This is a genomic window from Pseudomonas sp. SAS7 (genome assembly GCF_052112345.1).
In the GTDB taxonomy this organism is placed as follows: domain Bacteria; phylum Pseudomonadota; class Gammaproteobacteria; order Pseudomonadales; family Pseudomonadaceae; genus Aquipseudomonas; species Aquipseudomonas putida_Q.
Map to the genome: position 1 here is coordinate 115344 of NZ_JBEGGO010000008.1, position 56868 is coordinate 172211.

50 protein-coding genes, 1 tRNA gene and 1 pseudogene (2 of these 52 running past the window's edge) are annotated in these 56868 nt (G+C 63.3%); 28 read left to right on the forward strand and 24 right to left on the reverse strand.

The window, feature by feature from the left end; all coding sequences use genetic code 11:
• A protein-coding gene (locus ABI582_RS14660; RefSeq protein WP_338746585.1) for an NAD-glutamate dehydrogenase crosses the window boundary here: on the forward strand, positions 1–1667 show its final stretch. The gene continues 3199 nt to the left of window position 1, outside the view; only the last 1667 of its 4866 coding nucleotides appear in the window; its start codon lies off the left edge, out of view; it ends in the stop codon at positions 1665–1667.
• A gap of 220 nt (positions 1668–1887) precedes the next feature.
• On the opposite strand, the gene ppsR is transcribed toward ABI582_RS14660, so the two are convergent.
• On the reverse strand, positions 1888–2706 hold the full coding sequence (gene ppsR / locus ABI582_RS14665) for a posphoenolpyruvate synthetase regulatory kinase/phosphorylase PpsR (protein WP_012271263.1): 819 nt from the start codon (positions 2704–2706) through the stop codon (positions 1888–1890).
• Positions 2707–2885: 179 nt separating this feature from the next.
• Here ppsR and ppsA point away from each other — a divergent pair, with 179 nt between their 5' ends.
• The 8 genes from ppsA (at position 2886) to ABI582_RS14705 (ending at position 11099) form a co-directional block, all read left to right on the forward strand.
• Positions 2886–5261, forward strand: a complete 2376-nt coding sequence (gene ppsA / locus ABI582_RS14670) for a phosphoenolpyruvate synthase (RefSeq protein WP_338746586.1) — start codon at positions 2886–2888, stop codon at positions 5259–5261.
• Between the two features lie 102 nt (positions 5262–5363).
• Complete coding sequence (locus ABI582_RS14675) at positions 5364–6356, forward strand: alpha/beta fold hydrolase (protein ID WP_442119534.1); 993 nt, start codon at positions 5364–5366, stop codon at positions 6354–6356.
• Between the two features lie 215 nt (positions 6357–6571).
• Positions 6572–7063 (forward strand): ribonuclease E activity regulator RraA, encoded by a 492-nt coding sequence (rraA, locus tag ABI582_RS14680; RefSeq protein WP_021785500.1) that lies wholly within the window; start codon positions 6572–6574, stop codon positions 7061–7063.
• Positions 7064–7090: 27 nt separating this feature from the next.
• Entirely contained in the window at positions 7091–8086 is a 996-nt protein-coding gene (locus ABI582_RS14685) for a zinc transporter ZntB (RefSeq protein ID WP_442119535.1), read from the forward strand.
• 87 nt (positions 8087–8173) lie between these two features.
• Complete coding sequence (locus ABI582_RS14690; protein ID WP_012271268.1) at positions 8174–8446, forward strand: hypothetical protein; 273 nt, start codon at positions 8174–8176, stop codon at positions 8444–8446.
• 2 nt (positions 8447–8448) lie between these two features.
• The gene (locus tag ABI582_RS14695; RefSeq protein WP_016485593.1) at positions 8449–9273 is read left to right on the forward strand and encodes a mechanosensitive ion channel family protein; all 825 of its coding nucleotides are present in this window, start codon (positions 8449–8451) and stop codon (positions 9271–9273) included.
• A gap of 113 nt (positions 9274–9386) precedes the next feature.
• Complete coding sequence (gene sigX, locus ABI582_RS14700) at positions 9387–9953, forward strand: RNA polymerase sigma factor SigX (RefSeq protein ID WP_003248665.1); 567 nt, start codon at positions 9387–9389, stop codon at positions 9951–9953.
• A gap of 111 nt (positions 9954–10064) precedes the next feature.
• On the forward strand, positions 10065–11099 hold the full coding sequence (locus ABI582_RS14705; RefSeq protein WP_019472922.1) for an OmpA family protein: 1035 nt from the start codon (positions 10065–10067) through the stop codon (positions 11097–11099).
• Positions 11100–11289: 190 nt separating this feature from the next.
• Here the strand turns inward: ABI582_RS14705 and cobA are convergent, their stop codons facing one another.
• The 5 genes from cobA to ABI582_RS14730 form a co-directional block, all read right to left on the reverse strand.
• A complete protein-coding gene (gene cobA / locus ABI582_RS14710) occupies positions 11290–12030 on the reverse strand; it encodes a uroporphyrinogen-III C-methyltransferase (protein ID WP_442119536.1) in 741 nt (246 codons plus the stop codon).
• 27 nt (positions 12031–12057) lie between these two features.
• Entirely contained in the window at positions 12058–13728 is a 1671-nt protein-coding gene (locus ABI582_RS14715; RefSeq protein ID WP_442119537.1) for a protein kinase domain-containing protein, read from the reverse strand.
• Between the two features lie 9 nt (positions 13729–13737).
• Positions 13738–14949 (reverse strand): nitrate/nitrite transporter, encoded by a 1212-nt coding sequence (locus ABI582_RS14720; RefSeq protein WP_442119538.1) that lies wholly within the window; start codon positions 14947–14949, stop codon positions 13738–13740.
• 252 nt (positions 14950–15201) lie between these two features.
• On the reverse strand, positions 15202–15777 hold the full coding sequence (locus ABI582_RS14725) for an ANTAR domain-containing response regulator (RefSeq protein ID WP_442119539.1): 576 nt from the start codon (positions 15775–15777) through the stop codon (positions 15202–15204).
• Positions 15778–15787: 10 nt separating this feature from the next.
• The gene (locus tag ABI582_RS14730; RefSeq protein ID WP_442119540.1) at positions 15788–17002 is read right to left on the reverse strand and encodes a CmpA/NrtA family ABC transporter substrate-binding protein; all 1215 of its coding nucleotides are present in this window, start codon (positions 17000–17002) and stop codon (positions 15788–15790) included.
• A 145-nt stretch (positions 17003–17147) separates the two neighbouring features.
• Between ABI582_RS14730 and ABI582_RS14735 the strand changes: the two genes are divergently transcribed.
• Positions 17148–18173: a quinone-dependent dihydroorotate dehydrogenase gene (locus ABI582_RS14735; protein WP_442119541.1), complete on the forward strand. Its 1026-nt coding sequence runs from the start codon at positions 17148–17150 to the stop codon at positions 18171–18173.
• A gap of 94 nt (positions 18174–18267) precedes the next feature.
• On the opposite strand, the gene rmf is transcribed toward ABI582_RS14735, so the two are convergent.
• Positions 18268–18483 (reverse strand): ribosome modulation factor, encoded by a 216-nt coding sequence (rmf, locus tag ABI582_RS14740; RefSeq protein ID WP_003248687.1) that lies wholly within the window; start codon positions 18481–18483, stop codon positions 18268–18270.
• A 561-nt stretch (positions 18484–19044) separates the two neighbouring features.
• On the opposite strand from rmf, the gene rlmKL reads away from it, so the two are divergent.
• Together rlmKL and ABI582_RS14750 are read left to right on the forward strand one after the other, a co-directional pair.
• Positions 19045–21237: a bifunctional 23S rRNA (guanine(2069)-N(7))-methyltransferase RlmK/23S rRNA (guanine(2445)-N(2))-methyltransferase RlmL gene (gene rlmKL, locus ABI582_RS14745; RefSeq protein WP_338746596.1), complete on the forward strand. Its 2193-nt coding sequence runs from the start codon at positions 19045–19047 to the stop codon at positions 21235–21237.
• Positions 21238–21331: 94 nt separating this feature from the next.
• Positions 21332–23722 carry a diguanylate cyclase gene (locus tag ABI582_RS14750; protein ID WP_442119542.1) on the forward strand — a complete coding sequence of 797 codons (2391 nt, stop codon included), beginning with the start codon at positions 21332–21334 and terminating at the stop codon, positions 23720–23722.
• A gap of 131 nt (positions 23723–23853) precedes the next feature.
• Here the strand turns inward: ABI582_RS14750 and dacB are convergent, their stop codons facing one another.
• From dacB to ABI582_RS14790, 8 genes are all read right to left on the reverse strand, one after another.
• Entirely contained in the window at positions 23854–25311 is a 1458-nt protein-coding gene (gene dacB / locus ABI582_RS14755) for a D-alanyl-D-alanine carboxypeptidase/D-alanyl-D-alanine endopeptidase (protein ID WP_338746599.1), read from the reverse strand.
• A 186-nt stretch (positions 25312–25497) separates the two neighbouring features.
• Entirely contained in the window at positions 25498–25842 is a 345-nt protein-coding gene (locus tag ABI582_RS14760; protein WP_016500779.1) for a YggL family protein, read from the reverse strand.
• A 41-nt stretch (positions 25843–25883) separates the two neighbouring features.
• The gene (locus tag ABI582_RS14765) at positions 25884–29516 is read right to left on the reverse strand and encodes an ATP-binding protein (RefSeq protein WP_442119543.1); all 3633 of its coding nucleotides are present in this window, start codon (positions 29514–29516) and stop codon (positions 25884–25886) included.
• Between the two features lie 8 nt (positions 29517–29524).
• Positions 29525–30142 carry a response regulator transcription factor gene (locus ABI582_RS14770; protein WP_338746601.1) on the reverse strand — a complete coding sequence of 206 codons (618 nt, stop codon included), beginning with the start codon at positions 30140–30142 and terminating at the stop codon, positions 29525–29527.
• A 285-nt stretch (positions 30143–30427) separates the two neighbouring features.
• Entirely contained in the window at positions 30428–31759 is a 1332-nt protein-coding gene (locus ABI582_RS14775) for a deoxyguanosinetriphosphate triphosphohydrolase (RefSeq protein WP_016500776.1), read from the reverse strand.
• Positions 31760–31906: 147 nt separating this feature from the next.
• Positions 31907–32236, reverse strand: coding sequence for a hypothetical protein (locus ABI582_RS14780; RefSeq protein WP_338746603.1), 330 nt, complete (start codon positions 32234–32236; stop codon positions 31907–31909).
• Positions 32233–32607 (reverse strand): phage holin family protein, encoded by a 375-nt coding sequence (locus ABI582_RS14785; protein ID WP_086974185.1) that lies wholly within the window; start codon positions 32605–32607, stop codon positions 32233–32235. The genes ABI582_RS14780 and ABI582_RS14785 overlap by 4 nt, the downstream gene beginning before the upstream one ends.
• Before the next feature lie 9 nt (positions 32608–32616).
• On the reverse strand, positions 32617–32931 hold the full coding sequence (locus ABI582_RS14790) for a DUF883 family protein (RefSeq protein WP_016500773.1): 315 nt from the start codon (positions 32929–32931) through the stop codon (positions 32617–32619).
• A 312-nt stretch (positions 32932–33243) separates the two neighbouring features.
• Here ABI582_RS14790 and ABI582_RS14795 point away from each other — a divergent pair, with 312 nt between their 5' ends.
• The 5 genes from ABI582_RS14795 to ABI582_RS14815 all read left to right on the forward strand — a co-directional run bounded on the left by ABI582_RS14795 (position 33244) and on the right by ABI582_RS14815 (position 36616).
• Positions 33244–34452 (forward strand): ammonium transporter, encoded by a 1209-nt coding sequence (locus tag ABI582_RS14795; RefSeq protein ID WP_338746605.1) that lies wholly within the window; start codon positions 33244–33246, stop codon positions 34450–34452.
• Between the two features lie 73 nt (positions 34453–34525).
• Positions 34526–34765 (forward strand): glutaredoxin family protein, encoded by a 240-nt coding sequence (locus tag ABI582_RS14800; RefSeq protein WP_019473185.1) that lies wholly within the window; start codon positions 34526–34528, stop codon positions 34763–34765.
• A 109-nt stretch (positions 34766–34874) separates the two neighbouring features.
• A complete protein-coding gene (locus tag ABI582_RS14805) occupies positions 34875–35306 on the forward strand; it encodes a D-Ala-D-Ala carboxypeptidase family metallohydrolase (RefSeq protein ID WP_338746606.1) in 432 nt (143 codons plus the stop codon).
• A 65-nt stretch (positions 35307–35371) separates the two neighbouring features.
• Positions 35372–35680, forward strand: a complete 309-nt coding sequence (locus ABI582_RS14810) for a hypothetical protein (RefSeq protein WP_016485613.1) — start codon at positions 35372–35374, stop codon at positions 35678–35680.
• A 51-nt stretch (positions 35681–35731) separates the two neighbouring features.
• Positions 35732–36616 (forward strand): pseudouridine synthase, encoded by an 885-nt coding sequence (locus ABI582_RS14815; RefSeq protein WP_338746608.1) that lies wholly within the window; start codon positions 35732–35734, stop codon positions 36614–36616.
• Positions 36617–36835: 219 nt separating this feature from the next.
• Here ABI582_RS14815 and ABI582_RS14820 read toward each other — a convergent pair whose 3' ends face one another.
• Positions 36836–38401, reverse strand: a complete 1566-nt coding sequence (locus ABI582_RS14820; protein ID WP_049272873.1) for a methyl-accepting chemotaxis protein — start codon at positions 38399–38401, stop codon at positions 36836–36838.
• Positions 38402–38577: 176 nt separating this feature from the next.
• Positions 38578–41319 carry an aconitate hydratase AcnA gene (acnA, locus tag ABI582_RS14825; protein WP_442119544.1) on the reverse strand — a complete coding sequence of 914 codons (2742 nt, stop codon included), beginning with the start codon at positions 41317–41319 and terminating at the stop codon, positions 38578–38580.
• 224 nt (positions 41320–41543) lie between these two features.
• Between acnA and rlmM the strand changes: the two genes are divergently transcribed.
• From rlmM to pdxB, 3 genes are all read left to right on the forward strand, one after another.
• Positions 41544–42608, forward strand: coding sequence for a 23S rRNA (cytidine(2498)-2'-O)-methyltransferase RlmM (gene rlmM / locus ABI582_RS14830; protein WP_442119545.1), 1065 nt, complete (start codon positions 41544–41546; stop codon positions 42606–42608).
• A 162-nt stretch (positions 42609–42770) separates the two neighbouring features.
• Entirely contained in the window at positions 42771–43013 is a 243-nt protein-coding gene (gene tusA / locus ABI582_RS14835; protein ID WP_016500764.1) for a sulfurtransferase TusA, read from the forward strand.
• A gap of 60 nt (positions 43014–43073) precedes the next feature.
• Complete coding sequence (gene pdxB, locus ABI582_RS14840; RefSeq protein WP_338746611.1) at positions 43074–44216, forward strand: 4-phosphoerythronate dehydrogenase PdxB; 1143 nt, start codon at positions 43074–43076, stop codon at positions 44214–44216.
• Positions 44217–44326: 110 nt separating this feature from the next.
• Here pdxB and ABI582_RS14845 read toward each other — a convergent pair whose 3' ends face one another.
• Positions 44327–44500 (reverse strand): PA1571 family protein, encoded by a 174-nt coding sequence (locus tag ABI582_RS14845; protein WP_442119546.1) that lies wholly within the window; start codon positions 44498–44500, stop codon positions 44327–44329.
• Positions 44501–44709: 209 nt separating this feature from the next.
• On the opposite strand from ABI582_RS14845, the gene ABI582_RS14850 reads away from it, so the two are divergent.
• From ABI582_RS14850 to ABI582_RS14860, 3 genes and pseudogenes are all read left to right on the forward strand, one after another.
• Complete coding sequence (locus ABI582_RS14850; protein ID WP_442119547.1) at positions 44710–46473, forward strand: ABC transporter transmembrane domain-containing protein; 1764 nt, start codon at positions 44710–44712, stop codon at positions 46471–46473.
• 763 nt (positions 46474–47236) lie between these two features.
• Positions 47237–47347, forward strand: a pseudogene (locus ABI582_RS14855) (hypothetical protein); the annotation flags it as partial.
• Positions 47348–47575: 228 nt separating this feature from the next.
• Complete coding sequence (locus ABI582_RS14860; RefSeq protein WP_442119623.1) at positions 47576–48280, forward strand: methyl-accepting chemotaxis protein; 705 nt, start codon at positions 47576–47578, stop codon at positions 48278–48280.
• A gap of 54 nt (positions 48281–48334) precedes the next feature.
• Here the strand turns inward: ABI582_RS14860 and ABI582_RS14865 are convergent.
• Positions 48335–48411: transfer RNA gene (locus tag ABI582_RS14865), tRNA-Pro, on the reverse strand.
• 80 nt (positions 48412–48491) lie between these two features.
• Complete coding sequence (locus tag ABI582_RS14870) at positions 48492–48713, reverse strand: YgdI/YgdR family lipoprotein (protein ID WP_016485624.1); 222 nt, start codon at positions 48711–48713, stop codon at positions 48492–48494.
• Positions 48714–48900: 187 nt separating this feature from the next.
• Between ABI582_RS14870 and moaB the strand changes: the two genes are divergently transcribed.
• Positions 48901–49440: a molybdenum cofactor biosynthesis protein B gene (gene moaB / locus ABI582_RS14875; RefSeq protein ID WP_016500759.1), complete on the forward strand. Its 540-nt coding sequence runs from the start codon at positions 48901–48903 to the stop codon at positions 49438–49440.
• Positions 49424–50650 carry a molybdopterin molybdotransferase MoeA gene (locus ABI582_RS14880; protein WP_442119548.1) on the forward strand — a complete coding sequence of 409 codons (1227 nt, stop codon included), beginning with the start codon at positions 49424–49426 and terminating at the stop codon, positions 50648–50650. Before moaB ends, ABI582_RS14880 begins: the two co-directional genes overlap by 17 nt.
• Here ABI582_RS14880 and ABI582_RS14885 read toward each other — a convergent pair.
• Positions 50639–51886, reverse strand: a complete 1248-nt coding sequence (locus tag ABI582_RS14885) for a glycosyltransferase family 4 protein (RefSeq protein WP_442119549.1) — start codon at positions 51884–51886, stop codon at positions 50639–50641. The genes ABI582_RS14880 and ABI582_RS14885 overlap by 12 nt on opposite strands.
• Positions 51887–52194: 308 nt before the next feature.
• On the opposite strand from ABI582_RS14885, the gene yegS reads away from it, so the two are divergent.
• Positions 52195–53082, forward strand: a complete 888-nt coding sequence (yegS, locus tag ABI582_RS14890; protein WP_442119550.1) for a lipid kinase YegS — start codon at positions 52195–52197, stop codon at positions 53080–53082.
• Here the strand turns inward: yegS and ABI582_RS14895 are convergent.
• From ABI582_RS14895 to ABI582_RS14905, 3 genes are all read right to left on the reverse strand, one after another.
• The gene (locus ABI582_RS14895; protein WP_338746618.1) at positions 53066–53725 is read right to left on the reverse strand and encodes a response regulator transcription factor; all 660 of its coding nucleotides are present in this window, start codon (positions 53723–53725) and stop codon (positions 53066–53068) included. The two genes, yegS and ABI582_RS14895, sit on opposite strands and share 17 nt — an antisense overlap.
• Entirely contained in the window at positions 53715–54611 is an 897-nt protein-coding gene (locus tag ABI582_RS14900; RefSeq protein ID WP_338746619.1) for a sensor histidine kinase, read from the reverse strand. Before ABI582_RS14900 ends, ABI582_RS14895 begins: the two co-directional genes overlap by 11 nt.
• Before the next feature lie 365 nt (positions 54612–54976).
• Positions 54977–55486, reverse strand: a complete 510-nt coding sequence (locus tag ABI582_RS14905) for a histidine kinase (protein WP_442119551.1) — start codon at positions 55484–55486, stop codon at positions 54977–54979.
• Positions 55487–55836: 350 nt separating this feature from the next.
• On the opposite strand from ABI582_RS14905, the gene ABI582_RS14910 reads away from it, so the two are divergent.
• The gene (locus tag ABI582_RS14910) at positions 55837–56772 is read left to right on the forward strand and encodes a chemotaxis protein CheV (protein WP_145914580.1); all 936 of its coding nucleotides are present in this window, start codon (positions 55837–55839) and stop codon (positions 56770–56772) included.
• A gap of 55 nt (positions 56773–56827) precedes the next feature.
• Positions 56828–56868: the start of an MOSC domain-containing protein gene (locus ABI582_RS14915; protein ID WP_442119552.1), read on the forward strand. Its footprint extends 763 nt past the window's final position; 41 of the gene's 804 nt are visible here — the first part of the coding sequence; the start codon lies at positions 56828–56830; its stop codon lies beyond the right edge, outside the window.

Below are 56868 nucleotides of genomic sequence, written 5' to 3' on the forward strand. Positions count from 1 at the left end.
GCCCGCAGATGAAAGAGCGCTTTGCGATTGAAGCCGACCGCCTGACCCCGACCGAGCTGCTCAACGCGCTGCTCAAGGCACCGGTCGACCTGCTGTGGAACGGCGGCATTGGTACCTACGTGAAGGCCAGCACCGAAAGCCACGCCGATGTCGGCGACAAGGCCAACGACGCGCTGCGGGTCAACGGCAACGAACTGCGATGCAAGGTGGTGGGCGAGGGCGGCAACCTGGGCATGACCCAGCTTGGCCGGGTCGAGTTCGGGCTGAACGGCGGCGCTACCAACACCGACTTCATCGACAACGCCGGCGGCGTGGACTGCTCCGACCACGAGGTCAACATCAAGATCCTGCTCAACGAGGTGGTGCAGGGTGGCGACATGACCGAGAAGCAGCGCAACCAGCTGCTCGGTAGCATGACCGACGAAGTGGGCGCCCTGGTCTTGGGCAACAACTACAAGCAGACCCAGGCGCTGTCGCTGGCGGCCCGCCGTGCCCGCGAGCGGATCGCCGAGTACAAGCGCCTGATGGCCGACCTGGAAGCCCGTGGCAAGCTGGACCGCGCCATCGAGTTCCTGCCGTCCGAAGAGCAACTGGCCGAGCGCCTGGCTGCTGGCCATGGGCTGACCCGTGCCGAGCTGTCGGTGCTGATTTCGTACAGCAAGATCGACCTCAAGGAACAGCTCCTGAAGTCGCTGGTGCCAGACGACGACTACCTGACCCGCGACATGGAAACCGCCTTCCCGCCGTCGCTGGTGAGCAAGTTTGCCGACTCCATGCGCCGCCACCGCCTGAAGCGCGAAATTGTCAGCACCCAGATCGCCAACGACCTGGTCAACAACATGGGCATCACCTTCGTCCAGCGCCTGAAGGAGTCGACTGGCATGAGCCCGGCCAACGTGGCCGGGGCCTATGTGATCGTGCGCGACATCTTCCACCTGCCGCACTGGTTCCGCCAGATCGAGGCACTGGACTACCAGGTGCCGGCCGAAGTCCAGCTCACCCTGATGGACGAACTGATGCGCCTGGGCCGCCGTGCCACGCGCTGGTTCCTGCGCAGCCGCCGCAACGAGCAGGACGCCGGGCGTGATACCGCGCACTTCGGGCCGAAGATTGCGCAACTCGGGCTCAAGCTTGATGAGCTGCTCGAAGGCCCGACCCGCGAACGCTGGATGGTGCGCTACCAGGGCTTTGTCGACGCCGGCGTGCCAGAACTGCTGGCGCGCATGGTGGCGGGTACCAGCCACCTGTACACCCTGCTGCCGATCATCGAAGCGGCCGACGTCACCGGCCACGACCCGGCCCAGGTGGCCAAGGCGTTCTTCGCCGTGGGCAGCGCGCTGGACCTGACCTGGTACCTGCAGGAAATCAGCAACTTGCCGGTGGAGAACAACTGGCAGGCGCTGGCCCGCGAAGCCTTCCGCGACGATATCGACCTGCAGCAGCGGGCAATCACCATCTCGGTCTTGCAGATGGCCGATGCGCCGGATGACATGGACGCCCGTGTGGCGCTGTGGGCCGAGCAGCATCGGGTGATGGTGGAGCGCTGGCGTGCCATGCTGGACGACTTGCGCAATGCTACGGGTACCGACTATGCGATGTACGCGGTGGCCAACCGCGAGCTGGTCGACCTGGCCATGAGCGGGCAGGCGACGGTGGTGCCGTCCTGATCCTTATGGTGAGGTAAAACAATGCCCCGGCAGCAATGCCGGGGCTTTTTATTTGGTCATTCCACGGTCCCGGTAGGAGCGGCCTTGTGCCGCGAAAGGGGTGCGAAGCGCCCCCACAATTTATGCCTCAGGCTGATATCGCCGGGGCCGCTATGCGGCCCTTTCGCGGCACAAGGCCGCTCCTACCGGGACCGTGTCAGTCGGCTGGTCTACAGACTGCTTACTTGAACCGCCGCTCTACGCCTTTCTCAACCAGGATCTTGGCCGAAATCTCTTCCACCGAAAAATGCGTGGAATTGATGTTGGGAATGTTCTCCCGGCGGAACAGGCTCTCTACCTCGCGCACTTCGAACTCGCACTGGGCAAAGCTGGAATAGCGGCTGTTGGGCTTGCGTTCATGGCGTATGGCGGTGAGGCGGTCTGGGTCGATGGTCAGGCCGAACAGCTTGTTGTGGTGTTTTTTCAGCACCGCCGGCAGTTGCAGGCGCTCCATGTCGTCTTCGGTCAGCGGATAGTTGGCGGCGCGGATGCCAAACTGCATGGCCATGTACAGGCAGGTGGGGGTCTTGCCGCAGCGTGACACACCTACCAGAATCAGGTCGGCCTTGTCGTAGTAGTGGGTGCGCGCACCGTCGTCGTTGTCCAGGGCGAAATTCACCGCCTCGATGCGTTCCATATAGTTGGAATTGCCGCCGATCGAGTGCGATTTGCCCACGGAATACGACGAATGGGCGGTCAATTCCTGCTCTAGCGGGGATAAAAACGAAGAAAAGATGTCGATCATGAAGCCGTTCGACGTCGCCAGGATCTCCCGGATGTCCTGGTTGACGATGGTGTCGAAGATGATCGGGCGCACCCCGTCACGCTCGGCCGCAGCGTTGATTTGCTGGACCATGGTCCGCGCTTTGTCTGGCGAATCGATGTACGGACGGGTGAATTTGTTGAACGGAATGCTCTCGAATTGCGCGAGCAAACTCTGGCCCAGGGTTTCGGCAGTGATACCGGTGCCGTCGGAGATGAAGAACGCGGTTCGTTTCATTTGCGATCTGGGCCTTAAGCTGATGACGATTCTTGGATATGATAAGTTCGGTTTGCCGAATGCGGCTGTCGGCATTCTCACTTATTTTCCAGGTACAGGCCACAAACGCCCGGCCAAGTCACCGAAGACAGGCGGGCGCCTTTTTGAGCTTTTCCAACACAGTTAGTGGAGAGATCACCTTGGTAGAGTACGTAGTTTCCCTCGATAAGCTCGGCGTCCATGATGTAGAGCATGTGGGGGGCAAGAACGCATCCCTGGGCGAGATGATCAGCAACCTTGCCGGTGCTGGTGTATCGGTGCCGGGCGGCTTTGCCACTACGGCGCAGGCGTACCGCGATTTTCTCGAACAGAGTGGTCTGAACGACAAGATTCACGCCGCGCTCGACGCGCTCGACGTGGATGACATCAATGCCCTGACCAAAACCGGCGCACAAATCCGCCAGTGGGTCATGGAAGCCGAGTTCCCTGCGCGTCTGGATTCGGAAATCCGAACCGCCTTCGCCGAAATGGCCGCTGGCAACGACAACATGGCCGTTGCCGTGCGTTCCTCGGCCACCGCCGAAGACTTGCCGGACGCCTCGTTCGCCGGCCAGCAGGAAACCTTCCTCAACATCCGTGGCGTCGACAACGTGATCCGCGCGGCCAAGGAAGTGTTCGCCTCGCTGTTCAACGACCGCGCCATCGCCTACCGCGTGCACCAGGGCTTCGACCACAAGCTGGTCGCCTTGTCGGCCGGCGTGCAGCGCATGGTCCGCTCCGAAACCGGCACTGCCGGCGTGATGTTCACCCTCGACACCGAGTCGGGCTTCCGCGACGTGGTGTTCATCACCGGCGCCTACGGCCTGGGCGAAACCGTGGTGCAGGGTGCGGTCAACCCTGACGAATTCTACGTGCACAAGCAAACCTTGCAGGCCGGCCGCCCGGCCATCCTGCGTCGCAACCTGGGCAGCAAGGCCATCAAGATGGTCTATGGCGAAGAAGCCAAGGCCGGCCGTTCGGTCAAGACCGTCGAAGTCGACCGTGCCGAGCGTGCGCGCTTCTGCCTGAGCGACGAAGAAGTAAACGAACTGGCCAAGCAGGCCATGATCATCGAGCAGCACTACCAGCGCCCGATGGACATCGAGTGGGCCAAAGACGGTGACGACGGCAAGCTGTACATCGTGCAGGCACGCCCGGAAACGGTGAAAAGCCGTTCCAGCGCCAACGTCATGGAACGCTACCTGCTGAAAGAAAAAGGCACCGTACTGGTCGAAGGCCGCGCCATCGGCCAGCGCATCGGCGCCGGCAAGGTGCGCGTGATCAACGACGTATCGGAAATGGACAAGGTCCAGCCGGGCGACGTGCTGGTCTCCGACATGACCGACCCGGACTGGGAACCGGTGATGAAGCGCGCCAGTGCCATCGTTACCAACCGCGGTGGCCGTACCTGCCACGCGGCGATCATCGCCCGTGAGCTGGGTATTCCGGCCGTGGTCGGTTGCGGCAACGCCACCCAGCTGCTGAAAGACGGCCAGGGTGTGACCGTGTCCTGCGCCGAAGGCGACACCGGCTTCATCTTCGAAGGCGAGCTGGGCTTCGACATCAAGCAGAACTCGGTTGATGCCATGCCGGAGCTGCCGTTCAAGATCATGATGAACGTCGGCAACCCCGACCGTGCGTTCGACTTTGCCCAGCTGCCCAACGCCGGTGTCGGCCTGGCGCGCCTGGAATTCATCATCAACCGCATGATCGGTGTACACCCCAAGGCGCTGCTCAACTACGCAGGCCTGCCGCCGGAGCTCAAGGAAAGCGTCGACAAGCGCATTGCCGGCTACAACGACCCGGTCGGCTTCTATGTCGAGAAGCTGGTCGAAGGCATCAGCACCCTGGCTGCGGCCTTCTACCCGAAAAAGGTCATCGTGCGCCTGTCGGACTTCAAGTCCAACGAGTACGCCAACCTGATCGGCGGCAAGCTGTACGAGCCGGAAGAAGAAAACCCGATGCTGGGCTTCCGCGGTGCTTCGCGTTACATCAGCGAATCGTTCCGTGACTGCTTCGAGCTCGAGTGCCGTGCACTGAAACGTGTACGCAACGAGATGGGCCTGACCAACGTCGAGATCATGGTACCGTTCGTGCGTACCCTGGGCGAAGCCAGCCAGGTCGTCGACCTGCTCGCCGAAAACGGCTTGTCCCGTGGCGACAACGGCCTGCGCGTGATCATGATGTGCGAACTGCCGTCCAACGCCATTCTGGCTGAGGAGTTCCTTGAGTACTTCGACGGCTTCTCGATCGGCTCCAACGACCTGACCCAGCTGACCCTGGGCCTGGACCGTGACTCGGGCATCATCGCCCACCTGTTCGACGAGCGTAACCCTGCGGTGAAGAAGCTGCTGGCCAACGCCATTGCCGCGTGCAACAAGGCCGGCAAGTACATCGGCATCTGCGGTCAGGGCCCATCGGACCACCCGGACCTGGCCAAGTGGCTGATGGAGCAGGGCATCGAAAGCGTGTCGCTGAACCCGGACTCGGTACTTGAAACCTGGTTCTTCCTGGCCGAGGGCCAGGGCGCAGCCTGACGAGGTAAAACGCGGGGGTACGTCTGGCGTACCCCCGCCTGGTTTTTTCCAGGGCGTGTTCCAGTAATGGTTCCCGCCCTTTTTTGTGCACCAAGCAACCTTATGCAAAGCAGCAGCATTCTATTTCCCGTGGCCCTGCTCAGTGCCGAGCGCCGCGGCGATCTCAGCGAAGACGTGTACCGGATCAAGGCCGGCAATGGCCCTGACCCTAGCGTCGAGCTTGCCCTTACCCGTCTGGGGCTGGCCGATCAGGGCCAGCCTCAGGGTGTGCCGGTCATTCTTCTGCACGGCAGTTTTTCCAATCGGCGTTTCTGGTACTCGCCCAAAGGGATTGGCTTGGGTGCCTATCTCGCCCGTGCCGGTTTCGATGTGTGGATCCCGGAAATGCGCGGCCACGGCCTGTCGCCACGTAACCATGCCTGGCAGCACAACAACGTAGCCGCCTATGCCCGCGATGACCTGCCGCTGATTGCCGCGTTCGTGCGCGAGCAGTCGGGCCAGGCGCCACACTGGATTGGCCATTCCCTGGGCGGCACTACCCTGGCGGCAGCTTTGGGTGGTGGCTTTCTTGCTGCCGGGGAGGTGGCCAGCGTTGCGCTGTTCGGTACCCAGATCAGCCGCGTCTACTGGCCGCTGAAAGTGCCACCGCTGGCCTGGGGCGCGAAGTTGGTGCTCAAGCGCTGGGGGCAGATTTCCGGGCCACGTTTCAAGCGTGGGCCGGAGGACGAGCCGATCGGCCTGGCGCTGGAGAGCATGCGCTGGCACGGTCTGTTCGGGCGCTTTGGCGACAAGCAGAACGATTGGTGGGCGGGGCTGGCAGAGGTGGATGTGCCGCTGCTGGCGGTGGCCGGCGCGGGGGACTTCCAGGACCCGGTGTGGGCCTGCCGCAAGCTGTTTGAGCAGTTGGGGGGGGAGCGCAAGCAGTTCCTGCGGCTGGGGCGTGAAGAAGGCTTCGACGCCTTCGGCCATGTCGACATGCTGGTGAGCAAGGCTGCCCAGGTGCAGGTGTGGCCGCTGGTGGAGCGCTGGTTGCGCAACCCGCTGTTGCCGGTGCATGCGTCCACTGTGGCGGTAGAGCCTTTGCCAGCCAGCTGACCTTGTTTTGGCTGTACCGGCCTCTTCGCGGGCACGCCCGCTCCCACAGGAATTTCGCAGCACTGAAGTCTTGTGATATCCCTGTGGGAGCGGGTTCACCCGCGAAGAGGCCCGCACAGGCTAAAGATGACCGTTTGGTCCTTGGTGACTGCGACAGCCTCCTAGGTGTAGCCTTGGCCGATACCCGCTTTCGTTGTGACTGACAGGAGCCTCCCATGCAGCATTACGTAACGCCCGACCTGTGTGACGCCTACCCGGACCTGGTACAAGTGCTGGAACCGATGTTCAGCAATTTCGGCGGCCGCGACTCGTTCGGTGGCCAGATCGTCACCATCAAGTGCTTCGAGGACAACTCGCTGGTCAAGGAGCAGGTCGAACTCGACGGCAAGGGCAAGGTGCTGGTAGTCGACGGCGGTGGCTCGCTGCGCCGGGCGCTGCTCGGCGACATGCTGGCCGAAAAGGCCGCCAAAAACGGTTGGGAAGGCCTGGTGATCTACGGCTGCGTGCGTGACGTAGACGTATTGATCCAGACCGACGTCGGCGTACAGGCCCTGGCCAGCCACCCGATGAAAACCGACAAGCGCGGCATCGGCGACCTCAACGTAGCGGTGACCTTCGCCGGTGTGACCTTCCGCCCGGGCGAGTACGTGTATGCCGACAACAATGGCGTGCTGGTCTCGCCAAGCCCGCTGAAAATGCCGGAGTGATGCGCCGCACGCGCTGATGGAGCTTTGATGTTCGAGGAAGACAACGCGCAGTGGGGGCTGGTGCATGCCCTGGTGCTCGATGGTAAAGGCGGCGCGCGCTCGATTGCCCGTACCGAACTGGACGACTTGCAGCTGCAACCGGAGCAGAGCCTGTGGCTGCACTGGGACCGCAGCCATCCACAAACCCGCACCTGGCTGCTGCATGACAGCGGCCTGAGCGAGTTCGCCTGCGAGCTGCTGCTGGAAGAAAACACCCGACCGCGCCTGCTGCCCATGGCTGACGAACAGCTGTTGCTGTTTTTGCGTGGGGTCAACCTCAACCCGGGCGCAGAGCCCGAAGACATGGTCTCGGTGCGCATCTTCGCCCAGGCGCAGCGGGTCATATCGTTGCGCTTGCGGCCGCTGCGCGCCAGTGACGAGATGCTTCAGTTGCTGGAGCAGGGCAGGGGGCCGAAGTCGGCTTCCGAGCTGTTGCTGCTGATGGGCGAACTGCTGACCGAAAAGGTCCAGGGCCTGGTCAGCGACCTGTCCGAACTGGTCGACCTGGAAGAAGAAAAGGTCGAAGCCGACGAACGGTACACCCCCGAGAACGGCAGCCTGCAGCAGATCCGCCGGCGTGCAGCGAGCCTGAGGCGTTTCCTGGCCCCGCAGCGGGAGATCTACGCCCAGCTGTCGCGCAGCAAATGGAGCTGGTTTGCCGATGCCGATGCCGATTACTGGAACGAGCTGAACAACAGCCTGATCCGCTACCTCGAAGAGCTGGAACTGACCCGCGAGCGTGCCGCGCTGGTGCTGGAAAGCGAAGACCGCCGGCGCAGCGAGCGGATGAACCGCACCATGTACCGCTTTGGCATCATCACCTGCATCTTCTTGCCCATGAGTTTCGTTACCGGGCTGCTGGGCATCAATGTCGGCGGCATACCGGGGGCAGAAAACCCCTATGGCTTCCTGTTCGCCTGCATCGTCGTGCTGGGGCTGGCGGTGGGGCAGTGGTGGATGTTCCGGCGGTTGCGATGGGTCTAGGTGTTCATTTTGAAACATTCGTCCCAATCGGATGTGTGACCCGTCGCCCGACCATCTCGTCTCTTGCTGACACTGCGCGAGGTGCCCATGCACGATCCGTTTGAAGAATCCCTGCGTGACCTGCTCAAGGCGTCACCCTCCGGCAATGACCGCGATGACCGGGATGACGCCGCCTGCCTGGGTCGCGTGCTGAAAACCGCCAACCGCCAGGTTGGCGCGGGCGATCTGTTCAGCCTGCTTGGCCGCTGGTGCCAGGCGCTGCTGATTGCCGTCAATAATGGCTCGGCGCATGTCGCGCCGGTGCGTCGACACTCTTCCCGCAACGCTGCCACCGGCAGCAAAGCAGATAAGGCCGATTGAATATGGAACTCGATCTCTGGACCCAGAGCCTGGTCACCGCGATGACCGCCCTTTGGACCAAGGTAGCGAACTTCATCCCCAACTTGTTCGGCGCGCTGGTCGTGGTGCTGCTCGGTTTCGTGGTGGCCAAGCTGCTCGACACGCTGTTGTCCAAACTGCTGGCCAAGCTTGGCCTGGACCGCCTGATGGCCGGCACCGGCCTCACCAAGATGCTCGGCCGGGTCGGCATCCAGGTGCCGATCTCGACCTTGATCGGCAAGATCGTCTACTGGTTCGTGCTGCTCATCTTCCTCGTCTCGGCCGCTGAGTCGCTGGGCCTGGAGCGGGTTTCGGCCACCCTCGACATGCTCGCCCTGTACTTGCCAAAAGTATTCGGCGCGGCCTTGGTATTGCTGGTTGGCGTACTGCTGGCACAGGTGGCCAACGGCCTGGTGCGCGGCGCCGCCGAGGGCATCGGCCTGGAGTATTCGGCAGGCCTTGGGCGTATCACCCAGGGCCTGGTGATCATCATCAGCATCTCCGTCGCCATCAGCCAGCTGGAGGTGAAAACCGACCTGCTGAACCACGTGATCGTCATCGGGCTGATTACCGTTGGTCTGGCTGTAGCCTTGGCCATGGGCCTTGGCAGCCGTGAAATCGCCGGGCAGATACTGGCCGGGATTTACGTGCGCGAGCTCTACCAGGTCGGCCAGCAGGTGCGGATTGGAGAGGTCGAAGGGCATATCGAGGAAATCGGCACGGTCAAGACAACGCTGCTGACCGATGATGGCGAACTGGTGTCGCTGTCCAATCGCGAGTTGCTTGAGCAGCGCGTCAATAGCCGCTAACCGCACAAAAGCTGTTAATGTATGCCGCCGCGAAATTCGACCCATGGGGTCGCGCGGCGACATTGACCTGACTGTCGGCCAGATCCGTTTTGAATAAAGTTCATTCGCCGCCCATGCGTTATGACCCCCGCGAGCTCACCGATGAAGAGTTGGTGGCGCGTTCGCATGAGGAGCTGTACCACGTTACCCGCGCCTATGAGGAGCTCATGCGGCGCTACCAGCGGACCCTGTTCAACGTCTGTGCGCGTTATTTGGGGAACGACCGTGACGCGGACGATGTCTGTCAGGAAGTGATGCTCAAGGTGCTGTACGGGCTGAAGAACTTCGAGGGCAAATCCAAGTTCAAGACCTGGCTCTATAGCATCACCTACAACGAGTGCATTACCCAGTACCGCAAGGAGCGCCGTAAACGCCGGTTGATGGATGCCTTGAGCCTGGACCCTGTTGAAGAGGCGTCCGAGGACAAAGCACCGAAGCCGGAGGAAAAAGGCGGGCTGGACAAATGGCTGGTGCATGTGAACCCGATTGACCGGGAAATCCTGGTGCTGCGTTTTGTCGCAGAGCTGGAATTCCAGGAAATTGCAGACATCATGCACATGGGCCTGAGCGCGACGAAAATGCGTTACAAACGCGCGCTAGACAAGCTTCGTGAGAAATTTGCCGGCCTTGATGAAACTTAGTGGCGTGCAAATATCTCTAACGAACCGGCGAGTTCTGCTAGACTTGCCGTCGAGTTGTCCCCCTTGTTTGTGGTGGGACTGCTTAACTATCACCAGATGGGGATTTAACGGATGAAATTGAAAAACACCTTGGGCTTGGCCATTGGTTCGCTCGTAGCCGCTACCTCGATTGGCGCTATGGCACAAGGCACAGGCGCTGTGGAAGTCGAAGGCTTCTACAAGAAAGAGTTCTTCGACAGCCAGCGTGACTTCAAGAACGACGGCAACCTGTTCGGCGGCTCGATCGGTTACTTCCTGACCGACGACGTTGAACTGCGCCTGGGTTACGACGAAGTTCACAACGCTCGTGGCGAAGACGGCAAGAACATCAAGGGCTCGAACACCGCCCTGGACGCCGTTTACCACTTCAACAACCCGTATGACGCCATCCGTCCGTACGTTTCCGCTGGTTTCTCGCACCAGTCGCTGGGCCAGACCGGCCGTGGCGGTCGTGACCACTCCACCTTCGCCAACGTTGGCGCTGGCGCCAAGTGGTACATCACCGACATGTTCTACGCCCGTGCCGGCGTAGAAGCTCAGTACAACATCGACCAGGGCGACACCGAGTGGGCCCCAAGCGTTGGTGTTGGCCTGAACTTCGGCGGTAGCCCAAAGCAAGCCGAAGTCGCTCCGGCTCCAGTTGCTGAAGTCTGCTCCGACTCCGACAACGACGGCGTTTGCGACAACGTCGACAAGTGCCCAGACACCCCGGCCAACGTTACCGTTGACGCCGACGGCTGCCCGGCTGTTGCCGAAGTCGTTCGTGTTGAGCTGGACGTCAAGTTCGACTTCGACAAGTCGGTCGTCAAGCCTAACAGCTACGGCGACATCAAGAACCTGGCTGACTTCATGAAGCAGTACCCACAAACCACCACCGTGGTTGAAGGTCACACTGACTCCGTGGGTCCAGACGCTTACAACCAGAAGCTGTCCGAGCGTCGTGCCAACGCTGTCAAGCAAGTCCTGACCCAGCAGTACGGCGTAGAATCTACCCGTGTTGACTCGGTAGGCTACGGCGAAACCCGTCCGGTTGCTGACAACGCCACCGAAGAAGGCCGTGCTGTCAACCGTCGCGTTGAAGCTCAGGTAGAAGCTCAGTCCAAGTAATTGGCCTGATGCTTCATGAAGAACCCGGCCTCGGCCGGGTTTTTCTTTGCCTGGGTTTTAACCTGCCTCAAAGCCTGCACAGCACCTGTAGGAGCAGCCTTGTGCTGCGAAGAGGCCGGTAAGGGCAAAGGTATCCTATCGCTGTAATGGCCTCTTCGCAGCACAAGGCTGCTCCTACAGTGACGGGTATTCAGCCCGCGACTGAAACCAGCTCCAGAGCCTGCTGTTCCCCGACCACTTCCCCAATCACCAGAATCGCCGGGCTACGCAAGCCAAACCCTCGCGCATCTTCAACCATGCCCCGCACATCGCTCCTGCACTCCCGCTGTTGCGGCATCGAGGCATTCTCGATCATCGCCACCGGCATCCCCGGCGCCATTCCGCCCTGCAGCAACCCCTGGCGCACCTGCTCCAGCCGCGCCACCCCCATATACACCACCAGCGTCGTCCCGCCATGTGCCAGAGCCGTCCAGTTCAGCTCGCTGTCGTCCTGGGTGTGCGCTGTCACCAGCGTCACCCCGCGGCTGACACCGCGTGAAGTCAGCGAAATGCCGCATCGCGTGGCGCCTGCCAGGCCCGCCGTGATGCCGTTGACCAGCTCCACCTCGATTCCATGCCCCTGCAGCCATAGCGCCTCCTCACCTCCGCGACCAAAAATGCACGGGTCGCCACCCTTGAGCCGTACCACGCAACGCCCTTGCCGTGCATGGCGCAACATCAGGCGCTGAATGAACGCCTGTGGTGTGGAGCGGCAGCCGCCGCGCTTGCCCACGGCGATCACCCGGGCCTGGGGGCAATGTTCAAGTACTGCCGGGTTGACCAGGTCGTCGATCATCACCACGGCGGCTTGCTGCAGAGCACGTACCGCCTTGAGGGTGAGCAGTTCAGGGTCACCAGGGCCAGCACCCACCAGCCAGACTTTTGCATTCATCGGGTATTCCTCATCGGCAGGGTGCACTCAGCCTTTTAGCAGGCTGAGCAGCAAAATCAGGTTGATCAGCAAAGACAGCAAGGCCAGGGTGCGCCACACCTTCAGCGGCTCGCGCTCCAGCAGTGGCCGTGGCCGGCTGGGCAGCTCCTGGCGGTCGCCGCGTTCAAGCAGCAGCAACCAGTGTTCGGCCGTTTCGAAGCGTTGCGCCGGGTCGGCGGCCACTGCCTGCTGCAGGTTGTGCTGCAGCCATTCCGGCAGGTCGGGGCGGTAGCGTGCGGCGTTGACTGGCTGGCCGAAGCGCGGGCGCTGGAAGGCTTCCACCTCGCCATACGGGTAGTGCCCGGTCAGCAGGTGGTACAGCGTCACGCCCACGGCATACAGGTCTTGGCGCGGGCTGGGCGGCTGGCCATCGAACGCTTCCGGGGCAATGTACGAGGGTGTGCCGGGCACGTCGTGCAGCGGGTCTTCGGACAAGCCCGGGCAGTAGGCCAGGCCGAAATCCAGCAGGCGCAGCTGGCCATCATTGCCCAGGTGCAGGTTGTCCGGTTTGATATCGCGGTGCAGCAGGTTGCGCCGGTGCAGCACACCGACCGCCTGCAGCAGTTGCCGGGCCATTTCCAGCCACTGCGGCAAGGGCAGTGGGCCGTGTTCGGCAAGCAGCGCCGCAAGGCTTTGGCCGGGGTATTCGCGCATCACGTAGTACAGGTGTTGGCGCTGGCTGGCAGCATGCAGCTCGGGGAAATGCCGGCCAGCGACCCGGCGCAGGAACCACTCCTCCAGCAACAGCCCTTGCGCCGCCTTCGGCTCCTGCTCGCGTGCGCCAGGCAGGGTCTTGAGCAGCCAGGCTTGACCTTGGCCGTCGCGCACCCGGTATAACAGGGACTGCCGGCTGTGGGATAGCAGCTGTTCGGTGTGCCAGCCATCGATCACCTGGCCTTCGCGCAGCGGGCCGGGTACCGACCATTGCTGCAGCTGTGCCAGGGTGTCGCCGAGGTTGGCCGTGCCCAGTTGGTCGACCTGCACCAGCAAGGCACTGGCGTTGTCCTGGCTGCCATTGAGGTGCGCGCTGGCAACCAGCGTGTCGACGGCCAGCTGCAGGTCTGGCTGCTCACGCAGCACAGCCTGGATGTGCTGGTCGCCCAGGCTGGCCCAGACCCCGTCGCTGAGCAGCAGGAAGCACTCACCTGCCTGCAGCTCGCCTTCCAGGTAATCCACCAGCAGGTGTTGGTCCAGGCCCATGGCGCGTTTCAGCACATGCTGCATGCCCGGCTGGTCCCACACATGGTCTTCGCTCAGGCACTGCAGGTGCCCGCCGTGCCAGCGGTACACACGGCAGTCGCCGACATGCGCCAGGGTGAAGCGCCGGCCCCGCAGCACCAGTGCGCTGAGGGTGGTCAACAATGGCTGGCCGCTGCCTTGAGCGCGCAGCCAGCGGTTCTGTGCCAGCAGCAGGCGGTCGAGTGCCTGGGCCACGCTCCACGTGGCAGGGGTGGCGTAGTAGTCCAGGGCCAGCGCCTGCAAGCTGGCGCGTGCTGCCAGGCCACCATCGGCGCATTGGCTGACGCCGTCGGCAAGGGCGAACAGGTAGCCCTTGCTGGCGGCCAGCTCTGGCGCCGGGGTCACCAGGCGCAGGGCGTCCTGGTTTTCCGCGCGCGGCCCGGTGGCGCTGGCCTGGGCAAAGCTCAGTTGCAGGCTCATCGGCGTGCCTCAGACCCGCGCTGCAGTGACTGCAGCCGAGCCCCAGGTGGTGCGCCAGCGCTGTTTCACGCCGTGCAGGCCGAACCACGCCAGTAGGCCCAGGCTGGCGAACAGCCACAGACCCAGCTGGTAATCGCCGGTGTGCTGCTTGATGGTGCCAAGCCCGGCGGCCAACAGGAAACCACCGATGCCACCGGCCATGCCGATCAGACCGGTCATCACGCCGATTTCCTGGCGAAAGCGTTGTGGTACCAGCTGGAATACCGCGCCGTTGCCAGCGCCCAGGCCAAGCATGGCGCTGATGAACAGCGCCAGTGCGGCAGCCGCAGAAGGCAGGTTGAACCCGACTGCGGCAATGCAGATGGCTGCAACGCTGTACATGCCCAGCAGGGTGCGGATGCCGCCGAAGCGGTCGGCCAGGGCGCCGCCGAGCGGGCGCATAAGGCTGCCAGCGAACACGCAGGCAGCGGTGTAGTAGCCGGCAGTGACCGGGCTCAGCCCGTACTGGTCGCTGAAGTAGCCGGGCAGGGCGCTGGCCAGGCCAATGAAGCCGCCGAAGGTGACGCTGTAGAAGAACATGAACCACCAGCTGTCACGGTCGCCGAGTGCCTTGAGGTAGTCAGCCATGGCTTTCGGTTTTGGGCGCTGCGGGGCGTTGCGTGCCAGCAGGGCGAACACCACCAGCGCCAGCGTCAACGGAATCAGCGCAAAGCCGAACACATTGTTCCAGCCAAAGCCGGCGGCCAGCGCCGGGGCCAGCAGGGCGGCGAACACCGTGCCGGAATTGCCGGCGCCAGCAATGCCCATGGCCTTGCCCTGGTGTTGCGGCGGGTACCACTGCGACGCCAGCGGCAGCGACACGGCGAACGAAGCGCCGGCAAAGCCGAGGAACAAGCCCAGCAGCAGCACCTGTTCATAGCTGTGTACGCCGAAGTGCCAGGCCGCCGCCAGCGCGAGGATGACCACCACCTGGCCGATCAGCCCTGCGGTCTTGGGTGACAGGCGGTCGACCAGCACGCCCATGACAAAGCGCAGGATCGCCCCGGACAGGATCGGCATGGCTACCATCAGGCCCCGTTGTTGTGCACTGAGTTGCAGGTCACCGGCAATCTGCACCGCCATCGGGCCCAGCAGGTACCAGACCATGAAGCTCAGGTCGAAGTACAGGAACGCAGCGAACAGCGTGGGCACATGCCCGGATTTCCAGAAGCTGGTACTCATCGAACACCTCACTCGGCAAAGCAACGGAACGAAAAAGACGCCGCTACCCGCTCCACTAAGGTGGAGGGGAGAGCGACGTCTTTGTCGGGATTTAAGTGGGGCAACCGCCGTTGGCTACCGGTGCTGTTTGTTCAGCAAGAGATGGGCCAACTTATGGGGGCGGCCGGCATGACATTTTCTGCGCCTGTGAGATCGAGCGCCGCCCGCGCGGCGCTCGATCTGGCAGGCGCCAAAAATCTCATGCCGAGCACCTCAGCCCAGCATTTCGTGCATGGCAATGATCTGCTCTGCCACCTGAATCAGCTTCTGCTGGCGGCTCATGGCCTGGCGGCGCATCAGGGTGTAGGCCTGTTCTTCGTTGCAGTCTTTCATCTTCATCAGCAAACCCTTGGCCTGCTCGATGCGTTTGCGTTCGGCCAGTTGCTGGTCGCGTGCCAGCAGCTGCGCCTTCAGTGCCTGGTCGCTTTCGAAGCGGGCCATGGCCACATCCAGAATCGGCTGCAACCGGGCGGCATGGATGCCTTCGACAATATAGGCACTAACCCCCGCCTGGATCGCCTGGCGCATCACCCCGGGGTCGTGCTCGTCAGTGAACAGCACGATGGGGCGCGGCTGGTCACGGCTGACCAGCACCACCTGTTCCATCACATCACGGTCGGGTGAGTCGGTGTCGATCAGCACTACATCCGGGCGCACCGTTTCGACGCAGGCGGGCAGGTCGATGGTCAAGCCTGGGGCTTCGGTGACCTCGAAGCCCGCTTCGATCAGCGCCGCCTTGAGGCGGCCGAGTTTGTGCTGGGTGTCGTCAATCAGCAGGATGCGCAACATGTTGGTCCCCTCACGCGCCGACACGGGCATCGGGCAATTCGCCCAGTGCATGCAGGCTGAAACTGCGGGCGTAGCCGTAGGGATCGCTGCCGTCCCAGCAGGTGCCGTCGATCAGCAGGCTGCTGCGCATCGGCAGCGAAGGGCAGGCCACGCCAAGGCTTTGCGCTGCCTCGCTGTACAGGGCCAGCTGCTGTACCTGGTGGGCCACGCCGAGGTAGTCGGGGTCTTCGCGCAGCAGGCCCCAGCGGCGGAACTGGGTCATGAACCACATGCCGTCGGACAGGTACGGCAGGTTGGCCCGGCCGTGGTCGAACAGGCGCAGGGCATGCGGGTCCTGCCAGTGGTTGCCCAGGCCATCCTGGTAGTGGCCAAGCAAGCGTGGCTCGATGCTCTCCAGCGGCGTGTCCAGGTAGGCGCTGCCGCTGAGCAGTTGAGCGGTGCTGCGGCGGTTTTCCGGGCTTTGCTCGATGAACCGGCTGGCGGCGAGAATTGCCTTGATCAAGGCGCGGGCGCTGTTGGGGTACTGTTCGGCGAAGGCGCGGGCACAGGCCAGGACTTTTTCCGGGTGGTCCGGCCAGATCGACTGGCTGGTGGCAAGGGTGAAGCCTTGGCCCTTGGCAACCGCATCGGCGGCCCAGGGCTCGCCCACGCAAAAGCCGTCGATGCGCCCGGCCTGGATATGTGCGGCCATTTGTGCCGGCGGCACCACTACGCTGTCGACGTCGCGCAGTGGGTGGATGCCCTGGCTGGCCAGCCAGTAATACAGCCACATGGCGTGGGTGCCGGTGGGGAAGGTCTGGGCGAAGGTCAGGCGCGCGCCGTGCTGGTGCACCAGCCGCGCCAATGCTTCAGGGTTGGTCACGCCTTTGCGTTGCAGGGCAGGGGACAGGTTGATGGCCTGGGCGTTCTGGTTCAACCCCATGAGCACGGCCATATCACTGGCCGGTACGCCACCAATGCCAAGATGCACGGCGTAGACCAGGCCATACAGGCAGTGCGCGGCGTCCAGTTCGCCGCTGACCAGCTTGTCGCGCAGCCCCGCCCAGGAGCCCTGGCGCTTGAGGTTGAGGGTAAGGCCGTGCTGCTGGGCGAAGCCCTGAGTGGCCGCGACCACCACCGAGGCGCAGTCGGTCAGAGCCATGTAGCCGAGGTTCAGGCTGGGCTTCTCGGGCGCATCGCTGCCGTTGACCCAGGCCAGGGGCGTTGCTCGGGGTGCAGTGTTCACAAGGTTCCTCGCCTGTACTGATTAGGCTGTGGGCCAAACCGGTGCAACCGATGTGCCAGGGCTGCAGTGGCCCCATGATTTACTGTCCTGTCAGCGCCACGGTGGCTATAATCGCCCCCTCACTCACCCCGAGCCTTGCCTGCCCATGTATACCCTGGCCCGCCAGCTGCTGTTCAAGCTTTCTCCGGAAACTTCCCACGACCTGTCCCTGGACCTGATCGGTGCCGGTGGCCGCCTCGGCCTCAACGGCATGCTGTGCAAGCAGCCGGCGGCCTTGCCGGTTTCGGTCATGGGCTTGAACTTCGCCAACCCGGTGGGCCTGGCTGCCGGCCTGGACAAGAACGGCGCGGCCATCGACGGTTTTGCCCAGCTGGGCTTCGGCTTTGTCGAGATCGGCACCGTCACCCCGCGCCCGCAGCCGGGCAACCCCAAGCCAAGGCTGTTCCGCCTGCCGGAGGCCACGGCCATCATCAACCGCATGGGCTTCAACAACCTGGGTGTCGATAACCTGCTCGACCGGGTACGAGCCTCGCGCTACAGCGGCGTGCTGGGCATCAACATCGGCAAGAACTTCGACACCCCGGTCGAGCGTGCCGTCGATGACTACCTGATCTGCCTGGACAAGGTGTACACCGCCGCCAGCTACATAACCGTCAACGTCAGTTCGCCGAACACCCCGGGCCTGCGCAGCCTGCAGTTTGGTGATTCGCTCAAGCAGCTGCTCGATGCCCTGGCCGTGCGCCGTGAGCAACTGGCCGCTACTCATGGCAAGCGCGTGCCGCTGGCCATCAAGATTGCCCCGGACATGAGCGACGAAGAAACCGCACTGGTGGCAGCCGCGCTGGTGGAATCGGGTATGGATGCGGTAATCGCCACCAACACCACGCTGGGTCGTGAAGGTGTCGAGGGGCTGCCGTACGGTGGCGAGGCGGGTGGCCTGTCCGGCGCGCCGGTGCTCCAGAAGAGCACCCACATCGTCAAGGTGCTGGCAGGCGAGCTGGGCGGCAAGCTGCCGATCATTGCTGCCGGTGGCATTACCGAAGGCCGTCACGCTGCCGAGAAGATCGCCGCCGGGGCGAGCCTGGTGCAGATCTACTCGGGCTTCATTTACAAGGGGCCGGCACTGATCCGCGAGGCGGTTGACGCTATCGCGGCAATGCCACGGGTTTGATCGGCAATAAAAAAGGGCCCCTTAAAGGGGCCCCTGGGCCTTCGCCCGCCGCCCGGATGGGGCGTGCATGGTAAATCGAATTCAGTGTCCTCGATCAGCCAACGGCGTGATTTTCGTTGAGTCTATGGATGCCAGCGGTGCCAGTCATGCCGTCCCAGTTATCACCGCGACCTTCGCGCCAGCCGTTGATCCAGGCTTGGCGAACAGAAGGAAGATTGAAAGGGCAAAGTTCGCGGGATTTGCCGGTGACCCCGTATTGGTAGCCACGTGAATATGCTCTTTCCAACGGATCACGCTTAAGTCTTCTCATAGGGTGTTGCCCTCACTTGTTGACTGTAATGTCCCGTCGGCCTCTCTGAGGCCGGGCAGAGTCTTTCTGCCGGTTTGCGCTCGCTGCCGGCGTGGCGAGCTGAAAGTGCCGCCTCGTTGCGAAGCGGCCTGAGACCAGTTCTAACGAATGCGAGTCACGGTGTGAATGATCGATTTGTCATAAGCACGTAACGTTTCATAGGGTCAGGGGATAAGTAAATAAATGCGACTTAACCTTATTTGAGGTTGAGCCCGCTATGATCGGGGTTTGCTGATCATTGACGTCATTTCGCCAGCGTTGCTCGCGGGTGACAGAAATAATTTTAAATGCGACGAAGGGTCACACAGGCCCCGGCATCGTCAGAATTTTTTGTACTGCCTGATGATCTAAGCTGTCTTTGCCAGTTGGCCGAGCGCAGATCGGTCAGGCGGCCCGGCCTTTCGCGGCACGCTTATGTGCCAGAAAGGGCCACCCGCACGCCTGCTGGAAAGGCATGCGGGCAAACATCGCGTGGCGATGCGTCGCCTCGTCAGTCAAATAGCCCAAGGCTCTGGAATACTCATGTCGGACCGTTTCGAACTCTACCTCACCTGCCCCAAAGGCCTCGAAAGCCTGCTTGCCGAAGAGGCCAAGGGCCTTGGCCTTGACGAGGTGCGTGAGCACACCTCGGCCATTCGCGGCGCCGCCGACATGGAAACCGCCTACCGCCTGTGCGTATGGTCGCGCCTGGCCAACCGGGTGCTGCTGGTGCTCAAGCGGTTCTCCATGAAGAACGCCGACGACCTTTATGACGGCGTCAACGCGGTTGACTGGGCCGACCACCTGGCAGCCGACGGCACCCTGGCGGTGGAGTTCAGCGGCCATGGCTCGGGCATCGACAACACCCACTTCGGTGCGCTGAAGGTCAAGGATGCGATCGTCGACAAGCTGCGCAACCGCGAAGGCCTGCGCCCGTCGGTGGAAAAGATCGACCCCGACGTGCGTGTGCACCTGCGCCTGGACCGTGGCGAGGCCATTCTTTCCCTCGACCTGTCTGGCCACAGCCTGCACCAGCGCGGCTATCGCCTGCAGCAAGGTGCTGCGCCGCTGAAGGAAAACCTGGCGGCAGCAGTGCTGATCCGCTCGGGCTGGCCGCGCATTGCCGCCGAAGGTGGCGCACTGGCGGACCCGATGTGCGGTGTGGGTACCTTCCTGGTCGAAGCGGCCATGATCGCTGCAGATATCGCGCCCAACCTCAAGCGTGAACGTTGGGGTTTCAGCGCCTGGCTCGGCCACGTGCCGGCGCTGTGGCGCAAGGTGCACGATGAGGCGCAGGCGCGGGCGCAGGCTGGCCTGGCCAAGCCCCCGCTGTGGATCCGCGGTTACGAAGCCGACCCGCGGCTGATCCAGCCGGGGCGCAACAACGTCGAGCGCGCCGGCCTGGGCGACTGGGTGAAAATCTATCAGGGCGAGGTCAGTACCTTCGAGCCGCGCCCGGACCAAAACCAGAAAGGCCTGGTCATCAGCAACCCGCCCTATGGCGAGCGCCTGGGTGACGAAGCCAGCCTGCTGTACCTCTACCAGAACCTGGGCGAGCGCCTGCGCCAGGCCTGCATGGGCTGGGAGGCGGCGGTGTTCACCGGCGCGCCTCAGCTGGGCAAGCGCATGGGTATTCGCAGCCACAAGCAGTACGCGTTCTGGAACGGCGCTTTGCCGTGCAAGCTGCTGCTGTTCAAGGTGCAGCCCGACCAGTTCGTAACAGGTGAGCGCCGCGAAGCGCAGGCTGACAACGCCGATATCCGTGAGCAAGCGCCGGTAGCCAGTGAGCCGGCGCGCCTGTCGGAAGGGGCGCAGATGTTTGCCAACCGCCTGCAGAAGAACCTCAAGCAACTGGGCAAGTGGGCCCGCCGCGAGCAGGTTGACTGCTACCGCCTGTACGATGCCGACATGCCCGAGTACGCCCTGGCGGTCGACCTGTACCACGACTGGGTGCATGTGCAGGAGTACGCCGCGCCACGTTCGATCGACCCGGAGAAGGCTCAATCGCGCCTGCTCGATGCCCTGGCAGCCATCCCCCAGGCACTGGGTATTTCGCCGCAGCGTGTAGTGCTCAAGCGCCGCGAGCGGCAGAGTGGTACGCGCCAGTACGAGCGCCAGGCCACCGAGGGCCGCTTCCAGGAGGTGAACGAAGGTGGCGTCAAGCTGCTGGTCAACCTCACCGACTACCTCGACACCGGGCTGTTCCTTGACCACCGCCCGATGCGCATGCGTATCCAGCGCGAGGCTGCCGGCAAGCGTTTCCTCAACCTGTTCTGTTACACCGCCACGGCTTCGGTGCATGCGGCCAAGGGCGGCGCACGCAGCACTACCAGTGTCGATTTGTCGAAAACCTACCTCGACTGGGCGCGGCGCAACCTGGCGCTCAATGGCTTCTCCGAGCGCAACCGCCTGGAGCAGGGCGATGTGATGGCATGGCTGGAAGCTAACCGCGACAGCTACGACCTGATCTTCATCGACCCGCCAACCTTCTCCAACTCCAAGCGCATGGAAGGCGTGTTCGACGTGCAGCGTGACCACGTGCAACTGCTGGACCTGGCCATGGCTCGCCTGGCGCCGGAGGGTGTGTTGTATTTCTCCAACAACTTCCGCAAGTTCCAGCTCGACGAGCACTTGATGGCGCGTTACGCCGTAGAGGAAATCACCGCCCAGACCCTGGACCCGGACTTTGCCCGTAATAACCGGATCCATCGCGCCTGGCGCCTGCAATTGCGTTGAGCCGACGAGGTACATTGCGCGGCTAATGGCCAATAGCTATAAATGAGGGCAGGGCAAGATAATCCGCAGGACGCTGACGTGACGAGATGGGTGTATGTCAAAGTGTGGCGTGCGTGCGCGGTTATTTGGCCTGTGCACAGAAGCGCTGTCCGCCTGGGCGGTGGCGCTGGTGGCTTTGGTGGCGGGCGGCCTGTTGACGGCCGCCTTGGCGCTTGCTGCGCATAGTTTCTACAAACAGCAGTTGCGCCAGCGTTTCGAGTTGCTGGCCAGCGAGCGCTTCAGCCGCATTGCCGAGCGTTTTGATGAACAGCAGCAGCGCCTGGACGGCCTGCGGCGGTTCTTCAGCTTTTCCAACGAAGTCACCCCGCTCGAATTTGACGGTTACGCCCGGCCATTGCTGCAGCGCACCCTGGCCTACGCCTGGGCGCCGCGTGTCGAAGCTGCGCAACGCGCCGAGTTCGAGCGCCATGCCAGTGAGCATTCAGGCCCAGGCTATGTGATCCGTGACCAGGATGCACAAGGCCAGTGGCACCCCGCGCCGCTGCGCGACCATTACTTCCCTGTGCTGTATACCCAATCTGGTGAAATGCCAGGGCTGCCCTATGGGCTGGACCTTGCCGGCCAGGCTGCATCCCAGGCTGCCCTGGCACGGGCTCTCGGGCCTGGCAGCATGGCGGTGTCCGAACCCCTGGCCATTTACGAGATCCCTTCATACGCGCGTGGCTTGCTGCTGGTGGCGCCGGTGTTTTCCGACGCTAATCCGCATGGCGCAGCAGTAGGCTATGTGACGGCCTTGCTGAGCATGCGCGAGCTGGTCAGTGATGGGCGGCCAGTGGCGGCGGATGACAACCTGGTGGTGCGTATCGTTGATCCGTCCGGGTTGCAGGGGCCGGAAGTGATGTTCGACTCGCTGAACCAGGTCGCCCCCTTGTCGCTGGCCAGCAATCAGCTGTTGCACCTGGCCGATCACCACTTCCAGTTGAGCATCCTGCCGAGCCTGGCGTTCGTGCAGGCCAATCGTTCGTCGGCAGTGCTGGCGGTGGTCCTGCTGGGTGGGTTGTTGAGCCTGCTGCTCAGTGCCTTGCTCTACAGCCTGTTCAGCCAGCGGCAACGCGCCTTGGCCCTGGTCGAGCAGCGCACCGCCGAACTGCGGGTCAGCGAGCAGTCGCTGCGGGGCACCCACAACCAGCTGCGCAGCGTGCTGGATGCGGCGACCCAGGTGGCAATCATCGCCACCAACCTCAAGGGTGTGGTCAGTACCTTCAATGCCGGCGCAGAGCGTATGTTCGGTTACCCGGCCAGCGAGGCGATCGGCCAGTTGCGCCTTGAGAACCTGGTGCTGCCCGAGGAACTGAGCCAGCGTGGCCATGCCCTGAGCCTGCGCTATGGTCGCCCGATTGCCGGTGGCCAGGCCATGTTCGCCGAAACCGTGCAAGCGCATGGCGCCGAACCTGGAGAATGGACCTTGTTGCGCGCCGATGGCAGCCAGTTGGTGGCCAACATGCTGGTTACCGCCATGCTGGATGAACAGGGTTTGTGGGTTGGCTACCTGGCCATCTGCATCGATGTCACCGAGCGGCGTCGGGTACACGAGGCGCTGGCGGCGCGCGACCGGCTGCTGGAAAAGCTCAGTGCCGAGGTGCCGGGGGGCATTTACCAGTATCGCCTGGATGCCAACGGCCATTCGTGCTTTCCCTATGCCAGCCAAGGCCTGTACGACATCTACGAAGTGGACCTGCAGCAATTGCGCGAGGATGCCACGCTGGTGTTCGAGCGCATCCACCCCGATGACCTGGACCGCGTGCGCCGCTCGGTGCGTTACTCTGCCGAGCACCTGGCGCCCTGGCGCGAGGAATACCGGGTGTGCCTGCCGCGTGCCGGCCTGCGCTGGGTTCGTGGCGAAGCGACGCCAGAAGTGGGGGAGCAAGGCTGCACCCTGTGGCATGGCTACCTGACGGATATCTCCGACCTCAAGGGTGTGGAGGAGGAATTGCGGGCGTTGTCGGTGACCGACTCGCTGACCGGCATCCATAACCGCCGCTACTTCCAGGACCGGCTCAAGGTTGAACTGGAGCGCGCCCAGCGCGACGGCCTGGCGTTGGCCGTGATCATGCTCGACATCGATCACTTCAAATGCATCAACGACCGCTTTGGCCATGCCATGGGCGACCGCGTGCTGCGCAGCTTGTGCCAGCGTATTGGCCAGCGCTTGCGGCGTACTGATGTGTTCTGCCGGCTGGGTGGGGAAGAATTCATGGTGTTGTGCCCGGGCAGCGATGCCGAGCAGGCGCGGTTGCTGGCGCTTGAGTTATGGCACGGGGTGCGCACGCTGCCGGTGGAGGGCGTGGGCCAGGTGACCGCGAGTTTTGGTGTGGCGGGCTGGCGGCCGGGGGAGGGCGCCGATGCCTTGCTGCTGCGGGCTGATGCGGGTGTCTATACAGCCAAGCAGGCCGGGCGGGACCGGGTGGAAGGGGAATCCGCCTGATAGCTGCCAGTTGTCGGTACTGGCCCTTTCGCGGCTAAAGCCGCTCCCACAGGATCTTCACAGCACTTGAGGCCTGTGCAGTACCTGTGGGAGCGGCTTTAGCCGCGAAAGGGCCGGTACTGGCTGACCAATCAGTTGGCCGCGGTGCTACCGGCCAGCTTCGGCTGGCGATACAGGTCGAGCAGCACCTGGTCGAGCACCTGCGAGGCACCCCACGGTTTCGGGTCGTTGAGAATCGCCGCCACCGCCCAGGTGTGGCCGTTGCTGTCGCGGCTGAAGCCGGCAATCGCCCGCACGGTATTCAGCGTGCCGGTCTTGATGTGGCCTTCACCGGTCATGGCGGTGCGCTTCAGGCGCTTGCGCATGGTGCCGTCCATGCCTACCAGCGGCATCGAACTCATGAACTCGGCAGCGTAGGGGCTCTTCCAGGCAGCCTGCAGCATCTGCGCCATTTCCCGGGTGCTGACCCGCTCGGCACGCGACAGGCCAGAGCCGTTCTCCATCACCAGGTGCGGCGCGGTAATGCCCTTTTTCGCCAGCCATTGGCGCACTACGCGCTGGGCGGCGCGGGCATCGTCACCATCGGCATCGGTGCGGAACTGTGCGCCAAGGCTCAGGAACAGCTGCTGGGCCATGGTGTTGTTACTGTATTTGTTGATGTCGCGGATCACTTCCACCAGGTCTGGCGAGAAGGCGCGGGCCAGCAGGCGAGCACTCTTGGGCACGTTCTGGATGCGGTCGCCACCCTGGATGCTGCCGCCCAGCTCGTTCCAGATCGCGCGCACGGCACCGGCGGCGTAGGTTGCGTGGTCGAGCAGCGACAGGTAGGTCTGCGAGTTGCAGCCGTCACCCAGCTGGCCACTGACGGTTACGCTGATGCCATCGGCCTGGGGTACCGGGTTGTAGCGCACATCGCCAGTGCACTGCTTCGAAGCCACCGCCTTGACCTGGTTGTCGATACGGATGCTGGCAATCGGTGGCTCGACCGCGACGGTGACTTTGCCCCCATCGTTGCGGGCCACGAAGCGCAGGGCCTTGAGGTTGACCAGCAGCGAATCGGGCTTGACCAGGAACGGCTTGTTCTCATCGCCACCGTCATCGTTGAACTGTGGCAGGTTGGGCTGCACGAAGTGGCTGCGGTCCAGCACCAGGTCACCGGTGATGGTGCGCACGCCATTGGCGCGCAGGTCACGCATCAGCAGCCACAGCTTTTCCATGTTCAGTTTAGGGTCGCCGCCACCTTTGAGGTACAGGTTGCCATTGAGCACGCCGTTGCTCAGGGTGCCGTCGGTATAGAACTCGGTTTTCCACTGGAAGGTCGGGCCAAGCAGTTCGAGGGCAGCGTAGGTGGTGACCAGTTTCATGGTCGAGGCCGGGTTTACCGAAACGTCGGCATTGAACACAGTCGGCGTGCCCGGGCCGTCCAGCGGCAGCATTACCAGCGACAGGGCTGTGTCCTGCAGCTTGTTGGCCTTGAGCGCCTGCTGCACTTTGGCGGGCAGGGTGGTATTGACGGCGGCGGCCTGGCTGGGCAATGCGAGTGGCAACAGCAGGCTTGCAAGAATGAAGGGACGAAGCGTTTTGATCATAATGGATAAATACCCTGCGGCGAGGGAAAAGGGCATTGGGGCTGTAAGAGGTGATGGCCCCACGACGAAAGAGTACGCATTATGCCCCAAGCGTAGCGACGATGCGCCACGTTCGACGGAAAAGCACCGCCAATAAAAAAGGCCACCCGCAAGGGCAGCCTTTTCAGCGATCAAGCCAGGCAGGTATCACTCAGCCTTGTTGATCGGCTTTTCCGGGTACCAGGCGTCCAGCAGCGGGCTGACTTCGATCTTGGTCAGTTCGCTACGGCCCTTGAGCCAGGTTTCAACGGCAGCGCGCTGTTCTTCGCTGGCCGAGCCGCGTTTGACCGAGCACACCAGGCCGTAATCGTCACCGCCTACATAGTCCAGGCCGTTGGCGTCCATCGCTTCTTCCAGGAACGCATCGAGGAAAGCATCGATTGCCTGGTCATCCAGATCTTCCTTGAATTCCAGGTTCAGCTCGAAGCCCAATTCCTGAAACTCGTCGACACACAGCTTTTTGCGCAGACGACGGGAGCGGTTTGTGGCCATGAAACAATCCTCTTAGGTAATAACGCCGCGCAGTCTACCAGTTAACACGTCTGGCTGCCTGCCTCAGTGCATGCCTCAGTGGCCAGTTCCTTGGCCAGAGCCCTTTCCACACGGCACATGTGCCGCGCCAGTGCCTGGCGCCGCAGGCGCAACTGGCAAGTAGGCAGGCCGCGGGCCTCCAGCGCCTGGCAAGCGCGCATCAGCTCGGGTGCTTCCAGCATGCGCGCCGCACTCAGCACCTTGTGGGCCTGCTCGGCAATGGCATCGCTGTCATGCTCCGGATGCAGCGCCATCAAGCTGCCCAGGTCGGCCTGCAGGCTTTGCTGCAAGGCCAGCAGGAAGCGCTGGCGGTCGGCAGGGTCATGCCCGACCACTGCAGCCAGGCCGTCCAGATGGTACAGCTTGCGCCGCGGCTTTTGCTGGCGGCGCGGGCGAATGCTCGCCAGGCGCTGGCTGAGGGTGCCCAGGCTGATCGGCTTGAGCAGGCAGTCGTCCATACCGGCGCTCAGGCACTGGCGGCGCACCTCTGGCTGCGCGTTGGCGGTGTAGCCGAGAATGGTGCAGCGCAGCCGCTTGCCATGGCGTTCTTCGGCACGGACGGCGGTCGCCAGTTGGTATCCGTTCATGTGTGGCATGTTGCAGTCGAGCACCAGCACATCGAAGTCGCCTGCGCGCCAGGCGGCCAGGCCTTCGCGGCCATCGCGGGCGCTGGCGTGCGGCAGGCCCAGGTAGCCGAGCTGCTGCGCCATCAGTTGCAGATTGGCCGGGTGGTCGTCGATCACCAGTACGTTCAGCCGCGGGTCAGGCACATCGAGGTGCTCAAGGAGCAGCGCTGGGGGTGGGGCGGCGTCAATACGCTGCAGCGGCATCTTCAGGCGCACCTGGGTGCCAACGTCTTCCAGGCTCTTGATGGTCAGGCTGCCGCCCATCATTTCGCACAGGCTGCGGCAGATGGCCAGGCCCAGCCCGGTACCGGCACGGGCGCCCTGGCTGTGGGGGTTGGCCTGGATGAACGGATTGAACAGGCGTTGCAGGTCGTCGGCATGGATGCCGATGCCACTGTCGCGCACTTCCAGTTCCAGCACTGCGGGCGTGGTGTTGCCGTCATCCTGCAGACTGACGCTGATACGGACCTGACCATGCTCGGTGAACTTGATGGCATTACTCACCAGGTTGGACAACACCTGTTTGAAGCGCAGGGGATCGAGCAGTGCGTGGCAGCGGGCGGCGGGTGCAATCATCACCTCCAGGGCAAGGCCTTTCTGGCGCGCCTGCCCCTCGAAAATACGCCCTACCGATTCGACCAGTGCTGCAAGGTCAACGGCCTCCGGGGCCAGGGACAAGTGCCCGGACTCGATGCGCGCGATGTCGAGAATATCGCCGATCAGGCCGAGCAGGTCCTTGGCTGAATGGTGTGCCAGTTCTATTGCGCTGCGGTCCACGCGACCTTGTTCGGCGCGTTTGGCTGCCAGTTCGAGCATGCCGATGACGGCGTTCATCGGGGTGCGGATTTCATGGCTGATGGTGGCCAGAAAGGTGCTCTTGGCACGGTTGGCATCGTCGGCCTGCTGCTTGGCCTGACGCAGTTCCATGACCAACTGGCGGCGCTCGCTGATGTCGATCCAGCCGCCGATGATGCCCTGGACCTCTCCCAGCGAGTCGCGGTACGGCAGTATCCAGTGATAGATGGTCATTTCGCGGCCCTTGATCCGCAGTGGCCGGTCCATGATCAACGGCGAGCCTGCGGCCATGACCTTCAGGTAGTCGGCCTGAATCTGCCGGGTTTGCTCTTCGTCGGCAAACAGGCTGCCGTCCAGCTGTTTGCCGATGACTTCGTCGGAGCGGGCCTGCACGGCTTCCAGATAGCTGTAATTGCAGCTTTGCAGGCAGGCGTCGCGGTCACGCACGTACATGGGATGAGGGGTGCCGTTGAGCAGGGCGCGCATGAACGCCAGTTGGTCGTTCAGAGCTCGTTCGGCGCGTTGGCGCTGGCGGATCTGCAGGCGCAGGCGGGCGTTCCAGAGCAAGGCCAGCAACAGCAGCGCGACCATGCCCAGCACCACCTGTAGTGCAAGCTGGCTGTAGTCTTTGCTGTTGCCATCGTCGTGCTGCCCAAAGCCGCGCCAGCGGTTGTTGATTACCCCCAGCTCTTCTGGCGAAATGCTCAGCAACGCCTTGTCGAGGATCGACATCATCGCCTGTGACGGGGTGCTGGTGGCCATGGCAAAGTTGGCAGGCTCGCTCCCGACCGTGGTGCGGATGACCAGTCCGGGGTTGCTGGCCAAGGCATGGTTGGCGTCGAGCAACGTGGTGATCACTGCGTCCACCGCCCCGCTGTTGAGCAATGCCATGGAATAGAACGCACTTTCGGTCTCGACCCAGCCGATTGTCGGATAGTGCCGCGAGAGCATGGCGTTCATCGCGCTGTAGCGGGTAATGGCCACGCGATGCCCCTGCAACTGCTCCAGGGTGCTCAGGGCCTTGTCGTCCTTGCGGCCTACCAGCACGAAGGCGCTCTCCAGATAGGGCCGACTGACTTGCAGGTCGTCGTCTGTCACCGCGCCGGTGGCCAGTGCGGCAATCACATCTGCGCGGCCATCCTTGAGGCGGGCGATCATGTCGGCGATGCCGCTGGTACGCTGCACTTCAAAACGCAAGCCGGTGCGCAGGCTGATGAACTCCAGCAGGTCGGCGGTGATACCGCGAAAATGCCCCGAGCCATCGAAATACGATAGCGGCGCAGCCGTATCATCGATCGTCACGCGCATCACCGGGTGATCTTGCAGCCATTGTTCTTCGGCATCGGTCAGTTGCAGCTTGCGCTCGGTCAGCAGCAGATCGCTGCCGGCGCTCCAGCGTTTGAAGATGCTGGCGCGCAGGGCGGGAGGCTGGCTGTCCAGTGTGGCGTTCACCACCTCCAGCAGCAGCGTGTCCTGCTGGCGCAAGGCAAAGCCGAAGCCGATGGCCTCGTGCTTGCCGAAATTGGCCATGCGCAGACGCGGCAGGTGGCCGCGGTTAAGCAGATAGTGGGTGGAGATGGTATCGCCGATGTACACGTCTGCCTGCCCGAATGCCACGGCGTTCAAGGCCTGGCTGGAGGAGCCAAAGGCCAGCAGCTCGGCCATGGGGTAGGTGCTGCGTACCTCCTGCTTGGGCAGGTAATGATAAAGCATGCCCAGGCGCATGCCGGCCAGGTCCATGTCGAGCGCCCGGCTTTCGTCTTCGCGTGTTACCAGCACCGGCTGGTCAACGGCGTACGGTTGCGACAGCGCCAGGCCGTCGCTGGCCGCTTCGTAGCCATTGGCGCTGCCAAGCAGGTCGATATCACCATGCCTGAGCGCCTCCACTGCCGCCTGCCGGCTGGGGAAACGCAGCACCCGCACGGGTAACTGCAGGGCTGTGCCGATCAGGCTCGCGTACTCGGCGGTGAGGCCCTGGTAGTCGCGGCCGCCACTGGTGATGTCGAACGGCGGGTAGTCCGGCGCTGACGTGCCCAGTACCAGTTCCTGGCGGCCTTCGAGCCATTGCAGTTGTTCGGCCGTGAGCATGGGTTGGGTCGGCTTGGCCGATGACCGAGCCAGTAACGTATAGGACGAGGCCTCTTGATGGGTGGCTTGCGCTACGCCGCTGAACAGGAGCAAGGCGAGCAGCAGGCGAGCAATTGGGTGCGGCATGACCACCCTCAGACCAGCGCGTTGCGTTTGGCTATTTCGATCAGGTCAACCAGTGTACTGACCTGAAGTTTGTGCATGAGGCGCTTCTTGTAGGTGCTGACAGTCTTGCTGCTGAGGAACATGCCCTTGGCAATTTCCTTGTTGCTGCGGCCTTGGGCGAAGAGTTGCAGTACCATCAGTTCGCGGTCATTTACATGGCGGAAAAGTTGCAGCTCGGTATCGGTTGCCTGGTTATGCTTTATTGCCTGGCTGGGGAAATAGTTGTAGCCGGCCAGTACCGCCTTGATTGCACTGAGCAGTTCGCTCAGGTCTTCCTGCTTGCACACATAGCCCGCGGCGCCGGAGTGCATGCAACGCACTGCAAACAAAGCGGGAGACTGCGCGGTCAATACCAGAACCTTCAATGGCAGGGCCATGGCCTGGAAGCGGGAAAGCACCTCCAGTCCGTCTAGCTTGGGTATGCTGATGTCAAGGATGACCAGGTCGGGAGCGGCTTCACGAATCATCTGCATGGCGTCCACGCCATTGTCGGACTCCCCGACAATCTTGTAATTCTGGTTTTCCAGCAACATCCGGACGGCCAGGCGGATGACCGGATGATCATCGACTATAAATATGGAATGCATGTTCAACTTCCCTGCGGGCGATTGAGGGGGGCAGCCGGCACCTTATCGCAGTTGGAAGTCATCGGGCATACGAGGAAGGGCGATTCGCCCCTTATGGGAAATGGCTTACAAGATAAAACAAAACGGGCTACGAAATTTGTGTGTTTGACGCAATGTCAAAGCGTGATTGGTAACTTTTCATGGGTGTTTATTCATTCTGTTTAACTTGCCGTCAGTATATGTAGGAAGTGTCCTATAGTTCGCGGCGCAGCACTGGCTCAAGGGCCGGGGCTGCACCGACATGCTTCAGGTTGGGCTCGAGCGCCCGGTCATTTCCCGGGCCATTTCGCTGGCATAGCTATCGGTCATCCCGGCGATGAAGTCGATCATGCGCAGGAAGGCGCTGTGCAGCGAAGCATGCGGGTCCGGGGCATTGTTGCCGATCAGGTCCAGTACCCGGCGGCTCTTGAACGAGGGGGTGCGCCCGCCGTGCTGTTCGAGCGCTGCGCCACAAAAGGTGTTGAGCAGAATCTCCAAGGTGGTGTAGGCGCCGATTTCGTGCAGGGTCTTGCGCTTGTCCTGGAAGATTTTGTTACGCGCCATGTCCTTGGCCTGCAGCACGCAGCGTTTGGCCGGGCCGTGCATATGCTCCACCAGGTCGCCCGCCAGGTGCCCGGCCAACAAGGCCTGCTGCTGCTCGACAAAGGCGTGGGCGGCAGCGTTGGTCAGGTGCTCGATAGCCTTGCCACGCAGAATCGCCAGTTTGCGCCGGCGGGAATCGCGTGGGCCGAGCTGGCGGTAGGTTTCTGGCAGGTCTTCACCGACCAGGTCAAGCAGCAGCGTTTCGACCTCGGCGTATTCCAGCAACTCCATTTCCAGGCCGTCTTCCAGGTCGATCAGCGCATAGCAGATGTCATCGGCGGCCTCCATCAGGTACACCAGCGGGTGGCGCGCCCAGCGCTGCTCTTCCAGTTGTGGCATGCCGAGCTTGCGGGCGATCTGTTCGAGCAGGGGCAGTTCGCTCTGGTAGCTGCCGAACTTGTGCTTCTTGTAGCCCAAAGCGTCGGCATGGCGCGCGCTCCAGGGGTACTTGAGGTAAGTGCCGAGGGTGGCGTAGGTCAGCCGCGTACCGCCGTCGAACTGGTGGTACTCCAGCTGGGTGAGTACGCGAAAGCCTTGGGCATTGCCCTCGAAATTCAGGAAATCAGCCCGCTCGTCGTCGCTCATGTCATCCAGCCAGCCACGCCCGGCGGCCTGCTGGAACCAGTGGCGGATGGCGTCCTCGCCGGAGTGGCCGAAGGGAGGGTTGCCGATGTCATGGGCCAGGCAAGCTGACTGCACGATCATCCCCAGGTCGCTGGGGGCGCACCAGTCAGGCAGGTTGTCGCGCAGGGTTTCGCCGACGCGCATACCGAGCGAGCGACCTACGCAGCTGACTTCCAGCGAGTGGGTGAGACGCGTGTGGATATGGTCATTGCTGGTAACCGGGTGCACCTGGGTCTTGCGCCCGAGGCGGCGGAAGGCACCGGAGAAGATGATGCGGTCATGGTCTTTGTGGAAGGGGCTGCGCCCGAGTTCATCGGCGCTGTAGAGGGCTTTGCCCAGGCGTTCGCGGGTGAGCAGGGTGTGCCAGTCCAAGGCGCATTCTCCTGTGGATCGAAGGAAGCAGCATATCCTGTAGGAGCAGCCTTGTGCTGCGAAGAGGCCCGTTTGAACGATACACATGTGTCGCCGGGCCGGCCCCTTCGCAGCCCAAGGCTGCTCCTGCAAAGGAACGTGCAGTGTTCAGGGGCGACGGTTGCCCTGCAGGTACAGGCGCACCAGCGGCAGCAGGCTGCTGCCCAGGCGAACCAACCGCGCCAGGTTACCGCTGCGCACACCCTTGCCGGTGAGGAAACCCATCGCCACCACGGCACCAATCCCCCACAAAGGCGCATGCTTGATCCCCAGCCCTTCGTGCAGCGAGCTGCCCATGCCGCGCACGCGGCGCAGTGGTTCCATCAGTTGCCCGGACTCATGGCGGATTTCCTGGCGGTGCATCTCCATGCGCAGGCGCAGCAGTGCTTTGCGCAGTTCGCGCGGGTTACGGGTGTTTGGCAGTTGAGGCAGGCTCATGGCAACAGGCGCTCCCGGTCCTTGGCGAGTTCATCGAGGGTGGCCCCAAATGGCGACGATTCGTCGAACACCGCTGCCTTCAGGCGCAACCCGCAGTACAGCGCTGCAAGACCGTAGAACACGCACAGGCCGATGATACCGGCCAGGCGATAGCTGTCCCACAGCAGCACCAGCAACAACCCGGAAAGGGCCGTCAGCAACAGCAGCGCGAACACCAAGGCGAGGCCTGCGAACAGCAGCAGACGCAAGGTGCGGCCCTTTTGCTCCTGCAACTCGATGCCGAACAGTTCGATATGGCTGTGCAGCAGCCCCAGCGCAGCCGCGCCCAGGCGCTTGCCCGAGGCGCTGGCGCCGTTGGCGTCATTCTCCATGGGAACCCCTTAGCGCCGGTTGGCCAGCAGGCCGATCAACAGGCCGACGCCGGCCGCGATGCCGATCGCCTGCCACGGGTTTTCCTGCACGTACTGCTCGGCGCTGCCCAGCGCGGCCTGGCCGCGTTCGCGTACAGAGTCCTGGGTCAGTTGCAGGGTTTCGCGAGCCTGGGTCAGGCGGTCGTGAATCTGTTCGCGCAATTCGTCGGCCTGGTCGCCGGCCAGGTTGGCGGTGTCGGCCAGCAACCTCTCGGTGTCACGGACCAAAGCCTGGAAGTCAGCCATCAGTATCTCTTGTGCAGTCTTTGCCGATTTGCTGGCCATGGGCCTCTCCCTGTCGATGAGTGATGGTAGTTCGAGTAATAGCACGCGCGGAAGGTTCAAGTGCCGGTGCTGGTATGGGCCTTGCTATGGCATTGCCACGTTGCGGGGCGTCGCTGGCAGCTGTTGCGCCGATTCAGGGCGTGAGCGCAGCGGGTACCGATAAACCTTAACCCAATCCACGACAAACCCAAGAAAAAACCACGCAGGCTCCAACCCGGTCACCGAAACAGGGCAGGGGGCTGGCACCGATTCGGTGCAGGGATGCAGGTTCTTGAACTGTCCTGGTGCCTTTTCAGCAGGTCTGCCTATTTCATGGAAAACATGCACAGCGCAATGGACTCCCTGGTCCACGGTTCCAACACTCTGTTCATTCTCATGGGCGCCATTCTGGTGCTGGCCATGCATGCCGGCTTCGCCTTCCTTGAAGTGGGTACGGTACGCCACAAGAACCAGGTCAACGCCTTGTCGAAGATCCTCAGCGACTTTGCCATCTCGGCGCTGGTGTATTTCTTCATCGGTTATTGGATAGCCTACGGTGTCAATTTCTTCCAGCCGGCGGCGGCGCTAGCGGTTGACCATGGCTATGCGCTGGTCAAGTGCTTCTTTCTGCTTACGTTTGCTGCGGCGATCCCGGCGATCATCTCCGGGGGCATCGCCGAGCGCGCGCGCTTCGTGCCGCAATTGTGTGCCACGGCGTTGATCGTGGCGTTTATCTACCCGTTCTTCGAGGGCGTGGTGTGGAATGGCAATTTGGGGCTGCAAGCCTGGTTGCAGGCCCGCTTCGGTGCGCCTTTCCACGATTTTGCAGGCTCGGTGGTGGTGCATGCCATGGGCGGCTGGCTCGCCTTGGCGGCGGTGTTGCTGCTGGGCGCGCGCCGTGGGCGCTACCGCGACGGCCGTTTGGTGGCGTTTGCGCCGTCGAGCATTCCCTTCCTTGCGTTGGGGTCGTGGATTCTGATCATCGGCTGGTTCGGCTTCAACGTGATGAGTGCCCAGACGCTACAAGGCGTCAGCGGCCTGGTGGCGATCAACTCGCTCATGGCCATGGTCGGTGGCACCCTCTCGGCCTTGCTGGCCGGGCGTAACGACCCGGGCTTTCTGCACAACGGGCCGTTGGCCGGGCTGGTGGCGATCTGCGCTGGCTCCGACCTGATGCACCCGATTGGCGCACTGGCCACCGGCCTGGTGGCCGGCGCGTTGTTCGTCTGGACCTTCACCGCAGCGCAGAACCGCTGGAAGATCGACGACGTGCTGGGCGTGTGGCCACTGCATGGCCTGTGTGGCGTGTGGGGTGGCATTGCCTGCGGCGTCTTTGGCCAGGCGGCACTGGGCGGCATGGGCGGTGTAAGCCTGCTCAGCCAGTTGCTGGGCAGCCTGATGGGCGTGGTGGTGGCATTGGCCGGAGGCTTTGCCGTTTATGGTGCAATCCGGGCGTTGCATGGGCTGCGCTTGAGCCATGAGCAGGAGTTCCAGGGCGCGGACTTGTCGTTGCACCGTATCGGCGCTACCAGCCAGGATTGAGCCAGGTCAGGTGCATGACGGGCGCGACGGACCTAGAATAGGTTTCTCTGCATGCCAAACCGGGACCTGCCCCATGCTGCCTGAATGCCAACTGTTCGGCACCCTCGGCTGCCACCTGTGTGAAGTGGCCGAGGCTGTGCTGATGCCTTTCGTCGATCATGGCCTGCTGGTGGAGCTGGTCGACATTGCCGAGAGCGAGCCCTTGTTCGAGCGTTACGGCCTGATCATTCCGGTACTGCGACGCTGCGACAATGCCGCCGAGCTGCACTGGCCGTTCGATGCCGAACAGGTGGTGGCGTTCCTTGGGCAATGAGGGCAGCAGAGGAGTTGCAACCCTGCTCCATGATCCATGACGCGAGCTGATGATCAAGTACCGGCGCACTCTGGCGCCGTTACCTTTGCAATCATCGGAATAGTTCGCCATGTTGATCACTCCCCATTTCACGGTCGAAGAAATGACCGTTTCTCAGCTCGCCGCCAGGGACGGATTCGATAATACCCCGCCCCTTGAAGCCCGGGCCAACCTGCAATTGCTGTGTTGTGCGCTAGAACAGGTGCGCGCACTGTTCGGCGCGCCGATCATCGTCAGCAGCGCTTTTCGCAGCGAGAAGGTCAACCGGCTGATCGGCGGTGCGCCGAACAGCCAGCATGTACAAGGGCTGGCGGCGGACTTCACGGTAATGGAAGTCAGCCCCCGGGAAACCGTGCGCAGGATCAGCGAAAGCGCCGTGCCGTTCGATCAACTCATCCTTGAGTTCGACAGATGGGTGCATTTGTCGGTGGCCCGTGTTACGCCACGTCGGCAGGTTTTGACCATGCGCAAAGGCAGTGGCTACCTGGCGGGGCTGCAATGAAGCGCATTGACGGCGGCAAGGGGATGTTCGTATGCTGTATATAAATACAGTATCGAGGTAAAGCCATGCTCAACGTCGAGCAACTCAAGTACAGCGTCAATCGCATGCCCGTGGATCGGGTGGCTGACGCCGTTCTGGAACTGCGCCTCGAAGGCCTGGTGACCGACGACCGCACGCCGTTCGGTAAAGTCCACTTCAATACCTGCTTCGCCGAGATCGAGGCCTTGTTCCAGCGTGCCGGCTACCACCGCGGGCTGGATGTGGTGGGTTACCAGGGGTTGCTCTATGCCCTTTACGACCCAGGTCGTTGGGAGCCGGTGCAGGTGCTGCGCTGGCTGAAGGAACGCAGCGAGGCGATAGTGCAGGCTGGTTGAGGGCGCGGGCTTGGGCGATAATGCGCGGCCGTGAATGTTTCGAGCCCTGCCATGACCGCGCCCTTCGACCCCGCCCGCCAGCAAGCCAGCACGGTGTGCCTGCCCCCCGGTAACTGGGCGACGGTGCTCGATTGCCTGTGCGATCATTTCAAGGCCATCGACCGCGCTCAGTGGCTGGACCGTTTTGCCCGTGGCCGGGTGCTGGATGCAGAGGGCCGGGCGGTTGCCGCCGAGTTACCCTACAAGCGTGGCCTGCGTTTGCACTACTTTCGCGAAGTGCCGAACGAGCGGCCGATCCCGGTGCAGGAGGTGGTACTGCACGCGGATGAACACCTGGTGGTGGCAGACAAACCGCATTTCCTGCCGGTGACGCCAACCGGTGAATACGTCGAGCAGACCTTGCTGCGCCGCCTGATCCGTCGCCTGGATAACCCGCACCTGGTGCCGTTGCACCGCATTGACCGGCACACCGCCGGGCTCGTGCTGTTTTCCGCCAACCCCCACAGCCGTAGCGCCTACCAGCGCCTGTTCCCTGAACGGCGCATCGACAAGCGCTACCAGGCCATTGCGGCGGCAATGCCGCAGCATGCATTTCCACTGGTGCACAAAAGCCGCCTGGTGCATGGCGAGCCGTTTTTCCGTATGCACGAAGTGGAAGGGGAGGCCAACAGCGAAACCTTGGCCGAGGTGCTGGAGAAGAACGGTAAGCTGTGGCGCTATGGGCTGTCGCCAGTGACCGGCAAGACCCACCAGTTGCGCGTGCACATGGCAGCCTTGGGGGCGGGAATCTGCAATGACCCGTTCTATCCGCAGCTGCTTGATGCAGAGGATGACTACCAGCGGCCGCTGAAACTGCTGGCGCAGAGCTTGCGTTTCGAGGACCCGTTGAGCGGCGAAGAGCGCTATTTCGAGAGCCGCCTGCGGCTGGACTGGTAACACAGACAGCAGGCATACGCGGTCCTCGTGGGAGCGGGCATGCCCGCGAACACCGGCAGGGCCGGTGCCATCCACCGCGTTGGTTTCTTCGCGGGCATGCCCGCTCCCACAGGTACGTCGCAGGCTTCAAGGTCACTCGGTTCCTGTGGGAGCGGCTTTAGCCGCGAACACCGGCAGAGCCGGTGCCACCCACAGCGGTGGAGTGCCGGGTCGCGAGCGTCAGCGGTTGAACCGCTCCACCAGCGAATACTGGCTACCCGCCGTGCTGGTCAGTTCCTCGCTCAGCAGTGCCGAATGCTGCGCCTGTTCGGCGGTCTGGTCGGCCAGTTCGGCAATCGTGCTGATGTTGCGGCTGATTTCGTCGGCCACTGCAGTCTGCTCTTCGGTTGCGGCGGCAATCTGGGTGGCCATGTCGGTGATGTTGGCCACCGCTTCGCTGATCCCCACCAGTGCCTCGTCAGCCTGCATCACACGGTCGACGCCTTCCTGCGCCTGGCGGTGGCCGGTTTCCATGGTCAGCACGGCGTTGCTGGCGGTTTGTTGCAGCTTGGCGATCAGACCGTGGATCTGGCCGGTGGACTCGGCAGTGCGCTGGGCCAGTTGACGCACTTCGTCGGCCACCACAGCAAAGCCACGGCCCATTTCACCGGCACGCGCCGCTTCGATGGCCGCATTCAGTGCCAGCAAGTTGGTCTGGTCGGCAATGCCCTTGATCACGTCGACCACGCCACCAATCTCGTCGCTGTCCTTGGCCAGTTGGGTGACCGTCTGACCGGTTTCGCCCACCGCTGCCGACAGGCGTTCGATTGCCTCGCGGGTTTCCCCGGCAATCTGCCGGCCCTGGCTGGTCAGGCGATTGGCTTCTTGGGTGGCGTCGGCGGTGCGCTGGACGTGGTTGGCCACTTCCTGGGTGGTAGCGGCCATCTGGTTGACGGCGGCGGCGACCTGCTCGGTTTCTACGCGCTGGCGCTCCAGCCCCGAGGAACTCTTGTGCGCCAGGGCGTCGGACTGGCGCGCCTGGTCGCTGAGGTGTTCGGCACTGTCCTGCAGGCGGGTCAGGCAGGTTTTCATGCGGGCATCCTGGCTGAGCATGGCCATTTCCAGGCGCGCCTGCACGCCACGGCTGTCGGTGAACATCTGCGCGATCAGCGGGTCGGAGGTGGTCTGTTCGGCCAGGCGCAACAGGCGCTTGAGGCCGCGCTGCTGCCAGCTCAAGCCAAGCAGGCCCAGGGGTACGGATAGCCCGGCAGCCAGGGCAAAGCCCCAGGAGTGGCCCAGCCAGTTGCCGATCAGGAAGCCTACCTGGCTGATCAGGATGAACGGCAGCCAGTCCTGCAGCACCGGCAGCCACTTGTCCCTGCGAGGTACAGCCGGCTTGCCCTGGTTGATGCGCTGGTACAGTGCTTCGGCGCGGCGAATCTGCTCGGCGGTTGGCTTGACCCGCACCGACTCGAAACCGACGACCTGGTTGTTATCGTAAATCGGTGTGACGTAGGCGTTTACCCAGTAGTGGTCGCCGGACTTGCAACGGTTCTTGACGATGCCCATCCACGGCTGGCCTTGCTTGAGGGTTTGCCACATATGGGCAAACACGGCAGGCGGCACGTCGGGGTGGCGTACCAGGTTGTGCGGTGCGCCGGTCAACTCCTCGCGGGTGAAACCGCTGATCTCGATGAAAGCATCGTTACAGTAGGTGATCACGCCCTTGGCGTTGGTGGTGGAGATCAACCGCTGCTGGGCAGGGAAAGTCCGTTCTCTCTGGGTAATCGGCTGGTTGTTACGCATGGGTTGATAGTCCGCAGGGCTTTGGACTGGTATCGGCACGCTACGGGTTTTATTGAATGATTATTTAATGTGGCTGGGGTTGGTTCGTCGTTGGAGCTCTGGCGCCTGTGAAATCGAGCGCCGCGCGGGCGGCGCTCGGTCTCGAGAGCGCCGCAAATCTGCAGCCGAACCTCCCCTCAGCCGGCGATCATCTGTCGCAACACGTAGTGCAGAATTCCGCCGGCCTTGAAGTACTCCACTTCATTCAAGGTATCGATCCGGCACAGCACCTCGATCTGTTCCTGGCGCCCATCTTCGCGGGTAATGCGCAACGGCAGGCTCATGCCCGGGCGGATCTGTGCACCGCTCAAACCCAGCACGTCAATCCGCTCCTTGCCGGTCAGCACCAGTTGCTTGCGGTCGTGGCCGGCCTTGAACTGCAGCGGCAGCACGCCCATGCCCACCAGGTTGGAGCGGTGAATGCGCTCGAAACTCTCCGCCAGCACCGCTTTGATGCCCAGCAGGTTGGTACCCTTGGCCGCCCAGTCGCGGCTCGAGCCGGTGCCATACTCCTGGCCGGCAATCACCACCAGCGGGGTGCCTTCCTGCTGGTAGCGCATGGCCGCGTCGTAGATCGACATCTTCTCGCCAGTGGGGACGTGCAAGGTGTTGCCGCCTTCCTCACCGCCCAGCATTTCGTTGCGGATACGGATGTTGGCGAAGGTACCGCGCATCATCACTTCATGGTTGCCACGCCGCGAGCCATAGGAGTTGAAATCGCGTGGCTCCACGCCTTTCTCGCGCAGATAGCGCCCGGCAGGGCTGTCGGCCTTGATGTTGCCAGCCGGTGAGATATGGTCGGTGGTCACCGAGTCGCCCAACAGCGCCAGTACCCGCGCACCGTGGATGTCGGCAATCTGTGGCGGCGGCCCGCCGATGTCGTCGAAGAACGGCGGATGCTGGATATAGGTTGAGTCGGCCTGCCACACATAGGTGGCAGCCTGTGGCACCTCGATGGCCTGCCACAGCGCATCGCCGGTAAACACTTCGGCGTATTCCTTGTGGAACATGGCGGTATCCACCTTGGCCACGGCCGCTGCAATTTCCTGCTGGCTTGGCCAGATATCCTTCAGGTACACCGGTTGGCCGTCGTTGCCCGTGCCCAGCGGGTCGCGGGTCAGGTCCAGGCGCACGCTGCCGGCCAGCGCGTAAGCCACTACCAGCGGGGGCGAGGCCAGCCAGTTGGTCTTGACCAGCGGGTGCACGCGGCCTTCGAAGTTGCGGTTGCCCGACAGCACCGAGGCTACGGTGAGGTCAGCGCTGCCGATGGCTTTCTCGATCGCTTCGTCCAGCGGGCCGGAGTTGCCGATGCAGGTGGTGCAGCCATAGCCGACCAGGTCGAAGCCCAGTTGATCGAGGTAGGGGGTGAGCCCCGCTGCCTCGAAATAGTCGGTGACTACCTTGGAGCCCGGCGCCAGCGAGCTCTTGACCCAGGGTTTGCGTTGCAGGCCTTTTTCCAGGGCCTTTTTCGCCACCAGGCCGGCCGCCATCATCACACTGGGGTTGGAAGTGTTGGTGCAGGAGGTGATTGCGGCAATCACCACGGCGCCATCGCGCAGGGTGTGAGTCTGGCCTCCATGGCTGTAGTCGATCTCGCCAGCCTGGTCGGCGTTGCCCACCGCCACGCCGCCGCCGCCCTCGCTTTCCAGGCGGCCGACTTCCTTGGCCAGCGGCTTGGGCTGCAGTTCGATGAAATGGTCAAAGGCCTGGCTGACCTGGCCCAGCGCCACGCGGTCCTGCGGCCGCTTGGGCCCGGCCAGGCTTGCTTCGACCTCGTGCATGTCCAGTTCCAGGCTGTCGCTGAACAACGGCTCCTGCCCCGGCAGGCGCCACAGGCCCTGGGCCTTGCAGTACTGCTCGACCAGTTGCACAGTCGCGTCTGGTCGGCCCGACAGGCGCAGGTAGTCCAGTGTCACCTCGTCAACCGGGAAGAAACCGCAGGTGGCGCCATACTCCGGTGCCATGTTGGCGATGGTCGCACGGTCTGCCAGCGGCAGTTCGGCCAGGCCGTCGCCATAAAACTCGACGAACTTGCCCACCACACCCTTCTTGCGCAGCATCTGCGTTACCGTCAGCACCAGGTCGGTGGCGGTAATACCTTCGCGCAGCTTGCCGGTCAGTTTGAAGCCGATCACCTCGGGGATCAGCATCGACACGGGTTGGCCGAGCATGGCCGCCTCTGCCTCGATGCCACCGACACCCCAGCCGAGCACGCCGAGGCCATTGATCATGGTGGTGTGCGAGTCTGTGCCCACCAAGGTATCGGGGAAGGCGTAGGTGCGGCCATCGGCTTCACGGGTCCACACCGTGCGGCCCAGGTACTCCAGGTTGACCTGGTGGCAGATGCCGGTGCCCGGCGGTACTACGCGGAAGTTGTCGAAGGCGCTCTGGCCCCAGCGCAGGAAGGCATAGCGCTCGCCATTGCGCTGCATTTCGATATCCACGTTCTCGCCGAAGGCCTTTGGGGTGCCGTAATGGTCGACCATTACCGAGTGGTCGATCACCAGGTCCACCGGAGACAACGGGTTGATCCGCTGCGGGTCGCCGCCGGCCTTGGCCATGGCTGCGCGCATGGCGGCCAGGTCGACCACGGCCGGCACGCCGGTGAAGTCCTGCATCAGCACACGCGCCGGGCGATACTGGATCTCGCGGTCGGAGCGCCGCTCGCTTAGCCATTGGGCAAGGGCGCGCAAGTCGTCGCCGGTGACGGTGTGGCCGTCCTCCCAGCGCAGCAGGTTTTCCAGCAGCACCTTCAGCGACATGGGCAGGCGTTGCAGGTCGCCCAACTGGCGGGCGGCCTCTGGAAGGCTGAAATAGTGATAGGTCTGGTTACCGACCTGGAGGGTCTTGAGGGTGTTCAGGCTGTCGAGCGAGGGCATTGCCAACTCCTTCTGCGCCGGTGCCCGGCAAATACTCAAGGTCTGCCGGTGTCACCGCTCTGTTTCGATCCGCACGGTACGGACCTGGCTGAGTGGTCAGGTTAGACCGGTTTGCGGCCCCTGACCCTTTTCTGGACCGGCGGGGCGTGTCGCAGGTTCCGAACTTCCTTTATTATCGCCGCCCTGCCGGCGCCTGTTGCGCGCCAGCCGTAGTGGAGTGAGAGATGAATACCCTGTTCATGCATTGCCGGCCCGGTTTCGAGGGCGAGGTGTGCGCCGAAATCAGCGAACATGCCGCCCGTCTGGGCATTGCGGGCTATGCCAAAGGCAAGCCGCACAGTGCCAGCGCCGAGTTTGTCTGTACCGAAGAAGGCGGCGCCGAGCGGCTGATGGGGGCGCTGCGTTTCAACGAGCTGATTTTCCCGCGCCAGTGGGCCCGGGGCGGTTATGTCGAACTGCCGGAAACTGACCGCATCAGTGTGCTGCTGGCGGAGCTGGCCGATTTGCCTGTGTTCGGCAGCCTGTGGCTGGAAGTGCTGGACAGTAACGAAGGCAAGGAATTGTCTACTTTTTGCCGCAAGTTCGAAGTGCCGCTGCGCAAGGCGCTGGAAAAGGCCGGCCGCCTGGTTGACGACGCCAGCCGCCCACGCCTGCTGCTCACTTTCATCAGCGGCCGGCGGGTGTTCGCCGGCGTTGCCCCGGCCAACAACAGTGCCCTGTGGCCCATGGGCATTCCGCGCCTGAAATTCCCCCGCGAGGCACCCAGCCGTTCGACCCTCAAGCTGGAAGAAGCGTGGCATCAGTTCATCCCGCGCGAGCAATGGGAGCAGCGCCTGGGCGATGACATGACCGGCGTTGATCTGGGCGCTTCGCCGGGTGGCTGGACTTACCAGCTGGTGCGCCGGGGCATGCTGGTGACCGCCATCGACAACGGCCCGATGGCCGAAAGCCTGATGGACACAGGCCTGGTTCAGCACCTGATGGCTGATGGTTTTACCTGGCAGCCGAAGCAGCCGGTGGACTGGATGGTGTGCGACATTGTCGAGAAGCCGGCGCGCACCACCTCGCTGATCGAAACCTGGCTGGGCGAGGGGCTGTGCCGCGAGGCAGTGGTCAACCTGAAGCTGCCGATGAAGCAGCGCTATGCCGAAGTACGCCGGCTGCTCGACCGCATGGAGGCGACGTTCAAGGCGCGCAAGATCAGGGTATCGATTACCTGCAAGCAGCTGTACCACGACCGTGAGGAAGTGACTTGCCACCTGCGCCGGCTTGATCTGAAGCCGCGCTGAGTGTTTCCTGTGGATAGCTTCATTTGCTGTTTGCATTGAGACCGAGCGCCGCGCGGGCGGCGCTCGATCTCGAGATACACACAAAGATGAAGGCATGCGTCTGAGCCCCCTTGGACCGCGTCGCGCTATGCGCGACAATGGCGATCATTTTCGGAGCCCCCCATGACCGATTTCACCCCCGACGCCATCCTCGATGCCACCGGCCTGAACTGCCCGGAACCGGTGATGATGCTGCACCAGCACGTGCGTGACCTGGCCGCTGGTGGCCTGCTCAAGGTTATCGCCACCGACCCGTCGACCCGCCGCGACATCCCCAAATTCTGCAACTTCCTCGGCCACGAACTGCTGCAACAGCAAGAGGACGCCGGTACCTTCCTGTACTGGATCCGCAAAAAAGCCGACTGAAGCGCTCTGGAACACGCCCGGCGTTGCGCCTACACTGCGTTCCCCAGACAGGAGAGCGCCATGCTGATAGTTGCCGACGAGAACATCCCGCTGCTCGATGCCTTCTTCCAGGGCTTCGGTGAAATCCGCCGTTACCCCGGCCGAAGCCTCGATGCCGCCAGCGTCAAGGACGCCGACATCCTGTTGGTGCGCTCGGTAACCAAGGTCGACCGCCAGTTGCTCGAAGGCAGCCGCGTACGCTTTGTCGGCACCTGCACCATTGGCACCGATCACCTGGACCTGGACTACTTTGCCGAAGCTGGCATCCGCTGGAGCAGTGCGCCGGGCTGTAATGCCCGCGGTGTGGTCGACTACGTACTGGGCAGCCTGTTGACCCTGGCCGAGCTGGATGGCGTGGCACTGCCTGAGCGCGTGTATGGCGTGGTGGGCGCGGGTGAGGTGGGTGGCCGCCTGGTGCGGGTGCTGCACGGCCTGGGCTGGAAGGTGCTGGTGTGCGACCCGTTGCGCCAGGCCGCCGAGGGCGGCAACTACGTCAGCCTGGAAACCATTGTGCAACAGTGCGATGTGATCAGCCTGCATACCCCGTTGCAGCGAGGTGGCGAGCACCCGACCTGGCACCTGCTGGGCCAGGCGCAGCTTGCGCAGTTGCGCCCGGGTGCCTGGCTGATCAACGCCAGCCGTGGCCCGGTGGTGGACAACGCCGCCTTGCGCGAGCTGCTGCTGGACCGTGAAGACGTGCATGCGGTGCTGGATGTGTGGGAGGGCGAGCCACAGGTCGACCTGCAATTGGCCGACCTGTGCACACTGGCCTCGCCCCACATTGCCGGCTACAGCCTCGACGGCCGCCAGCGTGGCACGGCGCAGATCTACCAGGCGCTGTGCCGCTTCCTGGGTGTGGACGAGCAGGTGCAGCTGACAGACTTGCTGCCCCGGACGCCGCTGGCGCAGATCGAGCTGGATGCCAGCACCGACCCGGCCTGGGCATTGGCGACCCTCTGCCGCGCCGTGTACGACCCACGCCGCGACGATGCCGACTTCCGTCGCAGCCTGAGTGATGACCCGCAGCAGCAGCGTGCGGCGTTCGACCAGTTGCGCAAGCAATACCCGCCTCGGCGCGAGATCGAAGGGTTGGCAGTGCGCTTGCGTGGGGAGTCGCCGCAGTTGGCGCAGCTGGTCAGTGCCTTGGGGGCGGAGTTGGTCTGACAGGCTCGCAATTCCCGCAGGTTTTTGCGGTCCCCCTGTAGGAGCGGCGTACACCGGCTGTCAGGCAATAAAAACCCGGCGCAGGCGCCGGGTTGCAAAAAATTCGCCGATCAACCTTTGTGTACGCGCTCGACCCTGCTTTCTTCCAGGGCCTTGCAGGCCTGCTGGATCATCTGCTCGGTAATTGGCACTTCGCGCCCCTTGCCGTCGATGATCGAACCGCATGCCGGGGGTGGCGGGGTGGTCTGAGGCTTCTGGTTGTCACTGCCATGCTGCAAGCTCATGCACTGTCTCCTCTTCAGGTTCAAGTTCAGGGTAGCCCTGCGCCGTGACTGGCCTGTGACAGCTTCTGTGTCACGGCAGCAACAGTGCAACAGAAACCCTGTGAAAGCTCCATCATCTGTTTAGATCGATGCGTTATAGCACCCTGCATGCATTCCCCCTGCCCAGATGAGTGGTAGTCTGCGGTTTCCCCGCCATCGTAGCCGCCGCCATGCCCGATCCGGTTTCCCCTCGCCAACGCCGAGCCTTGCGCCTGGCTTGGCAGTTCGTTCGTCCGTACCGTCGACAGGTGCTGCTGGCCTTGTTGGCCCTGGTGGTCACTGCCGCCATCACGCTGTCCATGGGGCAGGGCATCCGCCTGCTGGTAGACCAGGGCTTCATGACCCGCTCGGCGCACCAGCTCAACCAGACCATCGGCCTGTTCCTGCTGCTGGTGCTGGCCCTGGCAGTGGGCACCTTCAGCCGTTTCTACCTGGTGTCGTGGATCGGCGAGCGCTGCGTGGCCGATATCCGCCGTGCCGTGTTCGACCACCTGATCGGCCTGCACCCCGGCTTTTTCGAGGACAACCGCAGTTCCGAGATCCAGTCGCGGCTGACCGCCGACACCACCTTGCTGCAATCGGTCATAGGCTCGTCGCTGTCGATGTTCCTGCGCAACGCGCTGATGGTCATAGGCGGTGTGGTGCTGCTCTTCATCACCAACCCCAAGCTCACCAGCATCGTGGTGGTGGCACTGCCGCTGGTGCTGGCTCCCATCCTGCTCTTCGGCCGCCGGGTGCGCAGCCTGTCGCGCCAGAGCCTGGACCGGGTGGCCGATGTGGGCAGCTACGTGGCCGAGACCCTGGGCCAGATCAAGACGGTACAGGCCTACAATCACCAGGCGCACGACCGCGAGCGGTTCGCCGACACGGTCGAAGCCGCCTTTGGCGTGGCCCGCAAGCGGATTGCCCAGCGAGCCTGGCTGATTACCCTGGTAATCGTGCTGGTGTTAGGGGCGGTAGGGGTGATGCTGTGGGTTGGCGGCATGGATGTGATCGCCGGGCGTATTTCCGCCGGCGAGCTGGCGGCTTTTGTGTTCTACAGCCTGATCGTCGGGAGCGCATTTGGCACCCTCAGTGAGGTGATCGGCGAGCTGCAACGTGCAGCCGGTGCGGCCGAACGTATTGCCGAGCTGTTGGCGGCGCGCAGTGCGATCCTGCCACCCACTGTGGCGCAGACGCTACCGCAGCAGCGGGCCAGCGGGCATATCGAGCTGCAGCAGTTGGTGTTCGCCTACCCGTCACGGCCTTCGGTGGCGGCTGTCGATGGCCTGAGCCTGGTCATCGAGCCCGGGCAGACCGTGGCCTTGGTGGGCCCCTCGGGGGCGGGCAAGTCGACCCTTTTCGATTTGTTGCTGCGCTTCTACGACCCGCAGCAAGGGCGCATCCTGCTCGATGGCCAGCCGGTCACCGAGCTGGATCCCGACCAGTTGCGACGGCAGTTCGCCCTGGTGGCGCAAAACCCCTCACTGTTTCGCGGCACGATGGACGCCAATATCCGTTATGGGCGGCCCGATGCTACCCAGGCCGAAGTCGAAGCCGCAGCGCATGGCGCCCATGCTGACGAATTCATCCGGCAGCTGCCGCAAGGCTACCAGACGCCCTTGGGCGAGGGCGGCATCGGCCTGTCCGGCGGGCAACGCCAGCGCCTGGCGATCGCCCGGGCGTTGCTGGTGGATGCACCGATCCTGCTGCTGGACGAGGCCACCAGCGCGCTCGACGCGCAGAGCGAGCACCTGATCCAGCAGGCATTGCCCAGCCTGATGGCCGGGCGTACCACGCTGGTGATCGCCCATCGCCTGGCCACGGTGCAGCATGCCGAGCGCATCGCGGTCATCGACAAGGGCCGGGTGGTGGCGGTCGGTACCCACCGCCAGTTGATCGAAGAAAGCCCGCTGTATGCGCGGCTGGCGGCCTTGCAATTCACCAGCGGCTAACCCGTCGCGAGTTTGTAACAATTTTGTAGCAATTGCCTGAGAGTATCTGGCTCAACTGTTGCGTAAGTGCTCGACTTGGCTGCCATTGCTTGATGGCAGCTTTTTTTTGGCCTGCCAACAAGGACATGGAATGTCTTACCTGGTGTTGCGGATGCGCGCCATTCCTTTCCTTCCGGTTTCGAGATCCACGATGTTGCGTAAATCCCTCAGAGTGCAAATTCTCTCGCTGCTCGGCGGCGCCCTGGTGGCGATGCTGCTGATCGCCCTGGTGTGTTTCCAGTTTTTGTCGTCCAGCGTGCGGGGTTATGCCGAGCTGGTGGACGGGCCGCTGCGGGCCTCGCAATTGATTGATGAAGCCAACCTGCAGTTCAAGATCCAGGTGCAGGAATGGAAGAACGTGCTGTTGCGCGGGCGCCAGCCGGCTGAGCTGGACAAGTATTGGCAGCAATTTCAGGCCCGCGAACAGCAGGTGCAACAACTGCTCGGGCAACTGATCGACAGCAGCGACGCCAGGCTCAAGGCGCCGTTGCAGCAACTGCGTGACAGCCACCGGCAGTTGGGCCAGGCCTATGCGCAGGGCCGTCAGGCCTTCCTCGCCGCCGGTGGCGACCCGGTAGCCGGCGACCTGGCGGTGAAGGGTGTAGACCGCGCCGCCAGTGAGCAGATGAGCGAACTGGTCGAGCAACTGCGTGCCGATGCCCGCCAGCGTGCGGCCAGCATCAACGCCAGTGCCGAACGCACGGTATGGCTGGGCTTGCTGGTGATGCTGGCCTCGGCGGTACTGGTGGGGCTGCTCAGCCTGTGGCTGGTCAACCGCAGCCTGATCGAGCCGATCCGCCAGTTGATCGAGTACGTCGCGCAGCTTAGCCAGGGCCGTTTTGCCGCCCGGGTGGACAGCCGCCGCGAGGACGAACTGGGGCGCCTGGCGCGGGCGGCCAACACCCTGCGCGACTTCCTTGCCGACACCGTCGGCCGGCTGAAGGACAATGCCCAGGAGCTGGAAGGTGCCAGCGGCCAGCTGCGCAACATTGCCGGCGACATGGCCCGTGGTACCCATGACCAGTTCCAGCGTACCGACCAGGTGGCCACGGCCATGCACGAGATGTCTGCCGCCGCCCAGGAAGTCGCCCGCCATGCTGCCGAAGCTGCCCGCGCAGCGGATGACGCCGACCACAGTGCTCAGGCGGGTGAGCAGGTGATGCAGCAGACCATCGACATCATTGGCGTGGTAAATCGCGAAATCGCCGGCACGGCGGCGGTAATCCGCGACCTGGAGCATGACAGCACGCGTATTGGCAAAGTGCTGGAGGTGATCCGCGGTATTGCCGAGCAGACCAACCTGCTGGCGCTGAACGCGGCCATCGAAGCGGCCCGCGCCGGTGAGGCCGGGCGTGGCTTTGCGGTGGTGGCCGATGAGGTGCGCAGCCTGGCTCAGCGCACGGCAGCTTCGATTGCCGAGATCCACCAGATCATCGAAGCGGTGCAGTCAGGTGCGGTTGAAGCGGTCAAGGCCATCGAAAGCGGCCAGCAGCGAAGCGAAGAGGGGGCCGAGCAGGTGCAGCAGGCCGGGCAGATGTTGCAGCGCATCACTCAGGCGGTGGAGGCGATCCGTGACATGAACCGGCAGATCGCCACGGCGGCAGAAGAGCAGACCAGCGTGGCCGAAGACATCTCGCGCAACCTGATCGAAATCACCCGCATTGCCACGGCCAACCAGGCGTCGGTGCAGCACACCGAGCAGGCGGGGCAACGCCTGCATGGGTTGTCCGGGCAGCTGGGCGAAGTAACCTCGCGCTTGAGCGCCTGACCCTTTTTCAGGGGCAGCAAAAAGCCCGCGCAAGGCGGGCTTTTTGAAAGGATCTGGTCGGAGAGACAGGATTCGAACCTGCGGCCTTCTCGTCCCGAACGAGACGCGCTACCTGGCTGCGCTACACTCCGATGAACAAAATCCTACTGCATCCCGTTTTCGCCCACAAGCCCTTGTTGTTAAAAGGGCCTTTGCCAAAACGAGTGCCTGATCAGAGCTCTTTGACGGTGCGGATCTGGTCCTTGTTCAGGCGCGTGCGCTTACCGTCGAGTTGCTCGAATTCGTAGAAACCGGAGTCTTCGTCGAAGGACGGTTTGTCCGTTGCCTGGATCTCCCGGCCATCGTTCAGGGTGATGACGGTAGGGGTCGAGCAGCCAGCGAGGGCGCCCAGGCCCAAGGCGAGCAGGAAGGCGGGTAGGGTCCGTTTGATCATCGTGTTTCTCCAAGTGCGATGGTGCTAGATGACATTTATGACGCAGGACATTAGTGCAAGTTCACTCCAAGTGCAGCATAGCGACAAATCTGTCTTCTTGATCCACGGCAAGGCTGATGGCGCAACGCCGGGAAAAGGTACGCTGTGATATAACTGCGGCCATCTCATCCTGTTGTGACGGACACCCATGAAAGCCAAGGCAGATACCCCCTTCGTGGCGCTGAACATCGCCGTGCTGACGGTCAGCGACACCCGCACCTTCGACACCGACACCTCTGGCCAGCTGTTCGTCGACCGCCTGAGCGCAGCGGGCCACCGCCTGGCCGAGCGCGTGCTGCTGAAAGACGACCTGTACAAGATCCGCGCCCAGGTCGCCACCTGGATCGCCGATGACAGCGTGCAAGTGGTGCTGATTACTGGTGGTACCGGTTTTACCGGCCGCGACAGCACGCCCGAAGCGGTGGCCTGCCTGCTGGACAAGCAGGTGGACGGTTTTGGTGAGCTGTTCCGGCAGATTTCCGTAGCCGACATCGGCACCTCCACCGTGCAGTCGCGCGCCCTGGCCGGGCTGGCCAACGGCACCTTGGTGTGCTGCCTGCCGGGCTCGACCAATGCAGTGCGCACCGGTTGGGATGGCATCCTGGCCGAGCAGCTCGATGCACGCCATCGCCCCTGCAACTTCGTTGCGCACCTGAAGCAGGCAGCGGCCTGTGACAGCCGTGGCTGAGGCCAGCCAGGCCCGGCCACTGATGCCGGTGGAGCAAGCCCTGGAGCAACTGCTAGCGCTGGCCGAGGCGGCGCCGATCCGTGACACCGAGAACCTGCTGTTGGCCGAGGCCGAGGGCCGCGTGCTGGCCACCGACCTGGTGGCCTCGCTCGACCTGCCGCCCTGGCCAAACAGTGCCATGGACGGCTATGCCTTGCGCAAGGCCGACTGGCAGGGCGAGCCACTGCCAGTCAGCCAGCGGATCTTCGCCGGCCATGCGCCGCAGCCCCTGCAGCCGGGCACCTGTGCGCGCATCTTCACCGGGGCGCCAGTGCCTGAAGGTGCCGATTGCGTCGAGATGCAGGAAAACACCGAAGTGGCCGAAGACGGTCGGGTGCGCTTTCTCGAACCCTTGCATGCCGATCAGAACATCCGCCCTCAAGGCCAGGAAACCCGCAAGGGCGAGCAGGTGATGAGCGCCGGCACCCGGCTGGGGCCGATCGAGCTGGGCCTGGCGGCGACCTTGGGCCACGGCCGCCTGGACGTGGTGCGCAAAGTGCGGGTGGCGGTACTGTCCACGGGTGACGAACTGGTCGAGCCCGGTTTGCCGCTGGGGCCGGGGCAAATCTACAACAGCAACCGCCGGCTGCTGGTCAGCTGGTTGCAGCGGCTGGGCTGCGACGTGGTCGATGCAGGCATCCTGCCGGATGATATGGCGCTTACCCGCGCCTGCCTGGCCTCGCTGGGCGACGTTGATCTGATCTTGTCGACCGGCGGTGTTTCGGTGGGCGAGGCCGACTACCTGGGAGCGGCCCTGCGCGAAGCCGGCGAGCTGGCCTTGTGGAAGCTGGCAATCAAGCCGGGCAAGCCACTTACCTTCGGCCACTTTCAGGGCGTACCGGTGATCGGCCTGCCGGGTAACCCTGCCTCTACCCTGGTCACCTTCGGTTTGCTGACTCGGCCCTATCTGTTGCGTCGCCAGGGCGTGGCCGATGTCACGCCGCTGCGCTTCGACATGCCGGCAGGCTTCGACTGGCCCAAGCCCGGCACGCGGCGCGAGTACCTGCGCGCACGCATCGAGCAGGGCCAGGTGCGTATCTACAAGAACCAGAGCTCCGGCGTGCTGCGCAGCGCGGCGTGGGCCGAGGGTTTGGTGGAAGTGCGAGAGGGCAGCACGCCGAAACAGGGCGACAGCGTGCCGTTCATTCCCTTCAGCGAGCTACTTGGCTGAGCGGCCCAGCCAGGCACTGCCCAGCGGCGCGGCCTCGGCCGGTGCCGCCTGGGCCAGGCGCATGTGCACGTTCTCCAGTTGCTGGGCGGCCACGCTCCAGTCGTGGCGCTGGCGGGCGAACTGGCGCCCGGCAGCGCTCAACTGGCTCATGCGCCAGGGCTGGTTGAGCAGTTGAGTGATCAGCAGGGCCAGCTGGTCGCCGTCATCACTGCCCAGGTAGTGCTCACCGTTGTTTGCAGTCAGGCCCGATACACCTTTCCCGGTAGTGATCACGGGTAGGCCTGCGGCCATCGCCTCGAGGATTTTGACCTTGGAGCCGCCGGCATAGCGCAGCGGCGCGAAGAACAGTGCCGAACGTTTTTGCAACTCGCGCAGGTCAGGGCGGTAGCCGAACCATTCGATGCGTGGGTCGTTCCAGTGCAGCTTCCAGCTAGCCGGCAGGGCATGCCCGGCTATCGCCAGGCGCACCGCCGGGTTGCTCATCCACACTTGGGGCATGATGTCTTCCAGTGCCCACTCGATCGCCTCCAGGTTGGCGCCATATTCGAAGTTGCCGACGAACAGCAGGCGCTGGCTGTGTAGCGCGGGCTCCACGTGCTGGTAGAAATCACAATCCACGCCATTGACCACCACGTTCACCGGTCGCCCGCTGATCTGCGCGATCAGCTCGGCATCATGCGCGCTGACCGCCACCAGTTCGGTGGGCTGGCATAGCACCCTATGTTCCCAGCGCCGGTAGCGCCAGCGGTCGAAGGCGTTGAGCGGGCGCAGCCACAGGGGCAGCCGGTCGTGGCAGGCACCGCCCATCACCGACTCCAGCGTGTGTTCGCTGAGCATGTAGGGCAGCCCGCGGGCCTGCAGGGCCTTTTCGAAAGGTTGGAAACTGTAGCTGTGCTCGATCTGGATCACGTCCCATGGCTCGTCCAGCAACTGCTCGAAACGGTGCCGCAAGCAAGGCGACAGGCCGTTGATGATGGCACGCATGGGGTAGTCGATGATCGGCGACGCCAGCAGATTCAGCGGGCTGTGCAGTGGCCGGCGGGGCAGTACGATCAGGCGTTCCAGCAGTGGCTCCAGGGCTTCGCGGGCTGGGTCGCTGAGGGGAATTTTCGACTGCACCAACAGCGTGATGCGGTGGCCCTGCTGGGCCAGTGCGCGCATCAGGTGGTATTGCCGGGTCTTGCTGCCACTGGTGGTCGGCCAGGGTAGGTAAGGCAGTGTCCAGAGAATGCGCATGACCCGGAATCCTCGCTAAAGGCCGCGGATGAAAGACGCGCCTACCGCCAGTGTGCTGAAAATCACTGCCGGGGCGCGTCCATGGCTGGGTTTTCGAGCCCGGCAAACCGGCGTCAAAAAGCTGGCTTCCCAGTGGGCGTTGATTGCCTGGGTCAAAAACTTGTCAAAAGATCATTTTCTGAGCATAGCGCGCATTATCGGGTGTGGGTAAAAGACCACGCTGGCATCGGTATTTTTTTGGGGACATGCAACGATTCGGCAGCGTGCATGGTCGAGATCTGGGTCGGTCAACTTCACGGAGGCGCGCGATGCAAGGGCGCAAGGCAATGCTGATCCTGCACGGCAAGCAGGCGATGAACGAAGAGCTGCGCAGCGCCGTGCTCGACCTGCGCGATACCGGTTGGGTGCTGGATGTGCGTGTAACCTGGGAGGCAGGTGACGCGCCGCGCCTGGTTGGCGAGGCGCTGGCAGCTGGCTACAGCCATATCGTCGCCGGTGGTGGGGACGGCACTTTGCGGGATGTGGCCGAGGCCATGGGGCTGGCGGGTGCCGAAGCCAGCCTGGCGCTGATGCCGCTGGGTACGGCCAACGATTTCGCCAAAGCCGCCGGCATACCCCTGGAGCCTGCTGCTGCGTTGGCGCTGCTGAATGAACCGGCACAGGCCATCGACTTGGGCCAGGCCGGCGACCAGTTGTTCCTCAACATGGCCACAGGTGGGTTTGGTAGCCAGGTCACCGCCAGTACCTCCGAGGATCTGAAAAAGGTGCTGGGTGCTGCGGCCTACCTGTTTACCGGGTTGTCGCGTTTCAGCGAGTTGCAGGCAGCCTCGGTGGAGCTGCAGGGGCCTGACTTCCACTGGCAGGGCAGCTTGCTGGCATTGGGTATCGGCAATGGTCGCCAGGCTGGAGGCGGGCAATTGCTATGCCCCGACGCGGTCGTGAACGACGGCTTGCTCGACATCGCCATCCTGCCAGCGCCGCAAGAGGTGGTCGGGGCACTGCGCGACCTGCTGGCAGGTGACGGCCTGTTCGTCCGCGCCAGGCTGCCCTGGGTCGAGATCAAGAGCGCGCAAGGCTTGGACATCAACCTCGATGGCGAGCCGTTGCAGGCCGACAACCTGCGCTTTCAGGCCAGGCCTGCCGCGCTACGCCTGCACCTGCCGGCAGGGTCGCCGTTGCTCAGTCATCCAGGCTGATGATTTTCTCGCGTACAGCAAACAGCACCAGGCCCGCTACGTCGTGAATTTGCAGGCGCTTCATGATTTGCGAACGGTGGGTTTCCACGGTCTTGATCGACAGGCCCAGCCCTGTGGCGATTTCCCGGGTGGCCTTGCCGCGCACGATCAGGCGCAGTATTTCCAGTTGTCGCGCCGTGAGGTTATGCCGCTCGCCAGCAGCTTGCTTGCCCTGCCTGGTGTGGCGTAGGGCCTGGTTGATGACGGTGTGGGCGATGGCCGGGCTGAGGTACCGTTCGCCGTTGCGCACCGCACCCAGGGCCTGTTCCAGCTCGGTGGCACTGGTGTCCTTGAGCAGGTAGCCATGGGCGCCGCTTTCCAGAGCCCGCATGATCAGGTCCGGGTCGGTGTGCATCGACAGGATCAGCACCTTGCAGGTACTGCCGCTTGCCCGCAGTTGGGTGAGGGCGTCCAGGCCGCTGGTCGAACGCATGGAGATGTCCAGCAAGACGATGTCGGGCGCCAGCGCGCGCACTTGTTCGAGCAGCTGGCTGCCGTCGTCGGCCTCCCCGATCACGTCATAGCCGGGGATGTCGCAGACCAGTGCGCGCACACCGGCACGGATCAGCGAGTGGTCGTCTACCAGCAGCAGTCTACAGGTCATGGGTGGTGCTACTCCCGGCGCGTTGCTGAGTACGCGCAGGCCACGGGAACACCGCCTCGATACGCGTGCCCAGGCCGAGCTGGCTGGTGATGTCGAGGCTGCCCTGCAACGCGGTGACCCGCTCCTGCATGCCGGCCAGGCCGCGCTGGCCAGCTTCGGCCGGGTGCCGTGCCGGGACGAACCCACGGCCATCGTCGTGGATCGACAACGCCAGCCCCTCGGGGGTGCGCTGCAGCTGGATGATCAGGTTGCCTGCCTGGGCGTGGCGCAGCATGTTGGTCACGGCCTCCTGGGTGATGCGAAACACCGCCATGGCCACCGCCTCGTCGATGCCGCCCAGGCGCTGGTTGCACGCCAGGCTCCAGTGCACGCCACTGCTGGCCAAGGTGCGCACCAGGTGCGCGCGCAGGCTGGCTTCCAGGCCAAGGCTGGCCAATTGCCGAGGGTTGAGCAGGGCGGACACGTCGCGCACGTTACCCAGGGTGTCATCCAGCGTGCTGCGCAGGGTGTTGCAGTGGCCCTGCAGCTCGTCGGGCATGCGCCGTTGCAGCCACTGCAGTTGCAGCTTGGCGGCGGTGAGCATCTGGCCGATGTCGTCATGCAGCTCCCGGCTCAAGTGCTGGCGCTCGTCTTCCTGGACTTTGAGCATGCGCTCGGCCAGTTCTGCCGGGCGCAGGCTGATCGACCTGGCGCCCAGCCACAGGCAGACGACGGTACCCAGCGTAGCGGCCATTTGCAGCACCAGCAGGCTGCCCGGGACTGCATGGTTGGCCAGGTACAGCGTCAGGTTGGCGACCAGCGAGGCTACGCATAGCGCGGCGGTCGCCCAACGCAGCAGGGCAACGCGGGACCAGCAACGCAAAGAAGTCTTCAAGCGTGGGAGCATAGGTAGGGGAGCCACTGAAGTATTGCTGATGGGGGCCTTGCACAATGCTGCTCAGAGGCTTTGGCGCAGTACTTTCGATATTTTTTCGAACACGTGATCGTTCAACCTTTATTCAGGTTGCAAGCGTTTGTGGGGGCGCATATTACCACTTCGCACTGTATTGGTCGCGGCTGGGTAACGCCTTGAAACGCCTGCAAGTCGGGCATTCGCGGGTAGCAAAGTGCCACCCCTTGATCGCGCATCACGCACTTGTTGTGCAACTAGTGCGATAATGATTCCACCTGGCCCCCGGAAACTTGCAGCACTTTCCAAGTTCGCTCTCGGCGGGGCGTGAATAAACGTGCTTAGTTGCACTTTGGGTCAGGTTAATACCTTGGCTTCCAGCGGTCGCTGCCTTTGCCTGCCACCACTGTGGTGTGCGAATGCAGGCATGCGCTTCCTTGCTCGTCGCAGGAAGCACAGGCCGGCGCAAAGGGTTGCTGCACGACCTTGGCCAGGTCGCTCAGCAACACCAGTTGTTCGCCGATGTCCAGGTTCAGCCGCCCGGTACGGGTATCGAGCAGTTCCAGTTGCCAGGCCAGCAAGGTAAGGCAGGCCCCTAGCGCAGGCAGGGCTTCACGTGGCAGACAACCGCGGTGACAGGCGGGAGCGAGCAACTGCTGCAGGGCGTTGGTGTAATGGGCAACTTCACGCAGGCCCAGGCGCGTGGCCTGCCGTGCAAGGTTGTCGAGGGTGTTGTCCAGGCAGCGGCAGGCATCCGGATCATTGTCGATCAGCTCCAGATGCAGCAGGCACTCCTGTGCCTGGGTCAGCAATACCTGTGCATCCAGCAGGTAGTTCTGCAGGGCGTCGTCGAACGATAAGGCAGTGTCCATGATCAGGTCCCCGCGCGTAGGGCAGGCGCAGGGGGCGGGCACGCCAAAACGATAGCTAGCAAAAGCCTGACTCCATTCATGCATTGAGAATGGCGTCACATTAATGGCTAAAGGATATCGCGAACATCAGGTTGCGCCCGATTGCAGCTAGGGGTTTCCCTGATATTGGGCTCAGGTGGGGAACTTATCTCGCCCCTGCTGATTTCCGTGGAATGCCCGCAGTAAAGCATGATGGTAAAGTGATATCAATTGCCTGCGCGGCATTTTCCCGCAAGGGTCAAGGTGCGCGTGAAGCCGCCGATACAGGGTGGATGCTTTCACTTTTCTGACTCAAGCCTGGGGGTTTTCCAATGGCTGGCATTCTCGACACAGTAGACCAACGCACGCAACTGGTGGGTGAGAACCGCCTGGAAATTCTGATGTTTCGCCTGGCCGGCCGGCAGTTGTTCGCGATCAACGTGTTCAAGGTGCAGGAAGTGCTGCAGATGCCCAAGCTGACCCTGATGCCCCAGCGCCACGCCTTCGTCTGTGGGGTGGTCAACCTGCGCGGCCAGACGCTGCCCGTGATCGACCTGTCCCAGGCGATCGGCATGCGCCCGCTGCAGCCTGGGCCGGACAGCACCATCATTGTCACTGAGTACAACCGTTCGGTGCAGGCCTTCCTGGTGGGCGGCGTCGACCGCATCGTCAACATGAACTGGGAGTCGATCATGCCGCCGCCTGCCAGCGCCGGGCGCCAGCACTACCTGACGGCCATCACCAAGGTCGATGAAAAGCTGGTGGAGGTGATCGACGTGGAGAAGGTGCTGGCCGAGATCGTGCCGTACAACGCGCGGGTCTCTGGCGATAAACTCGCCGACCCGGTGCTGGCCCGTGCCCGTGGCCGCGAGGTGCTGCTGGTGGACGATTCCAGCGTGGCCCTGGCGCAGTTGCGTGACACCCTGTCCCAGCTGGGCATGAAGCTGCATGTGGCCAGCGATGGCCTGAAGGCGTTGCGCATGCTCAAGGGTTGGGCCGATGCGGGCGAGGATGTGTGTGAAAAGCTGCTGATGGTGTTTACCGACGCCGAAATGCCGGAAATGGACGGCTACCGGCTGACCACCGAAATTCGCAGCGATGCCCGTCTGCGCCAGCTTTACGTGGTCTTGCACACCTCGTTGTCGGGCAGTTTCAACGAATCCATGGTGAAAAAGGTGGGTTGTGACAACTTCCTGTCCAAGTTCCAGCCTGATCGCCTGGTCGATGTGGTCAAGCAACGCCTGCTGCTGGATACCGCCACTGCGTGATCGCTGGGCCCGCCAGGTATAAGCTTGGCATTTGGCATGACGCGAGGCGGCAGGGATGTTTCTCAGTGAGCTGTATCGATACCCGGTGAAGTCGGG

Coding starts and splice junctions, on each gene's coding strand:
- ppsR (WP_012271263.1), bottom strand. CDS start 2,706: ATGAAACGAACCGCGTTCTTCATCTCCGACGGCACCGGTATCACTGCC.
- ABI582_RS14675 (WP_442119534.1), top strand. CDS start 5,364: ATGCAAAGCAGCAGCATTCTATTTCCCGTGGCCCTGCTCAGTGCCGAG.
- rraA (WP_021785500.1), top strand. CDS start 6,572: ATGCAGCATTACGTAACGCCCGACCTGTGTGACGCCTACCCGGACCTG.
- ABI582_RS14685 (WP_442119535.1), top strand. CDS start 7,091: ATGTTCGAGGAAGACAACGCGCAGTGGGGGCTGGTGCATGCCCTGGTG.
- ABI582_RS14690 (WP_012271268.1), top strand. CDS start 8,174: ATGCACGATCCGTTTGAAGAATCCCTGCGTGACCTGCTCAAGGCGTCA.
- ABI582_RS14695 (WP_016485593.1), top strand. CDS start 8,449: ATGGAACTCGATCTCTGGACCCAGAGCCTGGTCACCGCGATGACCGCC.
- sigX (WP_003248665.1), top strand. CDS start 9,387: ATGCGTTATGACCCCCGCGAGCTCACCGATGAAGAGTTGGTGGCGCGT.
- ABI582_RS14705 (WP_019472922.1), top strand. CDS start 10,065: ATGAAATTGAAAAACACCTTGGGCTTGGCCATTGGTTCGCTCGTAGCC.
- cobA (WP_442119536.1), bottom strand. CDS start 12,030: ATGAATGCAAAAGTCTGGCTGGTGGGTGCTGGCCCTGGTGACCCTGAA.
- ABI582_RS14715 (WP_442119537.1), bottom strand. CDS start 13,728: ATGAGCCTGCAACTGAGCTTTGCCCAGGCCAGCGCCACCGGGCCGCGC.
- ABI582_RS14720 (WP_442119538.1), bottom strand. CDS start 14,949: ATGAGTACCAGCTTCTGGAAATCCGGGCATGTGCCCACGCTGTTCGCT.
- ABI582_RS14725 (WP_442119539.1), bottom strand. CDS start 15,777: ATGTTGCGCATCCTGCTGATTGACGACACCCAGCACAAACTCGGCCGC.
- ABI582_RS14735 (WP_442119541.1), top strand. CDS start 17,148: ATGTATACCCTGGCCCGCCAGCTGCTGTTCAAGCTTTCTCCGGAAACT.
- rmf (WP_003248687.1), bottom strand. CDS start 18,483: ATGAGAAGACTTAAGCGTGATCCGTTGGAAAGAGCATATTCACGTGGC.
- rlmKL (WP_338746596.1), top strand. CDS start 19,045: ATGTCGGACCGTTTCGAACTCTACCTCACCTGCCCCAAAGGCCTCGAA.
- ABI582_RS14750 (WP_442119542.1), top strand. CDS start 21,332: ATGTCAAAGTGTGGCGTGCGTGCGCGGTTATTTGGCCTGTGCACAGAA.
- dacB (WP_338746599.1), bottom strand. CDS start 25,311: ATGATCAAAACGCTTCGTCCCTTCATTCTTGCAAGCCTGCTGTTGCCA.
- ABI582_RS14760 (WP_016500779.1), bottom strand. CDS start 25,842: ATGGCCACAAACCGCTCCCGTCGTCTGCGCAAAAAGCTGTGTGTCGAC.
- ABI582_RS14765 (WP_442119543.1), bottom strand. CDS start 29,516: ATGCCGCACCCAATTGCTCGCCTGCTGCTCGCCTTGCTCCTGTTCAGC.
- ABI582_RS14770 (WP_338746601.1), bottom strand. CDS start 30,142: ATGCATTCCATATTTATAGTCGATGATCATCCGGTCATCCGCCTGGCC.
- ABI582_RS14780 (WP_338746603.1), bottom strand. CDS start 32,236: ATGAGCCTGCCTCAACTGCCAAACACCCGTAACCCGCGCGAACTGCGC.
- ABI582_RS14785 (WP_086974185.1), bottom strand. CDS start 32,607: ATGGAGAATGACGCCAACGGCGCCAGCGCCTCGGGCAAGCGCCTGGGC.
- ABI582_RS14790 (WP_016500773.1), bottom strand. CDS start 32,931: ATGGCCAGCAAATCGGCAAAGACTGCACAAGAGATACTGATGGCTGAC.
- ABI582_RS14795 (WP_338746605.1), top strand. CDS start 33,244: ATGGAAAACATGCACAGCGCAATGGACTCCCTGGTCCACGGTTCCAAC.
- ABI582_RS14800 (WP_019473185.1), top strand. CDS start 34,526: ATGCTGCCTGAATGCCAACTGTTCGGCACCCTCGGCTGCCACCTGTGT.
- ABI582_RS14805 (WP_338746606.1), top strand. CDS start 34,875: ATGTTGATCACTCCCCATTTCACGGTCGAAGAAATGACCGTTTCTCAG.
- ABI582_RS14810 (WP_016485613.1), top strand. CDS start 35,372: ATGCTCAACGTCGAGCAACTCAAGTACAGCGTCAATCGCATGCCCGTG.
- ABI582_RS14815 (WP_338746608.1), top strand. CDS start 35,732: ATGACCGCGCCCTTCGACCCCGCCCGCCAGCAAGCCAGCACGGTGTGC.
- ABI582_RS14820 (WP_049272873.1), bottom strand. CDS start 38,401: ATGCGTAACAACCAGCCGATTACCCAGAGAGAACGGACTTTCCCTGCC.
- acnA (WP_442119544.1), bottom strand. CDS start 41,319: ATGCCCTCGCTCGACAGCCTGAACACCCTCAAGACCCTCCAGGTCGGT.
- rlmM (WP_442119545.1), top strand. CDS start 41,544: ATGAATACCCTGTTCATGCATTGCCGGCCCGGTTTCGAGGGCGAGGTG.
- tusA (WP_016500764.1), top strand. CDS start 42,771: ATGACCGATTTCACCCCCGACGCCATCCTCGATGCCACCGGCCTGAAC.
- pdxB (WP_338746611.1), top strand. CDS start 43,074: ATGCTGATAGTTGCCGACGAGAACATCCCGCTGCTCGATGCCTTCTTC.
- ABI582_RS14845 (WP_442119546.1), bottom strand. CDS start 44,500: ATGAGCTTGCAGCATGGCAGTGACAACCAGAAGCCTCAGACCACCCCG.
- ABI582_RS14850 (WP_442119547.1), top strand. CDS start 44,710: ATGCCCGATCCGGTTTCCCCTCGCCAACGCCGAGCCTTGCGCCTGGCT.
- ABI582_RS14860 (WP_442119623.1), top strand. CDS start 47,576: ATGTCTGCCGCCGCCCAGGAAGTCGCCCGCCATGCTGCCGAAGCTGCC.
- ABI582_RS14870 (WP_016485624.1), bottom strand. CDS start 48,713: ATGATCAAACGGACCCTACCCGCCTTCCTGCTCGCCTTGGGCCTGGGC.
- moaB (WP_016500759.1), top strand. CDS start 48,901: ATGAAAGCCAAGGCAGATACCCCCTTCGTGGCGCTGAACATCGCCGTG.
- ABI582_RS14885 (WP_442119549.1), bottom strand. CDS start 51,886: ATGCGCATTCTCTGGACACTGCCTTACCTACCCTGGCCGACCACCAGT.
- yegS (WP_442119550.1), top strand. CDS start 52,195: ATGCAAGGGCGCAAGGCAATGCTGATCCTGCACGGCAAGCAGGCGATG.
- ABI582_RS14895 (WP_338746618.1), bottom strand. CDS start 53,725: ATGACCTGTAGACTGCTGCTGGTAGACGACCACTCGCTGATCCGTGCC.
- ABI582_RS14900 (WP_338746619.1), bottom strand. CDS start 54,611: ATGCTCCCACGCTTGAAGACTTCTTTGCGTTGCTGGTCCCGCGTTGCC.
- ABI582_RS14905 (WP_442119551.1), bottom strand. CDS start 55,486: ATGGACACTGCCTTATCGTTCGACGACGCCCTGCAGAACTACCTGCTG.
- ABI582_RS14910 (WP_145914580.1), top strand. CDS start 55,837: ATGGCTGGCATTCTCGACACAGTAGACCAACGCACGCAACTGGTGGGT.